General features: G+C 46.6%; 61 protein-coding genes (1 of these 61 running past the window's edge). 48 read left to right on the forward strand and 13 right to left on the reverse strand.

Annotated features, from left to right (window positions below; genetic code table 11):
- The first annotated feature begins 178 nt into the window (after nt 1–178).
- Nucleotides 179–1,213 carry a hypothetical protein gene (locus MKQ68_RS01000; RefSeq protein WP_264281710.1) on the forward strand — a complete coding sequence of 345 codons (1,035 nt, stop codon included), beginning with the start codon at nt 179–181 and terminating at the stop codon, nt 1,211–1,213.
- A 153-nt stretch (nt 1,214–1,366) separates the two neighbouring features.
- On the opposite strand, the gene MKQ68_RS01005 is transcribed toward MKQ68_RS01000, so the two are convergent.
- On the reverse strand, nt 1,367–2,497 hold the full coding sequence (locus MKQ68_RS01005; protein ID WP_264281711.1) for a PQQ-dependent sugar dehydrogenase: 1,131 nt from the start codon (nt 2,495–2,497) through the stop codon (nt 1,367–1,369).
- 289 nt (nt 2,498–2,786) lie between these two features.
- Between MKQ68_RS01005 and MKQ68_RS01010 the strand changes: the two genes are divergently transcribed.
- The 33 genes from MKQ68_RS01010 to carA all read left to right on the forward strand — a co-directional run bounded on the left by MKQ68_RS01010 (nt 2,787) and on the right by carA (nt 23,169).
- Nucleotides 2,787–3,401, forward strand: a complete 615-nt coding sequence (locus MKQ68_RS01010; protein WP_264281712.1) for an outer membrane beta-barrel protein — start codon at nt 2,787–2,789, stop codon at nt 3,399–3,401.
- Between the two features lie 532 nt (nt 3,402–3,933).
- Nucleotides 3,934–4,239, forward strand: coding sequence for a 30S ribosomal protein S10 (rpsJ, locus tag MKQ68_RS01015; protein ID WP_012789286.1), 306 nt, complete (start codon nt 3,934–3,936; stop codon nt 4,237–4,239).
- Nucleotides 4,240–4,401: 162 nt separating this feature from the next.
- Complete coding sequence (gene rplC, locus MKQ68_RS01020; RefSeq protein ID WP_264281713.1) at nt 4,402–5,019, forward strand: 50S ribosomal protein L3; 618 nt, start codon at nt 4,402–4,404, stop codon at nt 5,017–5,019.
- A 1-nt stretch (nt 5,020) separates the two neighbouring features.
- Nucleotides 5,021–5,662 (forward strand): 50S ribosomal protein L4, encoded by a 642-nt coding sequence (gene rplD, locus MKQ68_RS01025; protein ID WP_264281714.1) that lies wholly within the window; start codon nt 5,021–5,023, stop codon nt 5,660–5,662.
- A 63-nt stretch (nt 5,663–5,725) separates the two neighbouring features.
- A complete protein-coding gene (gene rplW / locus MKQ68_RS01030; RefSeq protein ID WP_244837289.1) occupies nt 5,726–6,025 on the forward strand; it encodes a 50S ribosomal protein L23 in 300 nt (99 codons plus the stop codon).
- An 89-nt stretch (nt 6,026–6,114) separates the two neighbouring features.
- Nucleotides 6,115–6,945, forward strand: coding sequence for a 50S ribosomal protein L2 (gene rplB, locus MKQ68_RS01035; protein ID WP_264281715.1), 831 nt, complete (start codon nt 6,115–6,117; stop codon nt 6,943–6,945).
- Nucleotides 6,946–7,023: 78 nt separating this feature from the next.
- Complete coding sequence (rpsS, locus tag MKQ68_RS01040) at nt 7,024–7,290, forward strand: 30S ribosomal protein S19 (protein ID WP_244837288.1); 267 nt, start codon at nt 7,024–7,026, stop codon at nt 7,288–7,290.
- A gap of 122 nt (nt 7,291–7,412) precedes the next feature.
- Nucleotides 7,413–7,757, forward strand: a complete 345-nt coding sequence (rplV, locus tag MKQ68_RS01045) for a 50S ribosomal protein L22 (RefSeq protein WP_264281716.1) — start codon at nt 7,413–7,415, stop codon at nt 7,755–7,757.
- Between the two features lie 52 nt (nt 7,758–7,809).
- Nucleotides 7,810–8,607: a 30S ribosomal protein S3 gene (gene rpsC / locus MKQ68_RS01050; protein WP_264281717.1), complete on the forward strand. Its 798-nt coding sequence runs from the start codon at nt 7,810–7,812 to the stop codon at nt 8,605–8,607.
- An 81-nt stretch (nt 8,608–8,688) separates the two neighbouring features.
- Entirely contained in the window at nt 8,689–9,108 is a 420-nt protein-coding gene (rplP, locus tag MKQ68_RS01055; protein WP_244837286.1) for a 50S ribosomal protein L16, read from the forward strand.
- Nucleotides 9,109–9,158: 50 nt separating this feature from the next.
- The gene (rpmC, locus tag MKQ68_RS01060) at nt 9,159–9,359 is read left to right on the forward strand and encodes a 50S ribosomal protein L29 (protein WP_264281718.1); all 201 of its coding nucleotides are present in this window, start codon (nt 9,159–9,161) and stop codon (nt 9,357–9,359) included.
- Between the two features lie 92 nt (nt 9,360–9,451).
- Entirely contained in the window at nt 9,452–9,709 is a 258-nt protein-coding gene (rpsQ, locus tag MKQ68_RS01065) for a 30S ribosomal protein S17 (RefSeq protein WP_264281719.1), read from the forward strand.
- Between the two features lie 77 nt (nt 9,710–9,786).
- Entirely contained in the window at nt 9,787–10,155 is a 369-nt protein-coding gene (gene rplN, locus MKQ68_RS01070) for a 50S ribosomal protein L14 (protein WP_244837283.1), read from the forward strand.
- Between the two features lie 132 nt (nt 10,156–10,287).
- Entirely contained in the window at nt 10,288–10,626 is a 339-nt protein-coding gene (gene rplX, locus MKQ68_RS01075) for a 50S ribosomal protein L24 (RefSeq protein WP_264281720.1), read from the forward strand.
- Nucleotides 10,626–11,201, forward strand: coding sequence for a 50S ribosomal protein L5 (gene rplE, locus MKQ68_RS01080; RefSeq protein ID WP_264281721.1), 576 nt, complete (start codon nt 10,626–10,628; stop codon nt 11,199–11,201). The genes rplX and rplE overlap by 1 nt, the downstream gene beginning before the upstream one ends.
- A gap of 76 nt (nt 11,202–11,277) precedes the next feature.
- A complete protein-coding gene (rpsN, locus tag MKQ68_RS01085) occupies nt 11,278–11,547 on the forward strand; it encodes a 30S ribosomal protein S14 (protein WP_244837282.1) in 270 nt (89 codons plus the stop codon).
- 99 nt (nt 11,548–11,646) lie between these two features.
- Nucleotides 11,647–12,045: a 30S ribosomal protein S8 gene (gene rpsH / locus MKQ68_RS01090; protein WP_264281722.1), complete on the forward strand. Its 399-nt coding sequence runs from the start codon at nt 11,647–11,649 to the stop codon at nt 12,043–12,045.
- A gap of 114 nt (nt 12,046–12,159) precedes the next feature.
- Nucleotides 12,160–12,714, forward strand: a complete 555-nt coding sequence (rplF, locus tag MKQ68_RS01095; protein ID WP_244837281.1) for a 50S ribosomal protein L6 — start codon at nt 12,160–12,162, stop codon at nt 12,712–12,714.
- 123 nt (nt 12,715–12,837) lie between these two features.
- Complete coding sequence (rplR, locus tag MKQ68_RS01100; protein ID WP_264281723.1) at nt 12,838–13,191, forward strand: 50S ribosomal protein L18; 354 nt, start codon at nt 12,838–12,840, stop codon at nt 13,189–13,191.
- 78 nt (nt 13,192–13,269) lie between these two features.
- Nucleotides 13,270–13,788 carry a 30S ribosomal protein S5 gene (rpsE, locus tag MKQ68_RS01105; protein WP_264281724.1) on the forward strand — a complete coding sequence of 173 codons (519 nt, stop codon included), beginning with the start codon at nt 13,270–13,272 and terminating at the stop codon, nt 13,786–13,788.
- Between the two features lie 78 nt (nt 13,789–13,866).
- Nucleotides 13,867–14,052 (forward strand): 50S ribosomal protein L30, encoded by a 186-nt coding sequence (rpmD, locus tag MKQ68_RS01110; RefSeq protein ID WP_264281725.1) that lies wholly within the window; start codon nt 13,867–13,869, stop codon nt 14,050–14,052.
- Between the two features lie 121 nt (nt 14,053–14,173).
- Nucleotides 14,174–14,620, forward strand: coding sequence for a 50S ribosomal protein L15 (rplO, locus tag MKQ68_RS01115; RefSeq protein WP_244837277.1), 447 nt, complete (start codon nt 14,174–14,176; stop codon nt 14,618–14,620).
- 78 nt (nt 14,621–14,698) lie between these two features.
- Entirely contained in the window at nt 14,699–16,045 is a 1,347-nt protein-coding gene (gene secY, locus MKQ68_RS01120) for a preprotein translocase subunit SecY (protein WP_264281726.1), read from the forward strand.
- Between the two features lie 151 nt (nt 16,046–16,196).
- Nucleotides 16,197–16,994: a type I methionyl aminopeptidase gene (gene map, locus MKQ68_RS01125; RefSeq protein ID WP_264281727.1), complete on the forward strand. Its 798-nt coding sequence runs from the start codon at nt 16,197–16,199 to the stop codon at nt 16,992–16,994.
- Between the two features lie 219 nt (nt 16,995–17,213).
- The gene (infA, locus tag MKQ68_RS01130) at nt 17,214–17,372 is read left to right on the forward strand and encodes a translation initiation factor IF-1 (RefSeq protein WP_432803738.1); all 159 of its coding nucleotides are present in this window, start codon (nt 17,214–17,216) and stop codon (nt 17,370–17,372) included.
- A gap of 102 nt (nt 17,373–17,474) precedes the next feature.
- Nucleotides 17,475–17,591 carry a 50S ribosomal protein L36 gene (gene rpmJ, locus MKQ68_RS01135; protein WP_072360626.1) on the forward strand — a complete coding sequence of 39 codons (117 nt, stop codon included), beginning with the start codon at nt 17,475–17,477 and terminating at the stop codon, nt 17,589–17,591.
- Between the two features lie 64 nt (nt 17,592–17,655).
- Nucleotides 17,656–18,036 carry a 30S ribosomal protein S13 gene (rpsM, locus tag MKQ68_RS01140; protein ID WP_244837274.1) on the forward strand — a complete coding sequence of 127 codons (381 nt, stop codon included), beginning with the start codon at nt 17,656–17,658 and terminating at the stop codon, nt 18,034–18,036.
- Nucleotides 18,037–18,143: 107 nt separating this feature from the next.
- The gene (gene rpsK / locus MKQ68_RS01145) at nt 18,144–18,542 is read left to right on the forward strand and encodes a 30S ribosomal protein S11 (protein WP_244837273.1); all 399 of its coding nucleotides are present in this window, start codon (nt 18,144–18,146) and stop codon (nt 18,540–18,542) included.
- Nucleotides 18,543–18,714: 172 nt separating this feature from the next.
- Nucleotides 18,715–19,320: a 30S ribosomal protein S4 gene (gene rpsD, locus MKQ68_RS01150; RefSeq protein ID WP_264281728.1), complete on the forward strand. Its 606-nt coding sequence runs from the start codon at nt 18,715–18,717 to the stop codon at nt 19,318–19,320.
- 105 nt (nt 19,321–19,425) lie between these two features.
- The gene (locus tag MKQ68_RS01155) at nt 19,426–20,421 is read left to right on the forward strand and encodes a DNA-directed RNA polymerase subunit alpha (protein ID WP_264281729.1); all 996 of its coding nucleotides are present in this window, start codon (nt 19,426–19,428) and stop codon (nt 20,419–20,421) included.
- A gap of 78 nt (nt 20,422–20,499) precedes the next feature.
- Nucleotides 20,500–20,988, forward strand: coding sequence for a 50S ribosomal protein L17 (gene rplQ, locus MKQ68_RS01160; RefSeq protein WP_264281730.1), 489 nt, complete (start codon nt 20,500–20,502; stop codon nt 20,986–20,988).
- A gap of 128 nt (nt 20,989–21,116) precedes the next feature.
- Entirely contained in the window at nt 21,117–21,944 is an 828-nt protein-coding gene (locus tag MKQ68_RS01165) for a zinc ribbon domain-containing protein (protein ID WP_264281731.1), read from the forward strand.
- A gap of 118 nt (nt 21,945–22,062) precedes the next feature.
- Nucleotides 22,063–23,169, forward strand: coding sequence for a glutamine-hydrolyzing carbamoyl-phosphate synthase small subunit (gene carA, locus MKQ68_RS01170; RefSeq protein WP_264281732.1), 1,107 nt, complete (start codon nt 22,063–22,065; stop codon nt 23,167–23,169).
- A 647-nt stretch (nt 23,170–23,816) separates the two neighbouring features.
- On the opposite strand, the gene MKQ68_RS01175 is transcribed toward carA, so the two are convergent.
- Together MKQ68_RS01175 and MKQ68_RS01180 are read right to left on the reverse strand one after the other, a co-directional pair.
- Nucleotides 23,817–25,013 (reverse strand): pyridoxal phosphate-dependent aminotransferase, encoded by a 1,197-nt coding sequence (locus MKQ68_RS01175; protein WP_264281733.1) that lies wholly within the window; start codon nt 25,011–25,013, stop codon nt 23,817–23,819.
- 115 nt (nt 25,014–25,128) lie between these two features.
- On the reverse strand, nt 25,129–25,530 hold the full coding sequence (locus MKQ68_RS01180; protein WP_264281734.1) for a DUF1573 domain-containing protein: 402 nt from the start codon (nt 25,528–25,530) through the stop codon (nt 25,129–25,131).
- Nucleotides 25,531–25,760: 230 nt separating this feature from the next.
- Between MKQ68_RS01180 and MKQ68_RS01185 the strand changes: the two genes are divergently transcribed.
- Complete coding sequence (locus MKQ68_RS01185; protein ID WP_264281735.1) at nt 25,761–28,163, forward strand: alpha-ketoacid dehydrogenase subunit alpha/beta; 2,403 nt, start codon at nt 25,761–25,763, stop codon at nt 28,161–28,163.
- Nucleotides 28,164–28,981: 818 nt separating this feature from the next.
- Entirely contained in the window at nt 28,982–29,935 is a 954-nt protein-coding gene (locus MKQ68_RS01190; protein WP_264281736.1) for a D-2-hydroxyacid dehydrogenase, read from the forward strand.
- 206 nt (nt 29,936–30,141) lie between these two features.
- Here MKQ68_RS01190 and MKQ68_RS01195 read toward each other — a convergent pair whose 3' ends face one another.
- Nucleotides 30,142–30,855, reverse strand: coding sequence for a YebC/PmpR family DNA-binding transcriptional regulator (locus MKQ68_RS01195; protein ID WP_264281737.1), 714 nt, complete (start codon nt 30,853–30,855; stop codon nt 30,142–30,144).
- A gap of 152 nt (nt 30,856–31,007) precedes the next feature.
- On the reverse strand, nt 31,008–32,459 hold the full coding sequence (locus MKQ68_RS01200; RefSeq protein ID WP_264281738.1) for an amino acid permease: 1,452 nt from the start codon (nt 32,457–32,459) through the stop codon (nt 31,008–31,010).
- A gap of 283 nt (nt 32,460–32,742) precedes the next feature.
- On the opposite strand from MKQ68_RS01200, the gene MKQ68_RS01205 reads away from it, so the two are divergent.
- The 3 genes from MKQ68_RS01205 to MKQ68_RS01215 all read left to right on the forward strand — a co-directional run bounded on the left by MKQ68_RS01205 (nt 32,743) and on the right by MKQ68_RS01215 (nt 36,079).
- The gene (locus tag MKQ68_RS01205; protein ID WP_264281739.1) at nt 32,743–33,990 is read left to right on the forward strand and encodes a dicarboxylate/amino acid:cation symporter; all 1,248 of its coding nucleotides are present in this window, start codon (nt 32,743–32,745) and stop codon (nt 33,988–33,990) included.
- 70 nt (nt 33,991–34,060) lie between these two features.
- Nucleotides 34,061–34,768 (forward strand): DedA family protein, encoded by a 708-nt coding sequence (locus tag MKQ68_RS01210; protein WP_264281740.1) that lies wholly within the window; start codon nt 34,061–34,063, stop codon nt 34,766–34,768.
- Nucleotides 34,769–34,792: 24 nt separating this feature from the next.
- Nucleotides 34,793–36,079, forward strand: coding sequence for an MFS transporter (locus MKQ68_RS01215; RefSeq protein ID WP_264281741.1), 1,287 nt, complete (start codon nt 34,793–34,795; stop codon nt 36,077–36,079).
- Nucleotides 36,080–36,279: 200 nt separating this feature from the next.
- Here MKQ68_RS01215 and MKQ68_RS01220 read toward each other — a convergent pair whose 3' ends face one another.
- From MKQ68_RS01220 to MKQ68_RS01235, 4 genes are all read right to left on the reverse strand, one after another.
- Nucleotides 36,280–36,741, reverse strand: a complete 462-nt coding sequence (locus tag MKQ68_RS01220) for a MarR family winged helix-turn-helix transcriptional regulator (RefSeq protein WP_264281742.1) — start codon at nt 36,739–36,741, stop codon at nt 36,280–36,282.
- A gap of 98 nt (nt 36,742–36,839) precedes the next feature.
- Nucleotides 36,840–37,424, reverse strand: coding sequence for a YceI family protein (locus MKQ68_RS01225; protein ID WP_244837259.1), 585 nt, complete (start codon nt 37,422–37,424; stop codon nt 36,840–36,842).
- A 406-nt stretch (nt 37,425–37,830) separates the two neighbouring features.
- Nucleotides 37,831–38,772, reverse strand: a complete 942-nt coding sequence (gene mdh, locus MKQ68_RS01230; RefSeq protein WP_264281743.1) for a malate dehydrogenase — start codon at nt 38,770–38,772, stop codon at nt 37,831–37,833.
- An 81-nt stretch (nt 38,773–38,853) separates the two neighbouring features.
- A complete protein-coding gene (locus MKQ68_RS01235; RefSeq protein ID WP_244837257.1) occupies nt 38,854–39,339 on the reverse strand; it encodes a peroxiredoxin family protein in 486 nt (161 codons plus the stop codon).
- A gap of 282 nt (nt 39,340–39,621) precedes the next feature.
- Here MKQ68_RS01235 and efp point away from each other — a divergent pair, with 282 nt between their 5' ends.
- From efp to MKQ68_RS01255, 4 genes are all read left to right on the forward strand, one after another.
- Nucleotides 39,622–40,185 (forward strand): elongation factor P, encoded by a 564-nt coding sequence (gene efp / locus MKQ68_RS01240; protein WP_264281744.1) that lies wholly within the window; start codon nt 39,622–39,624, stop codon nt 40,183–40,185.
- A 68-nt stretch (nt 40,186–40,253) separates the two neighbouring features.
- A complete protein-coding gene (gene accB, locus MKQ68_RS01245; protein ID WP_264281745.1) occupies nt 40,254–40,730 on the forward strand; it encodes an acetyl-CoA carboxylase biotin carboxyl carrier protein in 477 nt (158 codons plus the stop codon).
- 84 nt (nt 40,731–40,814) lie between these two features.
- Nucleotides 40,815–42,152: an acetyl-CoA carboxylase biotin carboxylase subunit gene (accC, locus tag MKQ68_RS01250; protein WP_264281746.1), complete on the forward strand. Its 1,338-nt coding sequence runs from the start codon at nt 40,815–40,817 to the stop codon at nt 42,150–42,152.
- Between the two features lie 121 nt (nt 42,153–42,273).
- Complete coding sequence (locus MKQ68_RS01255; RefSeq protein WP_244837250.1) at nt 42,274–43,326, forward strand: AI-2E family transporter; 1,053 nt, start codon at nt 42,274–42,276, stop codon at nt 43,324–43,326.
- A 67-nt stretch (nt 43,327–43,393) separates the two neighbouring features.
- Here MKQ68_RS01255 and MKQ68_RS01260 read toward each other — a convergent pair whose 3' ends face one another.
- Complete coding sequence (locus tag MKQ68_RS01260; protein ID WP_244837249.1) at nt 43,394–44,059, reverse strand: DUF4890 domain-containing protein; 666 nt, start codon at nt 44,057–44,059, stop codon at nt 43,394–43,396.
- A 351-nt stretch (nt 44,060–44,410) separates the two neighbouring features.
- On the reverse strand, nt 44,411–46,606 hold the full coding sequence (locus MKQ68_RS01265) for a glutamine synthetase III family protein (RefSeq protein ID WP_264281747.1): 2,196 nt from the start codon (nt 46,604–46,606) through the stop codon (nt 44,411–44,413).
- Nucleotides 46,607–46,943: 337 nt separating this feature from the next.
- Between MKQ68_RS01265 and purL the strand changes: the two genes are divergently transcribed.
- On the forward strand, nt 46,944–49,169 hold the full coding sequence (gene purL, locus MKQ68_RS01270) for a phosphoribosylformylglycinamidine synthase subunit PurL (protein WP_264281748.1): 2,226 nt from the start codon (nt 46,944–46,946) through the stop codon (nt 49,167–49,169).
- 1,466 nt (nt 49,170–50,635) lie between these two features.
- Here the strand turns inward: purL and MKQ68_RS01275 are convergent.
- On the reverse strand, nt 50,636–51,772 hold the full coding sequence (locus tag MKQ68_RS01275) for an aminotransferase class I/II-fold pyridoxal phosphate-dependent enzyme (RefSeq protein WP_264281749.1): 1,137 nt from the start codon (nt 51,770–51,772) through the stop codon (nt 50,636–50,638).
- Between the two features lie 241 nt (nt 51,773–52,013).
- Here MKQ68_RS01275 and pafA point away from each other — a divergent pair, with 241 nt between their 5' ends.
- The 3 genes from pafA (at nt 52,014) to MKQ68_RS01290 (ending at nt 55,278) form a co-directional block, all read left to right on the forward strand.
- A complete protein-coding gene (gene pafA / locus MKQ68_RS01280) occupies nt 52,014–53,666 on the forward strand; it encodes an alkaline phosphatase PafA (RefSeq protein WP_264281750.1) in 1,653 nt (550 codons plus the stop codon).
- Nucleotides 53,667–53,795: 129 nt separating this feature from the next.
- Nucleotides 53,796–54,575: an enoyl-CoA hydratase/isomerase family protein gene (locus MKQ68_RS01285; protein WP_244837243.1), complete on the forward strand. Its 780-nt coding sequence runs from the start codon at nt 53,796–53,798 to the stop codon at nt 54,573–54,575.
- A 46-nt stretch (nt 54,576–54,621) separates the two neighbouring features.
- Nucleotides 54,622–55,278 (forward strand): DUF4412 domain-containing protein, encoded by a 657-nt coding sequence (locus tag MKQ68_RS01290; RefSeq protein WP_264281751.1) that lies wholly within the window; start codon nt 54,622–54,624, stop codon nt 55,276–55,278.
- A 231-nt stretch (nt 55,279–55,509) separates the two neighbouring features.
- Here MKQ68_RS01290 and MKQ68_RS01295 read toward each other — a convergent pair whose 3' ends face one another.
- The gene (locus tag MKQ68_RS01295; RefSeq protein WP_264281752.1) at nt 55,510–55,899 is read right to left on the reverse strand and encodes a hypothetical protein; all 390 of its coding nucleotides are present in this window, start codon (nt 55,897–55,899) and stop codon (nt 55,510–55,512) included.
- A gap of 157 nt (nt 55,900–56,056) precedes the next feature.
- Here MKQ68_RS01295 and MKQ68_RS01300 point away from each other — a divergent pair, with 157 nt between their 5' ends.
- Nucleotides 56,057–56,876, forward strand: the 5' portion of a protein-coding gene (locus MKQ68_RS01300) for a tetratricopeptide repeat protein (RefSeq protein WP_264281753.1). 611 nt of this gene lie beyond the right edge of the window; 820 of the gene's 1,431 nt are visible here — the first part of the coding sequence; it begins with the start codon at nt 56,057–56,059; its stop codon lies beyond the right edge, outside the window.

A 56,876-nucleotide genomic window follows, 5' to 3' on the forward strand; every position in this document is an offset into this window, starting at 1 on the left:
CACCGACGTATACACGAAGAAGGCCGCCGGATGTAATCGGCGGCCTTCTTTATTGATTGGATCTTATCAAGCACAGCGCCTAATATATTTAAATATATCAATATAAAAAGCCTGGCGCCTGAAATTAATTATAATTAATCATTATATATTTGCATGCATAAACCTATTTATCTCTCCTATGAAGAAGTATGCATTACTGTCTATGCTTGCTGTAGCCGGCCTTATGTCCTGCGGTAAAGATGACGCTAAACCAGAAATTGACACAACAAACGGTACTGCATTAGCAGCTGAATCCAAAGTTTACTACAGCACTAAGATCAAAGGCCAGTTACCAGACGGTACCGGCGGTGCGCTTTCATTAAGCGTGGATGAAGAAGACGTAATGGCGATCGACGGTCGTTATGTAATGATCTCACCGGCTCCCGGCGGCGATGTAACGGAAGGTTACTATGTTCAGTTCAAGGGCGACACTTCCGGTTACTACAAAGTTGACTACTCACTGGCCCGCAACGCCCGCCAGGCAGCTGGTCAGGAAAAAGGACACGGTCTGTTCAAAACACAGGATGGCGCTTCCCCCGAAGATTCGCTGATCACTATCAAATTGCCTGATGGCGTTAAAACAGGTAATTTCGTCATCACCATTGCGGCATATAGTGCAGGCGGCGGCGTGAGTAACAGTGTAGATGTTACTGTTAAGCTGGTGCAACCCGCTGGCTTGTCATCCCTCGTGGGCACCTGGAAGTTTACAGGTGAAATGAACCATGACAGTACCTGGGACCGCGACGTATACGCAGCCGATTCTTCTGTTGGCCCGGTTTACTGCCTGCCCAACGGCCCCACCAACTTCTGCCCGAGCGGTAATTGCGAAGTAGCCAGCGCTAAAGAACTGGTGTACCGTTACCAGATGCTGAAAAACGAAGTGGTATTATCTTCAAACGGTAACTTCACCAGTACAGAGGTTACTTCTTATACTTATATCGACTGGGCAGCTTCTGCCTGTGGTAACCTGGTCAGAAAAACTGACGAAAATACCTTTGCGATCAAAGGTGGCTGGTCTTATGACGTAGCAACCAAAACGCTCTACACAGTTATGGACGAAAACGGCGCAGCTGGTACAGAGTACGTGTACTTCGATAAAATGAAGGTGGAGCTTACCGGCAAAACTGCCATTTTCTTCGAAGAAGAATACGCGAGCGAATACACGAAGAAATAAAGAGCGTATAACCACCAAGGTTGTTGATACGAATCCTGTAGGAGGCTGCCAGTAACGAAGGCGGCCTCTTTTTATTTGTTTTGCAAACAGCAATGCCATGAATGAAAAAAGAGGGGTGATGGCCCCTCTTTTCTATATAGATATGAAATCAGACTATTCAGGTTTGCTGATCTCGATCACTTTGTCGTTATTATTGCCAATGCCAGTGCAAATGTAAACACGTCCTGCAGGGGAGATGCACACATCACGCAACCTGCCGAATTTACCACTGAAATATTCTTTGGTAGAAGCAACAGTTAACCCATCCCCACTCAGTTTCAGCTGGTACAGCCGTGAATTTTTAAGACTGGTTACCAGCAACGAATTTTTCCATTGAGGGATGCGATCGTTGTTGTAGTAATCCATGCCGGCTACTGCAAAAGTGCCTGATGTGCCGGAAGACCAGAGCGGAGCTTTTACGTTGTTCGCTGCACAGAAAGTGTTTTCCGAATCGGTATTACATGGCCCCTCTACATTTGGCCAGCCATAGTTTCTTTGTTTCTCGATGATGTTTACTTCATCCTCGATGTTAGCGCCATGTTCTGATGCGTAAAGTTTGCCATTGGCGAGTACCAGACCTTGTGGATTTCTATGCCCATAACTCCACAACGGATTGTTAGCGATGGGATTATCGGCAGGTATGCTGCCATCCAGATTTATTCTCAAAACTTTTCCATTCGGGTTTCCGGTGTTTTGTGCGTTGGCAGGTACAGCCGCGTCTCCTGTCGTAATCCACAGTTTATTATCAGCGATGAGCAACCGCGAACCATTGTGTATGCCCGCTGCGGCTATATTATCAAGCAGTACCAGGGGGGACGACAGGGTGCTGTCTTTATAAGTATAGCGCACCACTTTCTCTGTGTAAGCATTGCCTTTATTGTAGTTGTACACTACATACAAGTAACCGTTAGTTTTAAAGTCAGGATGCAGGGCCATGCCGAGCAGGCCGCCTTCATTGTTTTGTACCGCGTCGGGTACGTTGAGTAAGGGTTTAAGCGTGCCTGTTCTGGGTTCCAGGCGGGAAATGCGGCCCCCTCTTTCAGTAAGCCAGATGTGGTCGTCAGGGCCCCAGAGAATTTCCCAGGGTTGAGATAGGGTGCCAATAACAGTGCGAACACTGTCCGTAGGCCAGGACGGATCTTCGGGGCCTCCATTACCATTGTCATTGTCCTTGCCACAGCCAGACATCAGCAGGCCTGTGGACAAAACGAGTGCACATCCGAAGAAGAAGAGCGTTGTTTTCATAAGAGATCGGTTATGTGTTGAAACGGACAATATTTGTGCCTGTTACATATAGCGGCACAATAGTTGGTTGAACCTTTCTTTGGAAAATGTGTTGTATGTATGTTTAGGATGTTCATTATCAGTAATTTGTTTGGCAAGCAAGATCACTTCGTCCTTATAAATATTCCTATCCCCATACCCCGCTTACCTGATAACAATCTGAATGTCCCCGCGCTCGCAGGAACGCTGAGAAGCCATGTATTTATTAACCGTCAATAAACTTTCGTATTAAAACCAAAACATGATTTTTATGAAAAAACTGCACTTACTGACAGCAGCATTCTTATTTGTAACAACCGTATCTATGGCGCAAACACAAAGGGGTAACGTGATGGTTGGCGCCAACCTGCTGAACGTAACAGGTACGTTCCAGGAAGGGTCCGACCGTTTCCAGCTGGGTATTTCCCCTAAAGCAGGCTGGTTTATCAGGGACGGTCTCGCGATAGGTGCCGATGTACAGTTAGGACTCGATCACCGTAAAGTGGATGAATCCAAAACTACCGCCGTTAACTATGGTATTGGTGCTTTTGGTCGCTACTACATCAATGATAAGAATGTAGAGTTCTCAAAACGCAGCAAATTCTTCCTCGAGGGTAACCTGGGTTTCACGGGCAACAATACAAAAACGAAGGTAGGTGGCGCAGAAACGTCTGTAGAAACCAATGGTTTAGGTATTGGTTTTGGTCCGGGCCTGGCTTACTTCATCACCCCGAACATAGGTTTGGAGGCGCTGGTGAAGTATGACCTCGGCGTTGGTTTCGGTAGCTCTACTACCAGTCACAGAGTAGGTCTGAACCTCGGTTTCCAGATTTACCTGCCTTCTTCTAAAGCAAAAGAGATTTATCGCGAAGAGCGCAATAAATAAGTTGTTAGCTATTACGGAAAGGGCTGGCAATTGCCGGCCCTTTTTTATGTGTGCCAGGGTAGACGATAATAATGATGAACACCTGTAAGTAAAATGAACAGGAATGAACAGCATTTTTACCGGTCTACTGCTAATTTAGCGTTTGCCTGCCGGGACTCGGGATCTGGCGGCTGGGAGATGGTCGGAACAGCCATTTCCTAATAGACAAAAAACGGACAAAATGCCGGGCTGCCTCCATTACTGGGGGCAGTTCTTTTTTGGCGTGAATGCCGGGTTATTGCCTGAAATGGTGGGGATAACGTAAATCGCCGTTTGTGGATAATTTAAAATGGTGGTAAAGCTTGGAATTATCTGTAAATGTGTAAATTAGCAACATAACGGATAGATGAGTTTGTTGACCTTCCGGCAGATAATTCCACATTATTTTGCTGCCGTCCCCAATTTTCCTCCAAAAATATTTGTCCCTGTAAAAAAAAGGGTTACCTTTGCCCTCCCAAATTGTAAGGGGTAAATTAGAAGAAGTTCATTGCATATGTCTCAGAGAATTAGAATCAAGCTGAAGTCCTACGATCATAATTTGGTGGATAAGTCCGCTGAGAAGATCGTTAAAACCGTGCGTAATACGGGTGCCGTGGTAACAGGTCCTATTCCTTTGCCAACAGAAAAGAAAATTTTTACGGTACTGCGTTCTCCGCACGTTAACAAAAAGGCGCGCGAACAGTTCCAGCTTTGCACGCACAAGCGTTTGTTGGACATTTATACTTCCTCTTCCAGGACTGTGGATGCGTTGAGCAAGCTCGACCTTCCTTCTGGTGTAGAAGTAGAGATCAAGGCGTAAGGACATCGGCAGGCGGTCAATATGGGCCGCTTGAGATATTTGTAACGTTATCAAGAGATTAGGTCACGCCTTCTGGGTGGCCACCAATAAAACGAGTATTTAAACCGCTCATCCTGAGGATAGCTTTGACATCCCTCAGGCGCTGGGCATAATATATCATCAATGAAAGGTATTATTGGCAAAAAGATTGGCATGACCAGCATCTTCGAGGCTAATGGCAAGCAGACCGCCTGCACCATTATCGAAGCTGGTCCAAACGTTGTAACACAGGTTAAGTCTGAAGGAACAGACGGTTACAACGCTATCCAGGTAGCATTTGGCGACAAAAAAGAGAAGCACGCTACCAAAGCAGAAACTAATCACTTCGCGAAAGCACAGACCTCCCCTAAACGTTTCGTAAAAGAGTTCCGCAACCCTGACGTACAAAAAGCCCTTGGTGAAACCATCACCTGCGAAATTTTCGCTGAAGGTGAGAAAGTAGATGTTGTAGGTACATCTAAAGGTAAAGGTTTCCAGGGTGTTGTTAAGCGTCACGGCTTTAGCGGTGTTGGTGAAGCTACCCACGGTCAGCACGATCGTAGCAGGGCTCCCGGTTCCGTAGGTGGTTCCTCTTATCCTTCCCGCGTATTTAAAGGCATGCGTATGGCTGGCCAAACTGGTAACGAACGAGTGAAAGTTAAAGGTCTTAAGGTTCTGAAGGTATTCCCTGACAAGAATTATATCCTGGTAAGTGGTTCCGTTCCGGGCCACAATGGTTCAATCGTTTTAATCCAGAAGTAACATGACACTCGATATTTTAAATATAGAAGGAAAGAAAACAGGCCGTTCAGTAGAACTTCCTGAGGAGATTTTCGGTGTAGAGCCTAACAACCACGTTATTTACCTGGCTGTGAAACAGTACCTGGCCGCTCAACGTCAGGGTACACATAAGGTAAAGACCCGTGCTGAAGTTAAGGGTGCTTCCCGCAAACTGCACAAACAAAAAGGTACTGGTGGTTCCCGTAAAGGTAACATCCGTAACCCACTGTATAAAGGTGGTGGTACCATCTTCGGTCCAAAACCACACCGTTACGATATCAAACTGAACAGGAAAGTGAAAGATCTCGCGAAGATCTCTGCACTGTCTGCGAAAGCTAAAGAAAACGGCATCATCGTTCTGGAAGATGTAAATTTCGATGCTCCAAAGACCAAACAGTTTGTAAGCATTCTGAAAAACCTGAGCATTAACGTAGAGGGTAAGAAAACTCTGCTGGTACTGCCTGAGTACAATGACAATGTTTACCTGTCACTGAGGAACCTTCCTTCAGTTGGTGGTACCGTACTGAGCGACATCAATACTTATGACATCGTTAACACCAACTACCTGGTGTTTACCGAGAGCGCTGTAAAGATCTTCACCGAAGAGCCTACAGTAGAAGCATAAGTTAAACCGATAACAATACAATAAACAAGCAGCCGGCGCGCTGGCTGCGAAAAGCGATAAAAGATGAAACCTTCTGATGTTTTAATCAAACCGGTGGTATCTGAAAAGGTAAACAAGGCTACCGATAAATTCAACCGCTACTACTTCATTGTTGACAAAAAAGCCAACAAGCTGGAGATCAAAAAGGCAGTGGAAGAGTTTTACGGTGTAACTGTAGCTGAGGTAAATACCGCAGTAATGCCTGGTAAGAACAAATTCCGTTTTACCAAGGCTGGTTTTATTGCCGGTAAGAAGCCTTCTTACAAAAAAGCAGTAGTAACCCTCGCACAGGGTGAATCCATAGATCTGTATGCTAACATGTAGTGCCCACAACGGTTGAAATAACCGCTAGATGGATGTATATACAAGATCGAATTAAATAAACTGAATTTTAAATTCTTAGATTTTAGAAAATGGCACTGAAAAAGTACAAACCGATTACAGCCGGTACCCGTTGGAAAATTGGCAACGCTTACGCGGAGCTGACTACTGACCAGCCTGAGAAAAGCTTGCTGGAGCCTATCTCTAAAACCGGCGGTAGGAACGCACAAGGCCGTAGGTCTATGCGTTACATCGGTGGTGGACACAAAAAACATTACCGTATCGTTGACTTCAAACGTAACAAGGAAAACATTCCTGCTACTGTTAAGTCTATCGAGTACGATCCAAACCGTAGCGCATTTATCGCACTGTTGAACTATACAGACGGTGAAAAACGTTATATCCTGGCTCCTCAGGGTCTGCAGGTTGGTGCTACTGTTATCAGTGGTGCTGAAGTTGCTCCTGAACTGGGTAACGCTTTGCCGCTGAAAAACATGCCTTTGGGTACTGTGGTTCACAACATCGAACTGCAGCCTGGTAAAGGTGGTGCTATCGCGAGAAGCGCCGGTACTTACGCTCAGCTGTCGAACAAGGAAGAAAAATACGCTGTATTGAAAATGCCTTCCGGTGAGCTGCGTAAAGTATTGAATACTTGTAAAGCTACTGTAGGAACCGTTTCTAACTCAGACCACGCGCTTCAGTCAATCGGTAAAGCAGGTGCTAACCGTTGGAGAGGTATCCGCCCAAGAAACCGCGGTGTTGCGATGAACCCTGTAGATCACCCGATGGGTGGTGGTGAAGGTAAATCAAGCGGTGGCCACCCACGTTCAAGGACCGGCAAATATGCTAAGGGCCTGAAAACAAGGAAGCCACATAAGAGCTCTGATAAACTGATCATCAGCAGGAAAGGTAAAAACAAATAATATTTAAAATCCTGGTCCGGTTCCCGGATGTAACATTTGGGAACCGGTATCTGATAAACGGAATTTAAACATAACAACATGGGTCGTTCCATTAGAAAAGGTCCTTACGTAGACCTGAAATTAGAGAAGAAGGTAGATAAAATGAATGAAGGCACTAAACGTACCGTTATCAAAACGTGGAGCCGCCGTTCTACCATTACTCCTGATTTTGTGGGCCATACTTTCGCAGTACACAACGGTAACAAATTCATCCCTGTGTACGTAACGGAGTTTATGGTAGGTCATAAACTGGGTGAATTTGCGCCTACGCGTAACTTCAAAGGACACGCCAACAAGAAAATGTAATTAGTGTAAGGTTTTAGTTTTTCGGTTTCCGGTAAAGGGTATCACCCTCAGATAGAATGAAACCTGAAATACAGAACCGGAACTGAATTGAAACAATTAACACGAATCCGAAACATATAACAATGGAAGCAGTAGCTAAGCTCAATAATAATCCTACATCTCCCCGCAAAATGCGTTTGCTGGCAGACTTGATCCGCGGACTGGATGTAGAGAAAGCGCTGAACATTTTGAAGTTCCATACCAAGCACCCAAGCGTGCCCCTGGAAAAACTCCTGTTATCTGCAATTGCTAACTGGAAAGTGAAAAACGAAGGTGCAAGAGCAGAAGATGCGAACCTGATCGTAAAAACGATCTTCGTTGATGGCGGCCGCCAGCTGAAAAGAATGCGTCCGGCACCTCAAGGTCGTGGCTACCGTATCCGTAAAAGGAGCAACCACGTAACGATCGTAGTTGACAGCCGCGCATAAGCAGTAAAAGGAAACAAAAAGTATTAAACTCATAGACAAATAAAACCAGAACATGGGTCAGAAAACAAATCCTATTGGTAACAGGTTAGGTATCATCAGAGGATGGGACTCAAATTGGTATGGTAGCAAAAAAGATTTCTCTACCAAACTGATCGAGGATAACAAGATCAGGACATACCTGAATGCCCGTATCAATAAAGGCGGTATTTCACGCGTAGTGATCGAAAGAACACTGGGCAAACTCATCATCACTATCCATACTTCCAAACCTGGTATCATCATAGGTAAAGGCGGTGGCGAAGTAGATCGTATCAAGGAAGAACTGAAAAAGTTGACCGGTAAGGAAGACGTTCAGATCAACATCCTGGAGATCCGTCGCCCCGAGATCGATGCAAACATCGTAGGTGAAACAATTGCAAAACAGATTGAAAGCCGTATCAACTACAAACGCGCTATCAAAATGGCGATTGCAACTGCACTGAGAATGGGCGCTGAAGGTATCAAGGTGAAAGTAGGTGGCCGTCTTGGTGGTGCTGAAATCGCTCGTTCTGAGGAAATGAAGCAAGGACGTGTTCCTTTGCACACTTTCCGTATGGACATCGACTATGCTTCTTTGTTCGCACAAACTGTTTATGGTAAAATCGGTATCAAGGTATGGATCTGTAAAGGTGAAGTACTTGGTAAACGTGATCTGAACCCGAACGCTATCAGCGGTAAAGACGGTGAAGTTCGTGGTGGCGGTGACCGTGGCCCTCGTGGTGGCGGCGACCGTGGTGATCGCGGCGGTGACCGTGGCCCTCGCGGCGGCGGTGATAGAAGAGGTGGTGGCGACCGTGGTCCCCGCAGATAGTCTTCTTCTGATTCGAAGGAAATAAACAGGGCGGTGCAAGCTGCCGATGAATTATAAATAAACTTTTTAATAACATAAACGATGTTACAGCCAAAAAGAACGAAACACAGGAAGATGCACAAAGGCCGCATCAAGGGTAACGCAAAGAGGGGTGCAACCCTTTCCTTTGGTACTTTCGGCCTCAAAGCATTGGAACCTAAGTGGATCACTGACCGCCAGATTGAAGCGGCCAGGGTGGCTCTGACCAGGCATATGAAGCGTGAAGGTAACGTGTGGATCCGTATATTCCCCGACAAACCTATCACTGCTAAACCTTTGGAAGTGAGGATGGGTAAAGGTAAAGGTGCTCCTGATCATTGGGCTGCTGTAGTAAAACCAGGCAGGATCCTGTTCGAAGCAGACGGCGTGCCTTTGCAGGTAGCGAAAGAAGCTATGGAACTGGCCGCACAGAAATTACCGATCGCAGTGAAATTCGTAGTACGCCGCGATTACGTAGCATAAGCCACGGGTAATTATTACTACTGACTAACAAAACAGAAAAAGATAATACAATGGCAAAAGCTAAACTGGATCTGAACGGCCTGAGCGAGCAGGAACTGAAAGAGAAAATCTCTGAAGAAACCCTGCGCCTGAAGAAAGTTTCATTCGGCCACGCAATTACTCCCATCGAAAATCCGATGAGCATCCGCGGCATCAGAAGGGATATTGCACGCATGAAAACTGAACTTCGTAAAAGAGAGCTGGGCTTCTAAATCCAACGGGGACCGGCTCAGTAATGACCGGCCCATACAAATATATTTTTAAAACCTCCCGGAAGGGAGCACGGTGGTAAAATACTTTCAAAATGACCGAAAGAAAATTAAGAAAAACCAGGGTTGGTGTGGTATCCAGCAATAAAGCGGATAAAACGATCTCCGTTGCTGTTGAACGTAAAGTGAAACACCCGATTTATGGTAAGTTCGTTAAGAAAACTACCAAGTTCATGGCACACGACGAAAAGAACGAGTGCAGCATCGGCGATACCGTAAAAATTATGGAAACCCGCCCGCTGAGCAAGAATAAGTGCTGGAGACTGGTAGAGATTATCGCAAAAGTAAAATAATCAAACTAATTGTTTCAAGCTGTGGATGGGCATTACCCGGTACAGCCGCTGATTAAACAACCACAAAAAGTATTACAATGATACAACAAGAATCAAGGCTGAACGTAGCTGATAACTCTGGTGCCAAAGAAGTGCTTTGCATCCGCGTGTTGGGTAACTCCGGCCAGGACTACGCAAAAGTAGGCGATAAGATTGTAGTGACAGTGAAAGACGCTATCCCAGCGGGTGGCGTTAAGAAAGGCACGGTTACCAAAGCAGTTATCGTAAGGACCAAGAACAAATTGCGCCGTAAAGACGGATCTTATATCCGCTTCGACGATAACGCAGTTGTATTACTGAACAACTCCGACGAGCCCCGCGGTACCCGTATTTTCGGTCCGGTTGCCCGTGAGCTCAGGGATAAAGGGTACATGAAGATTATCTCTCTCGCACCCGAAGTACTGTAAGATATTCGTAGCGAAAAGGCTGATTTGGCCTTTTCGCTTTTTATATATATCTTTGCAGCCCGTTTCAAAAACGAGGAAACTTATTAATCAAGCGAAACCAATGTTTCGCTTGGCGTTTTAAATAAACAAATAATGAAAACTAGATTCAAGCCTAAATTCAACATTAAGAAAGGCGACCTGGTAGTTGTAATTGCCGGCGACGACAAGGACAGGACCAAAGCCCGCAAAGTGTTGGAAGTACTTCCCGAAAAGGCACGTGTACTGGTTGAAGGTGTTAACATCAACACCAAACACACCAAGCCAACTGCTCAAAATACCAAAGGTGGTATCGTTAAGCAGGAAGCGCCTATCGCCATCTCTAACGTTATGCTTTGGGATGCCAAAGCCGGCAAGCCTACCAAAGTAACAAGGCAGAGAGAGAACGGTAAATTAGTTCGTATAGCTAAAAAATCAGGGGAGGTAATTAAATAATGGCAAACACTACATACACACCCAGGCTGGCTACCAAATACCGCGAAGAAGTGGTAAGCGCACTGATGAAGAAATTCAACTACAAAACAGTGATGCAGGTGCCCCGCCTTACCAAAATATGCCTGAACCAAGGTATCAATGGTGCGGTTAGCGATAAAAAACTGGTAGATATCGCGGTGGACGAAATGACCCGTATTTCTGGTCAGAAAGCCATCCCTACTATGTCTAAAAAAGACATCTCTAACTTCAAACTGAGGAAACACATGCCGATTGGCGCCCGTGTTACCCTGCGTGGAGTTAACATGTACGAGTTCCTGGACAGGCTGATCGCTGTTTCCCTGCCTCGCGTACGTGACTTTAAAGGTATCAACGATAAGGCATTTGACGGCCGTGGTAACTACACACTGGGTGTTACCGAGCAGATCATCTTCCCTGAGATCGATATCGATAAAGTAACTAAGATCTCCGGTATGGACATCACGTTCGTAACGACTGCCCAAACTAACGAAGAAGCTTACGAGCTGCTGAAGGAAATGGGTATGCCGTTCAAGAACATCAAAAGAGACAATCAATAATATTCAGAAATAACAAGTCCCGGGCTTTTTAAGCCTGGGATTTGGGATTTTAAAACAGGAATATCAACAATTTAATATGGCAAGAGAATCCGTAAAAGCCAGAGAAAGAAAGAGACAAGCACTGGTAGACAAATTTGCTGAAAAACGCGCTGAGCTGAAAGCGGCAGGCGATTATGCAGCACTTGACAAACTGCCAAGGAATGCTTCTCCCGTTCGTCTGCACAACAGGTGCCAGTTAAGCGGTCGTCCCAAAGGTTACATGCGCCAGTTTGGCCTGTGCCGTAACATGTTCCGCGACATGGCCCTTGCAGGTAAAATCCCTGGTGTAAGAAAAGCTAGCTGGTAAGCACAACAAGAAGTCCGGTACCAGATTACCGGCATCAAACTGATTCCTTTCCTTTATCGGTTGGATATCGCATTGTAAATTTTTAACTTTTTCGAAACAATGGTTACTGATCCAATTTCAGACTTTTTAACGCGCATCCGTAACGCGCAGATGGCTAACCACAGGATCGTGGAAATCCCGGCCTCTAAACTGAAAAAACGTATCACTGAAATTCTGTACGACAAAGGCTACATCCTGAAGTACAAATTTGAGGAAGATAACAAACAAGGCCTGATCAAGATCGCCTTGAAATACGATCCGCAAACTAAAGTACCTGCGATCACCGATCTGCAGCGCATCAGCCGTCCAGGCCTGCGTCAGTACTCCAGCCCTGCTGACTTCAAACGCGTGAAAAACGGTTTGGGTATCTCCATCATCTCTACCTCTAAAGGTGTGATGACCGACAAAGAAGCGAAAGCTCAGAATGTTGGTGGCGAAGTAGTTTGCTACGTTTACTAAGACTTTACAGCGGCCTGAGGGCCGCTAAAAGCGTATCTGACAATTAAGCTTTCTATACGGCGCTGAACACGGATCGCTTTGAACTCAACATATAAACTTATAAACTGAAAAGTTATGTCACGTATAGGAAAGAGTCCTATCAAATTAGCAAGCGGCGTTACAGTTGCTGTTTCCCCTGCTAATGAAATCACGGTAAAAGGTCCTAAAGGCGAACTGAAGCAGGTGCTCGACAGGGATATCAAAGTAGAAGTTGCTGACGGTACCGTTACCATCACTCGTCCTACTGACCAGATCCGTCACCGCGCGCTGCACGGTCTTTACCGCGCACTGTTGCAGAACATGGTTACCGGTGTAACTGACGGTTTCAAAAAGCAACTCGAACTCGTGGGTGTAGGTTATAAAGCCGCCAACCAGGGTCAGCTGCTCGACTTGTCGCTCGGTTACTCTCACAATATCATCGTAGAAATTCCTAAAGAACTGAAGGTAGCTACCCTGACTGAAAAAGGTCAGAACCCAAAGATCATGCTGGAAGGTATCGATAAACAATTACTCGGTCAGGTTGCCGCTAAAATCCGCAGCCTCCGCAAACCTGAGCCGTACAAAGGTAAAGGTGTTCGCTACAGCGACGAAGTGGTTCGCAAGAAAGCTGGTAAATCTGCCGGTAAATAATGCGGCTTCTTTCCCGGAATGGGTAAAAAGAGTAATTGCAATATTTTTTAACAGTCCCCCTGCCTCGTTCTTACGGGGCAGGACACTGATCCCGGCAGCATCGGGATCTTAAATAAATAAACAATGAACACTAAAGTAATCAGAAGGCAGAAGATCCGCTACCGTATTCGTAAGAAGGTGAGTGGCACTGCGCAAACACCCAGGTTCTCTGTATTCCGCAGTAATGCAGACATCTACGTGCAGCTGATCGATGATACCAATGGTACCACACTGGCATCAGCTTCTTCCCGTGATAAAGACATCAAGGCACAGAAGGGCACTAAAACTGAGAAATCTAAAATGGTAGGCGCGGCACTGGCTACTAAAGCTGCTGCACTGGGCCTGACCAAAGCGATTTTCGACAGGAGCGGTTACCTCTACCACGGTCGTATTAAGGCGGTTGCCGAAGGTGCCCGCGAAGGAGGAATGCAATTCTAAATCACGCTCGCACCGGTTAACCGTTAGGAAGCCGGGTGTTAAAGCATAATTCTGACAACGTAATTCTTAATAAAACAAATGGCAAAGAATTCATTCAATAAAGTAAAAGCTGGAGAGCTGGAGCTGAAGGAAAAAGTGGTAGCTATCAACAGGGTTACCAAAACTACCAAAGGCGGTCGTACATTCAGCTTTTCTGCCCTGGTGGTTGTAGGTAACGAGAACGGCGTGGTTGGTCACGGCCTGGGTAAAGCCAAAGAAGTACAGGAAGCGATCACTAAAGGTATAGATGATGCTAAGAAGAACCTGATTAAAATACCTGTAATGCACGGTACTATTCCTCACGACCAGTTTGCTAAAGAAGGCGCTGCGAAAGTGTTGATCAAACCTGCTGCTCACGGTACTGGTGTAATCGCCGGTGGTTCTATGCGCGCCGTTCTGGAAAGCGCAGGTATCACTGACGTGTTGGCAAAATCTCTCGGTTCTGCTAACCCTCACAACGTGGTTAAAGCTACCTTCAAAGCGCTTGGCCTGCTCCGCGAGCCTGTTGCTTTCGCTAAAACCAGGAATATATCTTTGAAAAAAGTATTTAACGGATAATCTGGTTCAACAACAAATGTTGCAGGGTGGTGAAAACTGACTGCAGCGATTGTACCGAACTTCAAACTGATTAATAAAATGGCAAAGATCAAGATCACGCAGGTGAAAAGTGGCATCGACCGCCCTGAAAGGCAGAAACTGACTTTGCAGGCATTGGGCATCAGAAAGATGAACCAGTCTGTAGAAGTAGAAGCTACACCTCAGATCCTCGGCATGGTGCGTAAAGTAAACCACCTGGTAAAAGTGGAAGAAGTTAACGGTTAATTTTTAATCGTTTCTATAAACTTATTACCTAACTTTACTATTATTGCATTGCTGCGGCAATACATACTTATTTTAAACAAGCGAGCGGCTGATTTCCGCGTAAGTAAAAAAAATTAAAGACATGAACCTACATACATTAAAACCTGCACAAGGTGCTGTACATAAAGAGAAACGTTTAGGTCGTGGTGAAGCTTCCGGTAAAGGTGGCACCGCTACGAAAGGTAACAAAGGCGCCCAGTCTAACACCGGTTACTCTTCCAAAAGAGGTCACGAAGGTGGTCAGATGCCAATTCAGCGTCGTCTTCCTAAACGCGGCTTTATCAATAACAACCGTATCGAATACAAAGTGTTCAACATCGGTCAGCTTGAGCAGATCATCGAGAAATACGGTCTTCAGGAGTTCTCTCTCGAAACACTGTACATGAACGGTCTGATCAACAAAACCGCCCAGGTGAAAGTGCTTGGTCACGGTGAATTGAAAAGCAAAGTATCTTTGAAAGTGAACGCGATCAGTGAGAAAGCCAAATCGGCAATCGAAGCTGCTGGTGGTTCAGTGGAACTGGTATAAGTTTTTACGATAGAGAAGACGCCTACGGAGTAGTGCGTCTTCTCGTATTTTGCAAGCGCTATTAAACCTTGTCTTCCTGTGAAGAAATTTATCGAAACTATCAAGAATATCTGGAGTATCGAAGACCTACGCAATCGTATTCTCACTACGTTGCTGCTGGTAGCGATCTACCGTCTGGGCTCATACATCTCCCTGCCCGGTATCGATCCTAACCGCCTCATGGCTTCTTTTACCGAAAGTTCCAACAAAGGTGTATTGGGCCTGTTTAATATGTTCGCGGGTGGATCTTTCTCCCGTGCGTCCATATTTGCTCTGGGTATCATGCCTTACATCTCGGCTTCTATCGCTATCCAGCTGTTAACCATCGCTGTGCCGTACTTCCAGAAACTGCAGAAAGAAGGTGAAAGCGGTAGAAAGAAAATCAACCAATACACTCGTTTATTAACTGTCGTTGTTACTGCATTCCAGGCAAGCGCTTACGTAGCTTATCTGAAACAGCAATCAGGTGGCGCTATCATTCCTGAGTATGGTACGTTCCTGTTCTGGCTGTCTACCACGGTTGTACTCACTGCAGGCACATTGTTCGTAATGTGGCTCGGCGAGAAAATCACTGATAAAGGCATTGGTAACGGTACTTCTATCATCATCATGGTGGGTATCCTTGCCCGTCTCCCGCAATCACTCATCGAAGAGTTCGTGACCAGCACGAACGCAGGCGGTGGTGGTTTGCTGAAATTCCTGATCGAGATCGCATTCTTCATCCTGATCACTGTAGGTCTGATCCTGCTCGTTCAGGGTACCAGGAAGATCCCGGTTAACTACGCAAAACGTATCGTTGGTAATAAACAATACGGTGGTGTACGTCAGTTCATCCCGTTGAAAGTAAACGCTGCCGGTGTAATGCCGATCATCTTCGCCCAGGCGATCATGTTCATCCCGGCAACTGTTATCGGTTTCGCTACATCTCCGGAAAGCTCTTCTGGCTTTATCAGGATTTTCAGCGACCATACCAACGCTTACTATAACCTGATTTACTGTGTACTCGTAGTGGTGTTCACTTATTTTTATACTGCCCTCATCTTCAACCCGAAGCAAATGGCAGAAGAAATGAAGCGTAACAATGGTTTCATTCCGGGCGTTAAGCCAGGAGAGGCTACTGCTGACTACATCGGTGCTGTCATGGACCGCATTACTTTACCCGGCGCCTTCTTCCTGGCAGCTGTTGGTATCATGCCAGGTGTAGCTGCTGCACTGAACATTAACTCCGGTTTTGCTACCTTCTTTGGCGGTACTTCACTGCTGATCATGGTAGGTGTAATCCTGGATACCCTGCAACAGATCGAAAGCCAGTTGCTCATGCGCCACTACGATGGCCTGATGAGCTCCGGCCGCATCAAAGGCAGAAGCACTCCCGCGAACGTTTAAGCATTCGTGCTTACCCGCATATTTAGCCACCCGGCACTGGACACTAAGATGGTTTTGTCCTTGCCAGGTGGCTAAAGTTTTTAAATGAGAAAACGCGTTTTAGCCGCTTGTATAGCGGGTTTTAGCCTGGTTTTCCGTAACTTTGCAAGCTATGATTCATTATAAGACCAAAGAAGAGATAGAGCTGATCAGGAAAAGCGCGTTACTTGTGAGCGCAACTTTGGAGGAAGTGGCAAAATCAATTAAACCAGGTATGACTACCCTGGAGGTGGATGCACTGGCAGAACAATTCATCCGCGATAATGGTGCGGTGCCTGCGTTCAAAGACTATAAAGGATTTCCCAATACCTGCTGTATTTCTGTTAATCAGGCAGTAGTGCATGGTATTCCCAATAATCATGTAATCAAGGATGGTGACATCGTTTCTGTGGACGTAGGGGTGTTGAGCAATGGTTATCATGGCGACAGCGCGTATACGTTCGGGATAGGCAACGTTGCGCCTGAAATTCAGCATCTGCTGAAGGCTACGAAGGCGGCCCTCGTAAAAGGCGTGGAAAAGGCCGTTGCGGGCAACCGTATCGGCGACATCTCTTTTGCTATCCAGGAATATATTGAGAAAGAAAAGGGATATGGTATCGTACGTGAGATGGTCGGTCACGGTATAGGCAAACATCTTCATGAGGATCCGCAGGTACCGAATTATGGACGTCGCGGCAGTGGGTCGATGATGAAAGAGGGATTGGTGATTTGCATCGAGCCTATGATTAACCTGGGGACCAGGGACATTGTTTGGCTGGAAGATGGCTGGACTGTGAATACGGCCGACGGCAAACCATCTGTTCACTTTGAACATACGGTGGCGGTAATGAAGGGTAAAGCGGACCTACTTTCTACTTTTGCAGGTATTGAAGCTGCGGAGAAGAATAACGCTGAACTTTGCGCTAACTAAGTAGTACATATTTAAACGGTTGATTTTCAGTAATAATTATTCGAGTAAAAAGCGGGTAGGAGCGGCTATAGATACAATAGCAGCGCGGGAAAGAATTATTTTTCGAAATTTTTCCTTTTCAGAAACTTTTATGGTATCTTTGCATTCCTAAAAATTTTTATGGCTAAACAGGCACTTATTAAACAGGATGGGATTATTTTAGAAGCCTTGTCAAATGCGATGTTCCGGGTAAAACTGGAAAACGGGCACGAGATTCTGGCGACCATCTCTGGGAAAATGAGAATGCACTACATCAGGATTCTGCCAGGCGATAAGGTAGGAGTGGAGATGAGCCCATATGATTTATCGAGAGGAAGGATCATTTTTAGGTACAAGTAGTCAAATAGCGGGGAGTTGGAGCGATTGGCTGTGTCCCAGTAAACTGACGCACGTAGTGCACGAACAACACAACTTTTAATTTTTATCTTATAATTTAAATATATGAAGGTTAGAGCTTCAATCAAGAAAAGAAGTGCGGATTGCAAGATTGTGCGCAGGAAAGGTAAACTGCTTGTGATCAACAAAAAGAATCCTCGCTTTAAACAACGCCAGGGATAATTGGCGTGCGTAGGGGATTTCTCTGCGCGCATTTAACACTGACATTATAAATTAAACAAGTGATATGGCACGTATAGCCGGTATAGATCTTCCTAAAAACAAAAGAGGCGAAATAGGCCTGACCTATATTTTTGGTATTGGTCGTTCTACCGCCCAATATATCCTGAATAAAGCAGAAATTGATCTGAACAAAAAAGTGAAAGATTGGAATGACGACGATCAAGCCGCCATCCGTAACATCATCAACGGTGAGTTGAAGGTGGAAGGTCAGCTGCGTTCGGAAGTTCAGATGAACATCAAACGTCTGCTGGATATAGCTTGCTACCGCGGTCTTCGTCACAGGAAAGGTCTGCCGCTGCGCGGTCAGCGTACTCGTACCAACAGCCGTACACGTAAAGGTAAGCGTAAGACAGTTGCTGGTAAGAAGAAAGCACCTAAGAAATAGTAAATAGGCCCTGTGCTGATGTTCTTTCTTCCGGATCCGGGATGTCAGGCAACTAATGGGTGTTTATCATAACGGATCGGGAACAGTCATATTCGGAAATAATTATTATGGCAAAAGCAAACAATACCAAAGCTGCTGCGAAGAAAAGGGTAGTAAAGGTAGATAACTACGGAGACGTACATATCTCCGCCAGCTTTAACAATATCATTGTTAGCATCACCAATAAATTTGGTCAGGTTATATCCTGGTCTTCTGCTGGTAAAATGGGTTTCAAGGGTTCTAAAAAGAACACTCCGTACGCTGCCCAGCTGGCTGCTAGCGATGCTGCTAAAGTAGCTATCGACGCCGGCCTGAAGAGAGCTGACGTGTTTGTAAAAGGTCCTGGTGCAGGTCGTGAAAGCGCTATCCGTGCTATCGCGAACTCCGGTATCGAAGTAAACATGATCAAAGACGTAACGCCTTTGCCACACAACGGTTGTCGTCCTCCTAAGAAACGTAGGGTATAGTTTCAAACAATTTCCAGGATACAGTTTCTTTCGGTATATTTATCATCTACCGAAGGGATCGCTGAATCCTGGAATTTGCAATTCATATTTACACTTAACAGTGGGTGTGCGATCAGGTTTTAGATTTTTTGAAGAGCGCACATCGTAACTAAAAAATCTAACAAATTAAAACATGGCAAGGTACACAGGACCAAAGACCAAGATTTCAAGAATCTTCGGCGAACCCATTCTCGGTAATGGCAAGTATTTAGGTAAGAACAGCAACCCTCCCGGTCAGCACGGTGCTACCAGGAAGCGTAAACAGCTGGGCGAGTACGCTCTGCAGCTGCGTGAAAAACAGAAGGCAAAGTACACTTATGGTGTATTGGAGCGCCAGTTCCGTAACCTGTTCGAAGAAGCTAACCGTAGAAAAGGCGTTACCGGTGAAGTATTGATCAAACTGCTGGAAGCTCGTTTGGACAACACCGTATTCCGTCTGGGTATCGCTCCTAGCCGTCCGGCTGCCCGTCAGCTGGTGTCTCACAAACACATCACTGTTAACGGTCACGTAATGAACGTTCCTTCTTATCAGCTGAAACCAGGTGATATCATCGGCCTGAAAGATAAGACTGCAGGTAACACTGCGCTGACCAGCGTAATTCGCGGTAAAAACCCGAAATTCTCCTGGTTAGACTGGAACGAGAAAGAAAACAAAGGTACATTCATCGCATACCCTGAAAGGGATAGCGTTCCTGAAAACATCAAGGAACAGCTGATCGTAGAGTTGTACTCTAAATAATAGTACTTTTTTAGTCCATGACGCATGGTCCTTACTAAGGTCTGTGTGTCATGGACATTTCCGATATTATATATCATACATTCAAATCTTAAAACTATCATATCAATGGCAATTTTAAATTTCCAAAAGCCTGACAAGATCGTTTTGCAGAAGTCTACCGACTTCGAAGCTCAATTCGAGTTCCGTCCGTTAGAACCAGGTTATGGCGTGACCATCGGTAACGCACTTCGTCGTGTGTTGCTGTCGTCTCTGGAGGGCTATGCCATTGTGGGTATAAAGATTGAAGGCGCCGATCACGAATTTGCTACCCTGAAAGGGATTACTGAAGACGTGACAGAGATTATCCTGAACCTGAAACAGGTGCGCTTCAAGAAGATCGTTGAGAATGAAGTTAGTAACGAAAAAGTGCAGATCTCTATTAAAGGTAAAACGGAGTTCCGCGCCGATATGATAGAGAAAGCCACTAACTCTTTCCAGATCATGAACCCCGAGCTGCTGATCTGCACACTCGACCCGTCCGCTAAACTGGACATCGAACTGACCATCGGTAAAGGCCGTGGTTATGTGCCCGCAGAGGAAAACAAACCCAAAGATGCCATTTTCGGCTACATCGCAATCGACTCTGTTTTCACGCCGATCAAAAACGTGAAATACAGCATCGAAAACACGCGTGTAGAGCAGAAAACTGACTACGAAAAACTGATCATGGAAGTGGTTACCGATGGTACCATTCACCCGGAAGAGGCAGTTAAACAGGCATCCCGCATCCTGATCCAACACCTGATGATCATCACAGATGAAAACATCAGCTTCGATACTAAAGACACTGAGAAAGAAGATGTAGTGGACGAACAAACACTGCAACTCCGTAAGATCCTGAAAACTCCGCTGGAAGACCTGGACCTGAGCGTACGTGCGTTCAACTGTCTGAAAGCTGCGAAAATTAACTCTCTGAGCGAACTGGTACAGTACGAGCAGGAAGAGCTGATGAAGTTCAGGAACTTCGGTCAGAAATCTCTCAGCGAAATCGAACAAGTGCTGGGCGAAAGAGGTCTTCACTTCGGTATGGACCTTTCCAAACTGAAACTGGACGAAGAGTAGTCGTTAAACTACTTATCTATAATTAAACAAGTACCCTGTAATTCCTGACACGGTACAGGGGAATAAAACAACAATGTCATGCGTCACGGAGTTAAATTAAACAGACTGAGCCGTAAATCGGCCCACCGCAAAAGCCTGATGAGCAATCTGGCTATGGAACTGATCAGCCACAAGCGTATCACTACCACTCTTGCTAAAGCCAAAGCCCTGCGTGTATACGTTGAGCCACTGCTGACAAGAGCGAAGGAAGATAACACGCACAACCGCAGGATCGTATTCAGCTATCTTCAGGATAAAGAATCGATCAAAGAACTGTTCGGTGTTATCAGCGAGAAAATCGCTAACCGTCCTGGTGGTTACACCCGCATCATTAAGCTGGGTAAACGTATGGGCGATGCTGCTGAGGTTGCAATGATCGAGCTGGTGGACTTCAACGAGGTTTACGGTAAAACAGTTGCGAAAGAAGCTGCTCCTGCTAAGAAAACTCGTCGTGCCGGTGGTGCGAAGAAGAAAGCAGAAGGCGAAGCTCCAGCTGCAGAAGCTACAGAAGAAAAAGCAGCTGAATAGTTGTTACTATAATCTTCTTGTTATAAAGGACAAAGCATTACGCTTTGTCCTTTTTTTATATGTGGCAGGGTATTTGTATCTTTGACTTCGTCATCTGTCTATCCTATAAGCGAAAACCGACAACACCTATGCATTATTTAAAATGTGATAATTGCGGTTATCTTAATCCGCTCAAATCCGAATACGCTACTTTCTGCGAACATTGCGGTAAAAAGTTGAAGGATAATTTTGGTACCTGGAAGCTTACGCATCCGCAATCTGATTTCGAAAAATTTAAGCAGGAGGTTGGACTTAGCGGGGATGATGCCGCTATAGGCCAGAAACAATTCCGTCGCAGTAAAACATCACCTAAGGTGAAACGGATCATTGCTATTGCCGTAGCGATTGTCGTTGGGGTTGTGGTTGCGGGATTCGCAGGCCGCCTGGGAGAACGGGTAGCCAAATCCTTTAATGAAGTAAAGGCGCCGGCGGAATGGTTGACTGGGTCGTGGAAAACGTTTACCCCTTTTACAGGAAGTAACTTCACGATCGAAACGCCCGTGAACTTAACTGCCAGGAAATATGACTTACCCCCTGACGTACAGCAGCACATCAAAGATATGCACGCGTACGAAAATGCCGAGAAGGATGGAATGAAGATCGCTGTGAGCAAGGCCATATATAATGATGGGATTACTACGGACCTAAATGGGGCAGCCGACGGTACCATCAATAGCTTACAACAGCAACCAGACGTAAGCCAATTTGATTTCACCCGCCAGGAAATATCGGTTAATGGCACACCTGCTATCTTACAAAAGGGTAGTTACGTTTACAGGAAAAGTACGGCTTTACAATTTATCACCCTGAGCATAGCTAAAGACAACGAGCTTTACCAGGTGATGTCGATCTATGGGGCGGCTGACGATACGGGAAGTACGGTTGCTGGCCGTTTTATCCGGTCTGTAAAGCTTTAATTAACCCTTTTAAAAATTTTTCTCTCAATCGTCTTTCGATTTCGTACCTTTGCGGAGTTTTTTTAACCGGTACTTTCGGACCGGCCGGAAGCACCACAAAAATAAGACAGTAAGAAGAATGCCTCAGTCAAGATCCACCCAGCCTGCCATGCTGATGTTAGAAGATGGCACTGTTTACCATGGTAAAGCTTTTGGAAAGATCGGCACTGCCGCCGGTGAGCTTTGCTTTAACACTGGAATGACGGGTTACCAGGAAGTGTTTACCGATCCTTCCTATAAGGGACAGGTATTGATCATGAACAATTGTTATGTAGGTAACTATGGCACGAAGAAGGAGGATGTAGAGAGCAGTTCTGTGAAGATCAGTGGTCTCATCTGTAAAAATATTTCGTACAACTACTCCCGCAAGCAGGCAGACGAATCTTTGGAGCAGTTCCTGGCTGAAAATAACCTGGTAGCGATCTATGATGTCGATACCCGCGCGCTCGTGTCGCACGTACGCAGCAAAGGTGCAATGAACTGTATCATTTCTTCCGAAATACTTGACGAAGCGAAACTTAAGGCAGAACTGGCTAAAGTTCCATCTATGGAAGGCCAGGCCCTGTGTGCAGAAGTATCCACCGACGAAGCCTATACTGTTGGTGATCCTAATGCAGAAATCCGCATTGCTGTGATGGACAACGGTGTGAAGCGCAACATGCTGAAATGCCTCTCCGATCGCGCTTATTTGAAGGTGTTCCCTACAGATACGCCTTTTGAGGAAACGGAGAAATTCCAGCCGCATGCTTACTTCATTTCTAACGGTCCTGGCGATCCGGCACCATTGACTTATGCAGTAGATAATATCAAAAAGATACTGGAAGCTGAGCGTCCAATGTTCGGCATCTGCCTTGGACACCAATTGCTGGCGCTTGCTAACGGCATCCCGACTTATAAAATGCACCACGGTCACCGTGGACTGAACCATCCGGTTAAAAACCTATTGACCGGCCGTTGCGAAATTACCACCCAAAACCATGGCTTTGCCATTGATGCGGAAGCGGTTAGCAAATCAGAAAATGTAGAGGTTACGCACGTTAACCTGAACGATAACTCTGTAGAAGGTATCAGGATCAAGAACAAGCCTGCGTTCTCTGTGCAGTATCACCCGGAATCAACTCCAGGTCCGCACGACTCAAGGTATTTGTTCGATGACTTCTTTACGATGATTAAAGCGAATATGTAGGAGCGTTGAATCCTTTTAATAAGATACTGTTCGATTAGTATGTAGAAAACCAAAAGGTCCCGAGGAATCGGGACCTTACTATTTTATAAATTCCACGTTATGAAAACTGATGCAAAGGTACACGGTCCTTTGCCAATATCATTTTATGTAATTGTTACTTTGAGCGGTGAGGAGTGGACAAAAAAATACGGCCCCGAGAACGGAGCCGTTTGCCTTTATAAATTCCACGTTATGAAAAACTGATACAAAATATTTTGAAAGTGGTTTGCTAAAACGTTTTAGTTAGCTACACTTTATTGGTCGTTTGTTATACTGCAAATTTCCAACCTTTTTTTGAATTGTCAAAATTATATTAGTTAAATTTTTGCAAAAGCCGAATGAACCGTTAAGAACTAATATCTAAATATTTCTAATTTTTAAATCTTTCTCCCATTTCGTTCGCTTCATGATGTAAACTTACTTATAAAACTGTTCCAAAACAAATTTTAATCGCAAAATATCATGAAAGTGGTATAAAAAGTAAATATTGAATTATTTATAATATAATATTAGTCCTTTTAAAGCGTAATTCCGACACTAAAAATTCAGTCTGCCTAAACAATTATTTAATCTTATTTTAACTTTAGCCTTCGAAATGTTAACGTAGCCTAGTTAATCCGCCCCGGGTAAATCTCCAATGCTTTTTCCAGGCAGGTCATCGCATGCCTTATATCCTCTTTATTCAAAACATAGGCCAATCTTATTTCATTTTTGCCCAAACCTGGAGTGGCATAAAAACCAGTAGCGGGTGAAACCATGACCGTTTGCTGCTCGTAAGAGAAAGACTCCAGTATCCATTGGCAGAACTTATCCGCGTCATCGATCGGCAGTTTAGCCATAGCATAGAATGCACCGCCTGGATTAGGGCAGTAAACACCCGGTATTTTATTCAGCAACGAAACAAGTATGTCGCGACGGCTTTGATATTCAGCTTTAATATCGTCGAAATAATCATCTGGGAGGTCTACGGCAGCTTCGCCGGCGATCTGCGCAAAGCTGGGAGGGCTCAGGCGGGCTTGTGCGAACTTCATTACCGCATCCAGTACCTGCTGGTTTTTTGTTACCAGGGCACCGATTCTGCCACCGCAGGCGCTATAACGCTTAGATATGGTATCCATCAGGATCACGTTATTCTCCATTCCTTCCAGGTTCATAGCAGAGATGTGTTTGCCAGTATAGCAAAACTCACGATATGCTTCGTCAGAGAAAAGGAAAAGATTGTATTTGAGGCACAGCTGCTTCAATACCTCCATTTCCTCGCGGCTATACAGGTAACCGGTTGGATTGTTGGGATTACAGATAAGTATCGCCTTCGTTTTAGGCGTGATTAGCTGTTCGAACTGCTCGATAGGAGGCAGCGCGAAGCCCGTTTCGATGGAAGAAGTGATGGGTTTAACATGTACATTTGCTGCAACAGCGAAACCGTTATAGTTAGCGTAGAAGGGCTCGGGAATAATGACTTCGTCGCCCGGATCGAGGCAGGCCATGAAGCCGAAAAGAATCGCTTCCGATCCGCCGGTGGTTACAATGATCTGATTATGGTTAACCTCCACATCAAATTTCTTGTAGTAACCTGTCAGCTTGCGGCGGTAGCTCTCGTTACCCGCGCTGTGGCTGTATTCCAGGATCTTGAAATCAGAATGACGCACCGCATCCAGCACGGGTTGCGGCGTTTCGATGTCGGGTTGTCCGATGTTCAGGTGGTATACTTTAACTCCTTTTTTCTTGGCTGCTTCGGCAAATGGCACCAGCTTCCGGATTGGGGAGGCGGGCATCTGTTCGCCCCTCTGGCTAATGGTAGGCATGATTTTGTTATACTTTTGAAGTGCAAAGGTAGCGCTTATGTGGCTGCCTTTAAATGGATGACATAAAAAAAGCTGCTCCATCAGGAACAGCTTTTCAAGATCTTATAAATCAGGTTTAGTTTTCTACGATACCTTCAAGGTGCAATTCCTTATCCTGATCCACGCCCTTCAGTTTCACCCAAACGGTCTTTTGTTGTTTACCTACTGCATTAGCGCTGTAATTCGCAGTGATCTTACCTTTTTTACCAGGCAGAATCGGCTCTTTGGTCCAGGTTGGAGTGGTGCAACCACAGCTCGGACGAGCGGCTTCGATAATTACCGGCTCCTTACTAACGTTCACAAATTCAAATTCAGCACTAACAGGCTTATTGAGTTTGGTTTTGCCAAAGTCAACTGTTTCTTTTGTGAATTTGATTTTGGCGTCAACCGGGTTAGCGGGCGCACCAGTCTGAGCCTGAGCCCAAAGCGCTGTTGTTAACAGCATGCTTGCAAATAGGGATAAGATAAATTTTTTCATCTTTTTAAGTGGTTTTAAAAACGATTGGTTAAAAACAAAATCGGTTTCAATTTCTATTTAAACAAATTTACGGCCAAAAACCTTGTGATCCGTCAGAAATTATTAAAATCTTCTTAAAAAAATAAATAATTTGAGTAGAGAAGCGCCACTGCAAAGGAAGGAGCGCGATGCAGCTAAAGCATTAGCGAACAAAGTATTATTCCTTACATTTGTGTTTTAACCGGACAGGCATGATAGAAAACAACGAACTATTAGCTATGAATAAGGAAAGCCAGTTATCATTCGAGCAGTTCCGCAAGGAAATATTAAATGATTACCGGCTCGCCTGCGAAAGCAGGGAAGTAAGCCTTTTGGCGAGGAAGGAAGTGTTGACGGGGAAGGCTAAATTTGGCATCTTTGGCGATGGTAAAGAAATCGCTCAGATTGCCATGGCTAAATATTTCAAGCCTGGCGATTTTCGCTCGGGATATTACCGCGATCAGACGTTTGCGTTTGCGAGTGGGATCGCGAATATGGAACAATTTTTTTCCCAGCTATATGCAGATCCAGATATTGAGAACGATCCGTTTTCTGCAGGCCGGCAAATGAACTCTCATTTTGCCACGCCTAATATCGATGAAGACGGTAACTGGTTGCCACTTACCGCCATGATGAATACTGCAGCAGATATGGCGCCTACTGCGGCGCAGATGCCGCGTGCACTTGGGCTTGCATACGCTTCCAAGCTGTTCAGGGAAGTAGACGAGCTGAAATCGCTTTCGCATTTATCACATAACGGTAACGAGATTTGCTTCGCCACTATTGGCGATGCATCTACCTCGGAGGGCCATTTCTGGGAAACCATTAATGCGGCCGGCGTGTTGCAGGTACCGCTTGCCGTATTTGTCTGGGACGACGGCTATGGCATCTCCGTACCGCGCAAGCACCAAACTACCAAAGGCTCTATTAGTGCAGCGCTGGAAGGTTTCCGGAAGTCGGAGCAATCCAATGGCTGGGATATATATAATGTAAAGGGTTGGGATTATGCCGGGATGTGTGAAGTGTTCGAAGAAGCACTTCGTAAAGTGCGCGAAACGCACGTGCCAGCATTGTTTCATGTAGAAGAGATCACGCAGCCACAGGGGCACTCCACCTCCGGTTCGCATGAAAGATATAAGAGCAAAGAACGTCTGAGCTGGGAAAAGGAGTTTGATTGTAATCTTAAATTCCGCCAGTGGATTATCAGCAACGCATTAGCTGATGATGCAACGTTGCATGAAGTAGAACTTACCGCGAAGTCAGTTGTACTTGAAGCAAAGAAACGTGCCTGGGATAAATACATCACACCAGTTAAACAGCAAGTTGCACAAGCAATTGCCCTGTTAAAAGCAGTTGTTGATGAAGGAAGTGTTGATACTGCATTTGTTGAACGCATCCGTCAGGAGCTGGCGACTAATCGCGAACCACTTCGCAGAGATGTGCTGAAAGCTATGGCCAGCGTGTTAGTACGAAATAAAAAACAGCAATCACCTGCGCTCCAGGACCTGAAAGCATTTTATAATGCCCAGTCGGCAACAGAGCGTGATAATTATAATTCTTACCTCCATGCGACGGGCGCCAACTCTGCGTTGAACGTTCCGGAAGTGCCGGCCTACTACGGTTCTCAGCCAACGGTCCTCAATGGCTACGAAGTGCTTAACAGGTATTTCGATGAACTGTTCAGCAATAATCCGAACGTATTTGCTTTTGGAGAAGACGTTGGAAAAATCGGTGATGTGAACCAGGGCTTTGCGGGCTTGCAACAAAAGCATGGTAAATTACGTATTTCCGATACAGGCATCCGTGAACTGACGATCATGGGCCAGGGAATTGGTATGGCGTTGCGCGGTTTACGTCCGATAGCTGAGATCCAATACCTGGATTACCTGTTGTATGGTTTGCAGCCTTTGAGTGATGATGTTGCCTCGCTGCAATATCGTACTAAGGGCAAACAGTTCTGCCCGATTATCGTACGTACCCGCGGTCACAGGCTTGAAGGTATCTGGCACTCGGGATCGCCGATGGGCATGATCATAAATTCACTACGCGGATTTCATATCTGCGTGCCGCGGAATATGGTACAGGCGGCTGGTATGTACAATACATTGCTGCAGGCACATGAGCCGGCATTGCTGATCGAGTCGCTGAATGGTTATCGCCTGAAAGAAACGATGCCTGAGAATTTAACAGAATTTACCGTCCCATTAGGTGTGGTGGATGTGTTGAAAGAAGGCTCAGATATTACGATTGTGTCTTACGGTTCTACGCTGCGTGTCGTTGAAGAAGCGATGCAGACGCTCGATGAATTGGGCATATCCGTAGAGTTACTGGATATACAAACCTTGCTGCCATTCGACATTCATCAAACTATTCTGAAATCGCTTAAGAAAACGAACAGGATATTATTTGTAGATGAAGATGTACCCGGAGGTGGAACAGCGTTTATGTTCCAGCAGGTGATTGAAGGTCAGGGTGGTTATCGTCACCTGGACGTATCGCCAAGAACTTTATCAGCGCAGCCGCACAGGCCGGCATATGGTTCCGATGGGGATTACTTCTCTAAGCCAAATGTAGAAGATGTAATTGCCGTTGTGGTAGATATGATGGAAGAATAAGCATCAAAAAAGCATAAACAAACTCCCCTGGGTGACCATGTTCGCTCAGGGGAGTTTTCGTTTTATTAACAAGCACGATAAATTCCATACCATTCATAAGATATTGTTTAGTAGACGATTATGGCATTTAGTTATCCTCGTTCATTTACACCCACTCAGTCATTAACTATTCATTACCATACAATACGCCTTCCACAGTTTTGAACGATTGTGCTGCCTCCCGATTTATCTACCTTAGTTCCAGCATACAGCAGTGAATTGTTTGATATTGCTTAGACGGTTTAAATAGGCTGACTAAGGGGCTATCTTTAAAGGTGGCCCCCCTTTTAAACGAAGCACACCATTGGACAGTCATCTTTTCCCAATTGATGCTTGAATGTTGTTCCCTACTATATCCTGACCATATAAATTAACATTCAACCAGTATAAAACCATTGACTATGGACATGAGATGTTTACGATGCGATAATATTGTAACCTCACACAAAAGACTCGCAGAAATTAAGTGTACTAAATGTGGAGGACAGGTTCAGCGCATGCGATTTGTTCGGCTAGTAGAAGGTATTCATCCTTTAGGTAAGGAGCATAACCTTTCGCTGGACGGAAAATATTGTTACGGCACTTATAAATCTGCTTACGGCACTTTTATAATCGATAAGCTAAATAACCGCTTCAAGAAACTAAGTTATTGTTAGTGTTTGTTGGTTAATTAGATTTCATAACATAGGTTAAACGGGCTGTGCTTTCCTGCACGGCCCGTCGTCGTTTGTGGAAGTACAGTAATATTACTAATTTGAACTGCAACAAAGTGATAAGCTATGCAGATCGTTATATTGGATGGAAAAACGCTAAACCCCGGCGACCTGAGCTGGGCACCGCTCGAAGAGTTAGGTGAGGTGAAGGTTTATGAAAGAACAGCTGAACACGAAGTGGCCGGAAGGTGTAAGGACGCTGATATCATATTAACCAACAAAGCCATCGTGAACGAAGCCACGATCAATTCGCTGGACAAGTTGAAATACATTGGCGTCACTGCCACGGGCTTTAACATCGTGGATGTGCAGGCGGCGAAACGACGTAACATCATCGTCACGAATGTACCTGCATACGGAACCGCATCCGTAGCGCAACTCACTTTTTCATTGATATTGGAACATTGCTTTAACGTTGGCAGGCACGCCATCAGCGTTCGGGAAGGAGAGTGGGCGGGCAGCAAGGATTTTAGCTATTGGAAAGCCCCACTTACCGAATTGAGCGGCAAGACTTTGGGCATTATTGGTTTGGGCCAGATTGGACAGGCAGTGGCCCGCCTCGGATTAGCATTTGGTATGCAGGTAATCGCATCTCACAAACATCCCGAAAGGGATAAGATGGTCGGCGTGCGTTTTGTTGACCTGGAAACCTGCTTTAGCGAAGCGGACTTTGTATCGCTACACTGCCCGTTAAATAACGACAACAAAGGTTTCGTGAATAAAGAATTGCTGGCGCGTATGAAGCCATCCGCTTTCCTGGTGAATACCAGCCGCGGGCCATTGATCAATGAAGCAGATCTTGCTGATGCGCTTAATAATAATCAAATCGCCGGTGCCGGCCTGGATGTGTTGGCCCAGGAGCCGCCGGCGGCAGACAATCCGCTGCTAAAAGCGAAAAAATGCATCATTACACCGCATATCGCCTGGGCTACAACCGAGGCGCGTAGAAGGCTGATGAGTGTGGTCATTGATAACGTGAAAGCGTTTGTGGACGGGCGGCCGCAGCATGTTGTTGGCTAATGCAGCGTGTCGGCGTAACATCGCAGGCCCCTTGGAAACTGAAACGCAGTGTTTCCTGAGTAAAAAGTGCAGCGCGCGACTCAGGCAAAGGCGTCGCAAAACAGCGCAGTACGTCCGCCGCCAGATCCAGCGTCGTAAACTACAAACCAACAAAAACAAAAAGGCCGGTCTCAACGACCAGCCTTCATTATTCTAAAAAAATGCGACTACTTCATGTTGTGAAACACCTGCTGCACGTCATCGTCCTGCTCCAGGCGATCAATGAGTTCGAATACTTCCTTCGCCTGCTCTTCGTTCAGCTCCACGGTATTCAGCGGAATACGCTGCAGTTCTGAGGAGATGGGGGTGATGCCTTTTTCTTCCAGGGCTTTCGCCATGTTACCGAACTCGGTAAAGGTGGTGCGCAGGATGATATTTCCATCGCTATCTTCCCCGATTTCTTCCAGACCGAAGTCGATCAGTTCCAGTTCCAGGTCTTCCAGGTTGAGACCTTCGTTTTTAATTTTGAATACGCCCAAACGGTTGAACATAAAAGCTACGGAACCGCTGTTACCGAGGCTGCCGCCGGTTTTATTAAAGTGCATACGCACGTTTGCTACGGTACGGGTCGTGTTATCGGTAGTGGTATCCACCATAATCGCCACGCCATGTGGTGCGTAACCTTCGTAAGCAACTTCTTCGTAGTTCGTTTTGTCTTTACCCTCCACAGCACGCTTGATTGCAGCCTCCACACGGTCCTTCGGCATGTTTACGCCGCGGGCGTTCTGGATGCACCTGCGCAGGGCGGGGTTGTTATCGGGGTCGCCACCGCCTTGTTTAACGGCAATAGCGATATCTTTGCCGATGCGGGTAAATTGTTTTGCCATCCTGTCCCAGCGGGCAAACATGGTGGACTTTCTTACTTCAAATATTCTTCCCATGATAATGATGTATATACTGTTTTCTCGGGACCGTAGCCCTTTGTTACAGGCCGCGGGTGTTTAGCGGTGCAAAAATAAAGTCTTTTAGGCCATATAAAAAGAGAAAAACCGCTTCCCGGTAAGGAAAGCGGTTTTTTAATATCTATGGCTGGTTAAGCCCTGTCATTGATTTTGCTGTTTTTGATACCATAAGTGAAGTAAATCACCAGGCCAAGTGCCAGCCAGGCGGCAAGACGCAGCCAGCTTTCACCAGGGAGGGAGTACATCAGGTAACCACAAACCAGTATGCCCAGGATCGGTACAACCGGTACAAGCGGCGTTTTAAATGCGCGCGGAATGTCGGGCATTGTTCTGCGCATGATCATTACACCCACACACACCAGCACGAACGCGAACAGAGTACCAATGCTCACCATATGTCCGAGCTGGCTTACCGGTACCAGACCTGCGAAGATGCTTACAAATACCATGAAGAACAGGTTAGTTTTCCATGGCGTGCGGAATTTAGGGTGCACCTCGCTGAAGAACTTAGGCAGCAGACCATCGCGGCTCATAGAGTAGAACACACGGCTCTGGCCCATCAACATCACCAGCATTACCGAGGTATAGCCCGCAAGAATCGCGAGGATCAAACCGTTTTGCAGGAAGTCGTAACCAGTTTTGGCAAATGCCGTAGCTACAGGTTTTGCATCGTTCGCAAACAATTTATAATTGAGCAAACCAGTCATTACGTGTGCGAAAAGCACATAAAGTACGGTACAAACTACCAGGGAACCCAAAATACCAATAGGCATACCTTTGGCCGGATTTTTAGCTTCCTGTGCAGCAGTCGATACGGCATCGAAACCGATAAAGGCAAAGAACACCACGGCGGCGCCGGTGGCAATACCGGTCCAGCCGAAGTTTTCGTATTTACCAGTGTTATCAGGAATGTAAGGAGTATAGTTAGCAGGGTCTATGTGGCTCCAGCCTAATGCGATGAAAACCAATACTACTGCAACTTTCAGGATAACGAGTATGTTGTTCAGTGTAGCAGATTCTTTCGTACCGCGGATCAGCAACAGGGAAAGCAGAATAACGATGATCACCGCAGGCAGGTTGAACATACCTCCATTAATTACGGTGCCGTCGCTCAGCTTCAGCGTTTCCCAGGGTGAGCACACCAGGTTTTGCGGAAGATGAATACCAAATTTGTGAAGGAATTCAAGCAGGTAACGAGACCAGCTTACAGCTACGGTAGCCGCACCCAGCGCATATTCCAGCACGAGGTCCCAACCAATGATCCAGGCTACAAATTCGCCCATGGTAGCATAAGAGTAAGTATAAGCACTGCCCGCCACAGGGATCATGGAGGCAAATTCTGCGTAGCAAAGTCCTGCGAAAGCACAACCAACTGCGGCTAATATAAATGAGATAGTTACTGCCGGGCCTGCATTTTCAGCAGCTGCGATACCGGTAAGGGAAAAAAGGCCGGCGCCGATGATAGCACCAATACCCAATGCAACCAGTGCCCCGGAGCCCAGCGTTCTCTTTAGGCCCTTCTCTGACTCTGATGCATCTGCTAATAATAAAGGAAGAGATTTTTTAGCAAAAATCTTGCTCATAAGAATTTTGTTGTGTGGTTGATGTTGATATTAGGTTTATTTTTATCTATCTAGTATTGCCAAATATAGTATCTAAAATCAAAAACGGTGCATTTATTTTACCGACTGTGGCGGGATTGACAGTGCTTCAACATTTACGGCAGGGCCTTATTTTTTTCCGCATTTTGTTTGTAAACCCATTGTCAGCCAATAATTCAGCGGATATTTCATTCATAACCTTATTTTTGGGAAATTTTGCGGTCATCAATATCCGCTAACGATTAGGTAATTAAAGTGTAACTGTATGAAGAAATCGAACCGGCTTACGGTTTTTATTTTTGTGGCGTTGATTATTGGAGTGGTGACGGGCTTGTTGTATTTCCAGATGGTGCCCGACCTGGCTACCAGGGAATCGTTTGCCGATAAAGTTTCTATCATCACTACGATCTTCCTCCGGCTTGTGAAGATGATCATTGCTCCACTTGTGTTCTCTACGCTCGTGGTAGGGGTGGCCAAACTGGGCGATATAAAAGCGGTGGGACGTATCGGTGGCCGCACCATGATATGGTTCATGTCTGCGACATTCGTTTCGCTCTTTTTAGGGATGGTGTTAGTGAACATTCTGCGACCAGGTGAGTCGCTCGACATGGCCTTGCCAGACGTTCATAAGACGCTGGCGCTCGAAAAAGGCAAAATGACTTTCCAGAACTTCCTGATACATGTGTTCCCTGACAGTGCCGTGCAGGCGATGGCGCAGAACGAAATCCTGCAGATCGTCGTGTTCTCGCTCTTCTTCGGTGTGGCTACTGCAGCTATTGGCGAAAAGGGAGAACCAGTTGTGAAACTGATGGATAGCGTGGCACACGTCATGCTTAAGCTGACGGGCTACGTGATGAACTTTGCACCGTTTGCAGTATTTGCAGCAGTGGCCGGCGTTACCGCTAAACTGGGCGCCGATGTACTTTGGACCTACCTGAAGTTTATTGGTCAATTTTATCTTGGCCTGGCTATTTTGTGGCTGGTGCTTTGTTCCGCAGGTTACCTGGTTATCGGCAAACGTGTAATTGATCTGATTAAAAGCCTTGGACGTCCGATTTCAATGGCGTTTGGCACGGCCAGCAGTGAGGCGGCCTATCCCCGCACGATGGAGCAGCTAGAAAAGTTCGGATGTGATAACAGGATCGTTAGTTTCGTATTGCCGCTCGGCTATTCGTTTAACCTCGACGGTTCCATGATGTACATGACTTTCGCGAGCCTTTTCATTGCGCAGGCATACGGCATTCACCTGGATTTTGGTCAGCAGATGTCTATGCTGCTCGTACTCATGGTCACCAGCAAAGGCGTAGCAGGCGTCCCCAGGGCTTCCCTGGTCGTTATCGCCGGTACACTCTCTATGTTCAATATCCCCGAGGCCGGTTTATTCCTGCTGCTCGGCATAGACCACTTCCTGGACATGGGGCGTTCGGCCACTAACGTGATCGGTAACGCCATGGCCACCACGGTCGTTTCCAAATGGGAGGGAAAACTGGCGCAACCTTTACCTGAAAAATAACGGGCGTTTAACATTTAAAAGCTTATTTTTCGACATCAAAAAATAAAATACGCGGGAATAACCGATTAGCATGGATCAGATTATTGAATTTCTTAAGCACATTATTAGCCCCGAATGGATTATCGATAATGGGGGATTGTATTTCCTGCTAGCCATTGTGTTTGCAGAAACGGGACTTTTTGTGGGTTTTTTCCTGCCTGGCGACTCATTGCTTTTTGTAGCCGGTATTTATGGAGACAGACTTTGCCAAAGCTTTTATGATATTCCCTTTTTCGTGTTGATGACGATGATCGCCATTACCGGTGTAATCGGTAACATGGTTGGTTTCTGGTTCGGACAAAAGTCAGGTCCGTTACTGTTCAAACGTAAAGACACATTCCTGTTCAAGAAAAAACATTTATACCAGGCACAGGACTTTTACAACAAACATGGTGGCGGAGCCGTATTCCTGGCCCGTTTCCTCCCTGTAGTAAGAACTTTTGCCCCTATCATTGCTGGTGTTGTGGGAATGGAACGTAAGAAATTTATGTTCTATAACGTGATCGGATCTTTCTCATGGGTATTCTCTATGATGCTTGCAGGGCACTACCTGGATAAGGTTTGGCCTAACCTGAAAGACCACCTGGAGCTGATTATTATAATTATCATCGTGGTAACCACTGCGCCGGTAGTTATTAAGCTGGCGTTCGGCAAGCCAAAGGCGAAAGAGCAGAAGCATCCGGAAGACCACTTCGTTGGTCCGGATGGCGACACGCCGCCTTCCGAGCCCGGCCTCTAAGAGGAAATTTTTTAGCATCCACATATGAAAACTGATACAAAACCTTTCGTGACTCCGGCTGGTACGAAGCAACCAGCCGTATCCCTATTCAATGCGGCCGTAATTGTGGCCTCCCTGGGTTATTTCGTTGATATCTACGACCTCCTGTTGTTTGGTATTATTCGTATTAAAAGTCTGGCCTCCCTGGGCCTTTCGCCCGAACAGATCGAAAGCGTCGGTCTGCAATTGATCAACGTCCAGATGCTCGGCCTCCTCGTTGGCGGTATTATCTGGGGCGTACTGGGCGACAAAAAAGGCCGCCTGTCCGTACTGTTCGGCTCCATCCTCCTGTATTCCGTTGCCAACATCGCGAATGGCCTGATCGGCGGCGAAAACGCGATCTTCTGGTACATGGTATGGCGTTTCATCGCAGGTTTAGGCCTCGCCGGTGAACTGGGCGCCGGCATCACGCTGGTGTCCGAAATTCTGCCTAAAGAGAAAAGAGGCCTGGGCACCATGATCGTCGCCAGCGTAGGCATCTCCGGTGCAGTAGTCGCCTACTTCGTGTCAAACGCCCTGGGCGATAACTGGCGTGTTTGTTACTTCATCGGCGGCGGACTGGGACTGGCTTTGCTGGTACTACGTGTAAGCGTGGTGGAATCCGGCATGTTCAAGAACGTGCAACAGCAGGAAGGCATTAGCCGCGGCAACTATTTCAAATTCTTCACAAGCAGGGAAAGACTGCTCCGTTACCTGAAATGTATCCTTATCGGCTTGCCGACCTGGTACGTGGTAGGTATCCTCGTATCGTTCTCTGATCGTTTTGCCGAAAAGATGGGCGTGCAGGGAACGATCGATCCGGGTAAAGCCATCATGATCTGTTATGCCTGTCTCACGCTGGGTGATCTGGCCAGCGGTTATTTCAGCCAGGTGTTAAAGAGCCGGAAAAAAGTGCTCTACATCTTCTATACACTCACTCTTATCAGCGTACTGTTATATTTCCGTGCTAATGGTGTGAGCGATACAATGTTCTACAGCATTATTGGGTTGATGGGCTTCAGCGTTGGGTTCTGGGCCATATTTGTAACCGTATCAGCCGAACAGTTTGGCACGAACCTGCGTGCGACTGCGGCGACTACGGTGCCTAACTTCGCCCGTGGTATGCTGAACCTGATCTCGATACTGTTCGTGATGTTGCAAAAAACGGTGTTCGGATTATCGTACCTGCAGAGCGGTCTTATCACAGGTCTTATCTGCATCGCTATCGCTTTCATCGCCGCTTTCTGGATCGAGGAAACGTTTGGCAAAGACCTGAACTACGTAGAGCAATAAAATTATTACATAACAAGATGGATGGCCGGGATAGATCCTGGCCATTCGTTTTTAAGCGCAACCTTCTTTCGATCGCTTGCGTAAGGACGAACCTATCAGCAAAACCGAACGAGCGGGAGATCGGCCCGCCGTAACGCGCATCAAAATGTGAGGCTGTCAATGGTCGTAAAGAGTCAATCCATACCGACGGTCGCACACAGCTAGTATGCGTTCAAAACCTTATCCAGTAATTTATTCAATTGCACCACTTCTTTATCGTTGAGGGAAGATTTAAGGCAGTCATCCAGTTTTTCGATTTCTCCATCGATGGTTTTCAGTAGTTGCAGGCCTTTAGCGGTGATCTTTACATCTACGGCGCGGCGATCTACCTCACAACTTTTACGTTCTACCAGGTCAGATTTACGGAGTCGTTCAACGAGGCGTGATACATCGCTCATTTTATCGAGCATTCTTTCCTTCAGGGTGTTGATGTTGGCTGCTCTGGGGTGTTGACCGCGCAGTATACGGAGAATGTTGTATTGCTGCATCGTGATATCATACTGCTTAAAAAATTGCTGGTGTTTGCTCACGATCCAGTTGCCGACGAAAATGAGCCCTACCAGGCCCCGATGATGTTCGCTAGTGAAATTTTTGGTAGCAATGAGCTTTTCAATATTAGACATACTTAGCAAAAATAATATGGCGCAATTTAAATTATACGAGGTCTGAACGCGTGCTTTTCAACACGTTTGCAGGTTTTTTCCAGGTATGACAGCGAAGATTATGGCTGCCGGATAAATTCAAGGTTGAGCGTAACGTTTACCATTTTGTCGACTACCATCCCGCCTGTTTCCGTCTTTTTATCCCATTTGAGGTTGTAGTCAAACCTGTTGATGTAAGTATTTGCCTTAAAGCCCGCGTGCGTTCTTCCTTTGCTGTCGGTCGTTTGCCCGCCCAATGTTACGTTGAAATTGGTCTTCTTTGTAATTCCCCTGATCGTCAGGTCGCCCTCAAGTAAATACCTGTTTTCATCCTGCCGGGTAAACTTAGTGCTCTTGAAAGTCATCTTCGGATACTCCTCCGCATTAAAAAAGTCGGCCGATCTCAGGTGTTTGTCCCGGTTATCATCATCTGTGTCGATGCTGAGTACATCTACGTTAAAGTTGATAACGGCATCGGTAAAATCTGGTTTGGCACTTTTGAAAGTACCATCATAACTGGAAAATTTTCCTTCTACTTCCGAAATCAGCATGTGCGTAACGCCGAATTTTACGGAAGAATGCACCCTGTCCAGTTTCCAGGTGGCTGGCTGACCGGCAACAGTTAACCGGCAGCATACGAGCAACAGCAATAGTATTTGTTTCATAACAAATGCTTTGTGGTGTCCGGCCTTCGAAGCATTGGAACGAAACGTAGGAAAATTGACCGCTGCATGCAGATCAAACGTTCATCCCCAAACGCTTAAGTAAAGTTAGGGCATTTCTATAAATTAAATGGCGTACCGCATAAAGATGTTCTTACAACGCGGTTACCATTGGTAGAAATGACAAAGGCAGCCTTGTGAGCTGCCTTTATCGCCTAACCTTAAACCTATATTGCGCCTTTTTTACGCCAAACCTAATTCCCTTTACGGGGGGATTGTTTCGATACTCTAATTTACGAAAGTATTAGATGTGCGTTGCAACATGCAATCCTAATGTTCTGTTAAAGTGGGAGTTAGGAAAAGAAAAGGGGGCATAACGCCCCCTTTCCCACTATCTGTTTGTATCAGTTTATGCGTTCACTACTGCCATTTTATCCAGCACTTCCATCACCTCTTTCACATGTTGTGCGGAAGTTTTCAGGAGCGCCTGTTCATCAGCGTTCAATTGCAGTTCGATGATCTTTTCAATACCTTTTTTACCAAGTACCACCGGCACGCCGAGGTAAATGTCTTTCAGGCCGTATTCACCTGTAAGCCAGGCGCAGCAAGGGAAGATGCGTTTTTCGTCCTTCACGATCGCTTCCACCATTTGTGCTGCCGCTGCACCGGGGGCATACCAGGCGGATGTGCCCAGGAGGTTCACGATTTCGCCGCCGCCCACTTTAGTGCGTTGAATGATGGCGTCCAGTTTATCCTGCGCCACCAGTTCTGTTACCGGGATGCCGGAAACGGTGGTGTAACGGGGGAGGGGCACCATCGTATCGCCATGGCCACCCATCAGGATCGCCTGAATGTCTTTGGGAGAACACCCGATCTCGTCGGCCAGGAACGCACGGTAGCGCGCTGTGTCCAGGATGCCCGCCATACCAAACACTTTGTTGCTGTCCTTCTTGGCGGTCAGGTACGAGCAATAGGTCATCACGTCCAGTGGGTTAGAAACGACAATGATAATGGCGTCGGGAGAGTGTTTGATAATGTTTTCCGTAACGGATTTAACAATGTTGGCATTCGTGGAGATCAGGTCGTCGCGGCTCATGCCCGGTTTGCGGGGCAGGCCGGAGGTAATTACCACTACCTGGCTGTTGGCTGTTTTGGCATAATCATTCGTGACGCCGGTCACCCTGGTGCTGTAGTAGTCTATCGGAGCTTGCTGCCAGGTGTCCAGTGCCTTTCCTTCCGCTGTACCTTCCTTAATATCCAGCAACACGACTTCCTGTAAAAAATCTCTGTGGGCGAGTACATTGGCACAGGTGGCGCCTACATTTCCTGCTCCTACAACTGTTACTTTCATCTTACGTACAAAGTTTAAAAGTGAGGGAATAATTCAATCAAATGTAACGATTAATAGCCTCAAACAGACCAGCAGCAGCGGTTAAAGCAGGTCAGACGCCTTTACGTCGCCTTCGAAATGCTTGTTGATCAGGTTCCCTTTTTTGCCATAAAAATATACGCCGGGGAACTGCTGCAGTCCGTAAAAGTTCATGATCTGCCGCGTAGGCTCACTGGCCATGGTAATGCCAGGGTAGTTCGCGATCTTATACTGTTTATAGTACTCCACCATCCGCTCGCGGCCGAAAGGAGTGATCATCAGGATTTGCTTATCCTTAAACTTGCTGATGTTCTTCAGCACATCCTGGGTAAGGTGTTTACAGTGGTCGCAGTCCACGCTGAAAATGAGCACTATTTTCTCTTTGTTTTTGCCCAGCTCGTTGGCTGTAGCCATTTTGCCATCGGGCAACGTGAGCTTAAAGGGCGGCGGTGTTGGATATTGTTGATAAGGGTATTTTTCTGCAGGGGCCTGGGCCATTGCCAGGGCGGGAATCACACAGCATAATAAAAGGAAACTCAAAAATCTCATAATAACAATCCGGTTTAGTCGGTCCTACAATAACTTATTGCAATATACGGTATCGCTGGTGAACGGCCGCCGACAGGTTAAATTAGCACAGATTTACCAGGTGTGGCCGGTTTATGTGTATCAACCGTATCTTTGCGGTAGTGAACAGGGGCTTTCGGGCCGTTTTAAGCTCAAAATCTGGTGATTTCGTGCTAATTCTGGCAAATTTGTTTGTTCATATTCAGAAATTTTTACTTTTGCAATCCTAATATAACTTTTTAACTTTAAATCAGTATCCGTTTTATGGCTACCACCGCAGATATCAGAACAGGATTAATCATCAAACTGGATAACAGTTTGTATTCTGTTGTAGAGTTTGGTCAGAACAAAACCGCCCGCGCTGCTGCCAAAGTATGGGCAAAATTAAAGGGCGTCGACAATAGCCGTACTATTGAGCATACCTGGAACTCGGGCGATAACATCTTCCCCGTGCGCGTAGAAAAGAAACCTTTCCAATTCCTTTATAAGGACGACTCCGGATACAACTTCATGGACAATGAAACTTTCGAGCAGATCGCTTTGCCCGAAAATATGATCGATGCTCCCCAGTTCCTGAAAGACGGACAGGAAGTATCTATCTCCATCAACACCGAAACAGAACAACATATGTCTGTTGAACTGCCGGACAAAATTGTAATGCTGGTTACTTATTCTGAACCAGGCATGAAAGGCGATACCGCCACCCGTACGCTGAAACCCGCTACCGTTGAAACTGGCGCTACCGTTATGGTGCCCCTGTTCGTGGAAGAAGGCGAGTTGATCCGCGTGAACGCCAAAACCGGTGAATATATCGAGAGAGTGAAGTAAGCTACCATATCAAGTATTCATTTTTCCAACTAGAACTATCTCATTACTAAAAACCAAAAACTGCCTACATGGATTTTAAACAGATTCAGGAGCTGATCAAGATGGTAAACAAATCCAACATCAGTGAACTGAGCATCGAGCAGGACAAGTTTAAGATTACGATAAAACAAAAAGAAGAAGGACAAATAGTAGCGGTTCCGGCGCCTGTACAGTATGCGCAACCTATCGCACAAGTTGCGGCTACTGCTCCGGCAGCCCAGGCGGCACCTGCAGCGGGTACTGCTCCGGCAGCAGCGGCAAAAGATAACCTGATCACTATCAAATCGCCCATGATCGGTACTTTCTACCGCAGTGCGGGTCCTGATAAACCACCGTTCGTAAACGTAGGCGACGATGTAAGCGCTGGCAAAGTGGTTTGCATCATCGAGGCCATGAAATTGTTCAATGAAATTGAAAGTGAAGTAAGTGGTAAAATCGTTAAAATACTGGTGGACGACGCTTCCCCGGTAGAATACGATCAGCCGCTGTTCCTGGTAGAACCATAAAATTTCGGATAAAGTTGGAAGGTTGTAAGGTTTGGCCCTTACAACCTTCCAACTTTTAGCTTTTTTAACCTATTACGAAAAACAATGTTTAAAAAGATACTGATCGCTAACCGTGGCGAAATTGCCCTGCGCATTATCCGCACCTGTAAAGAAATGGGCATCAGAACGGTAGCTGTTTATTCCACTGCTGATAAAGACAGCCTGCACGTGAAGTTCGCGGACGAGGCGGTGTGCATCGGCAAACCACAAAGCAGCGACTCTTACCTCAACATCCCTCACCTGATGGCCGCAGCGGAAATTACCAATGCAGACGCTATCCATCCGGGTTACGGCTTCCTGGCAGAAAACGCCAAGTTTGCTGAAATCTGTGGTGAACACGGCATAAAGTTCATAGGACCCACACCGGACATGATCCGCAAAATGGGCGATAAAATGACGGCTAAAGAAACCATGATTGCAGCCGGTGTTCCGGTTATTCCCGGTTCCGAAGGCCTGCTTGAAAGTGTGGAAGAAGCGAAGAAAGTAGCGCAGGCGATGGGTTATCCCGTTATCATCAAAGCTACTGCCGGTGGCGGTGGTAAAGGCATGCGTGTTGTTTGGCAGGAAGAAGAACTGGAAAACAACTACAATATGGCCAAGAACGAAGCCCGCGCCTCGTTCAACAATGATGGCATCTACATGGAGAAATTCGTGGAAGAGCCCCGTCACATCGAGATCCAGGTAGCTGGCGACCAATACGGCAAAGTATGTCATCTCTCCGAGCGCGACTGCTCCATCCAACGCCGCCACCAGAAACTGGTAGAAGAATCTCCTTCTCCTTTCATGACGCCCGAACTGCGTGAGAAAATGGGTGATGCTGCTATCAAAGCTGCTTCCGCCATCAATTACGAAAGCGTGGGTACCATCGAGTTCCTGGTAGATAAGCATCGCAACTTCTACTTCATGGAAATGAATACCCGTATCCAGGTAGAACATGGTGTTACGGAAGAAGTAATCAACTTCGACCTGATCAAAGAACAAATTAAGATCGCAGCAGGCATCCCTATTTCCGGAAAGAACTATACGCCACAGATGCACGCCATCGAGTGCCGTATCAACGCAGAAGATCCGTACAACGACTTCCGCCCCTCCCCAGGTAAAATCTCCGTACTGCATACGCCAGGCGGACATGGCGTGCGTGTAGATTCACACATCTACGCCGGGTACGTGATCCCTCCTTACTACGATTCTATGGTCGCTAAGATCATCACTATTGCGCAAACCCGCGAAGAGGCCATCAATTCAATGGAAAGAGCGCTTAGCGAGTTCGTGATCGAAGGTGTGAAAACAACCATCCCGTTCCATCAGCAACTGATGCGCAACGAAGACTTCCGTAAAGGCAACTTTACGACCAAGTTTACAGAAGGTTTTAAACTGGTGTAAGCCGGTAGACAATACTACAATGAAAGGGGAGGACGTACAGTTCTCCCCTTTTTTGTTATCAAAACATCATCATGGCAAAGGTTTTGTTACTACAGGCGGCAATTCCGCTTATATTTAACATATGAAACCCGCCGTACGCAAACCGCCCTTTTACACGAAACTCAGTCTCGTGTTGCTTAGCCTTGTGCTGATCGTCCTTATCCTGCAGGTCACCAAAGAAGTGCTGGCCCCTGTTGCCTTTGCCTTTTTGTTCTCGCTATTACTTCTGCCGCTCGCGCAGCTGATGGAGCGCATCAAGTTTTCCCGATCTGTGGCGGCACTCATTGCGGTATTCTTTTTTATACTGGCTATGGGTGGTATCCTCTACTTCGTATCCATGCAAATGGCTGGCTTTTTAGCAGATATTCCCTTGCTGGAACAGCGGCTGATGGCCGAAGCGGACGTGCTTACCAGCTGGATCGATCAACGCTTCAACATCAGTTCCGAAAGCCAGATGGGGTACCTGAACGACCTGGCAGACCGCAGCATTGCCGGTGGTGCACAAATGGTGATCAACACCTTTTCGTCCGTATCGGCCACGGTGCTGTTCATCGTATTTATCCCGATTTATACGTTCTTCATGTTATACTACCGCCGCCTGCTGGTGGCCTTCCTGATAAAACTTTTCCGCCGCGAGCACGTGACCGAAGTATATGGCGCTATTGAAGATACGCGGCGTATCATCAAAAGTTATGTAGTGGGATTGTTCATCGAAATGGTGGTGGTTGCCGTACTCAATTGCAGCGTACTGGCCCTGATCGGCGTAAAGTATGCCATGCTGCTCGGTACTATTGGCGCGCTGTTGAATGTGATTCCCTATATCGGTTTTATCGTAACAGTGATCTTCACCCTGGTAGTAACGTTCACGACGAATACGGCCATGGTAGCGGTTTGGGCGGCCTTGTCATTGTTTATTATTCACCTGCTGGACAGTAATATATTGCTTCCGCGCATCGTGGGTTCCAAAGTAAAGATCAATGCGCTGGTAACAATCCTGGGCGTGTTTATCGGCAATATGGTGTGGGGCGTAAGCGGTATGTTTATTTCTATTCCCGCGCTGGCATTGTTAAAGATCATTTTTGACAGGATGCCGACTATGCGGGCATGGGCCATTTTACTGGGCACGGAGGAATAAAAAAGACGGCTTACGCGAAGTAAGCCGTCGTTGAGCTAAAACACTTTTATCTATCAAAAACGGTCAGTTAATTATTTGTAGAAGCTTCTTCCGGCTGAGCGGGAGCGCCTTTCGGATGATGCTTTTTATGTAATTTCTCATACTGTTCTGCGCTTAACGTTGCTTTCACTTTACCATCACGTTCTTTACGCAGTTCTTTAAACTTAGTTTTACGGTCGGTATCGGAAAGGTCTTTGTTGTTACGCACTGCCAGGGCCTTTTCGCGGAACTCACCATGAATACTTTTCAGCTGTTTGCTCTGTTCTTCGTTCAATCCCAGTTCCTGCTTCATTTTTTCAGGATGTTTGCCTTTAGCTGTTTTGTGGTCACGTTTACCCTTAAAGCCATCCATTTTAGTTTTCGTAGCCGCACGGTTGCTTTCCCACTTGCTGTACTGATCGGCGCTCAGCACAGATTTATATTTTTCACTGCGCACCTTACTGATCTCGGCCAGCTTCGTACGTTTTTCATCTTTCGTCAGTTTATCATCTTTCTGAACAGCCTTTGCGCTGGTCATAAAATCCTTATTAATGTCCTGCACTTTCGCCGTTTGCTGCTCGCTCAGCTGCAGATCTTGCTGCATGCTATGTCCGCGATGATGTTTCATTGGCTTTTTGCCCGTGCGGGAGCTGTCCTGTGCGAAAGCCGTGGTGCCTGCGGCAACTATGAGTAAGGTGATCAGTATCTTCTTCATTTTTTATCGTTTTGTAGTAGTAAGACGCACCCTGAAACCGGAAGTTTAATCCGTTAACATAGTTTAACATTTTAGTGCTTCGTCCTGAGTACCAATATCCCCCGAGGATCTTCCGACCATCCTTGCTGTCTGTTGCTGTCAACTTGGTACCACACTGGTGATACCGGGTGTTGGCAGCAAGGATCAGGAAGGATGCCGGAATGGCCCATGAGAGAACCGGGTGATGCAGTGAGTGACACAACGGCGGCTGGGGGAGGTGGTTAAGCTGGTGCAATAACCAGAAATGTGGGAAAAAAAGAACCCCCGGTGAAAACCGGGGGCCATCATACACCAAAACAATCTTACGGTTTTTTATCGCAAGAAAAGCAGCTCTCTGTATTTGGGCAGTGCCCAGATCTTGTCATCTACCAGGAATTCGAGTTTGTCTGCGTGGTAGCGGATCGTATCAAAGTATGCTTCTTTGATTTTCTCACAGTAATCGATCGCTTTCTCACGGCTATCGGACAATTTGTTCGCAACTTTGCGAGCCTCGATCATCGCCTGCACGTTTTCGCTGATGACGTTGATATGTTCAGAAATTTTTTCGGCAATTTGTTTCTGTGCTTTGTAAGCGCTTTCAGGGAAGCCGGCAGTCTTCATACCATTGATGTTAGACAGCAGGGTGTTCAGGTAAGAAATAGCGCAAGGCAGAATAGTGTTGGTTGCCAGATCACCGATTACACGGGCTTCGATCTGTACTTTTTTCACGTAGTCTTCCAGCAGGATTTCGTAACGTGCGTGCAGTTCTTTCTCGTTGTAAACGCCTGTTTCGATGAACAGTTTAGTGTTCTTTTCGGTAACGTAAGCATCCAGTGCGCGAGGCGTGGTTTTTACGTTAGGCAAACCTCTTTTTTCAGCTTCAGCAGCCCACTCGTCGCTGTAACCGTCGCCTTCGAAGAGGATCTTCTCAGAATCAACGATGTATTTGCGGAGGGTTTGCATGATAGCGATTTCTTTCTTCTCGCCTTTTTCGATCAGACCGTCAACTTCAGTTTTGAAGTTAGCGAGTGTTTTCGCCATGATGGTGTTCATCACGGTCATAGCAGAAGCACAGTTAGCAGAAGAACCTACCGCGCGGAACTCGAACTTGTTACCAGTGAAGGCGAACGGAGAAGTACGGTTACGGTCGGTATTGTCCAGCAACAGTTCCGGAATATGACGGTGCAGGTCCAGTTTCAGGATCGCTTCGTCTTGTTCGTCGAATTTGTTGTTTACACGGGTTTTAACGGCTTCCAGTACTTCAGCGAGGTATTTACCTACGAATACGGAGATGATTGCAGGAGGCGCTTCGTTTGCACCAAGACGGAAGTCGTTGCTTGGAGACGCGATAGCAGCGCGCATCAGGTCGTTATAGTCGTGTACGGCTTTGATCGTGTTCACAAAGAAAGTGAGGAACATCAGGTTGGTCTTAGGCGTTTTGCCAGGAGCCAGCAGGTTCACACCAGTATCTGTAGCAAGGCTCCAGTTGTTGTGTTTACCTGAACCGTTGATGCCTGCGAATGGTTTTTCGTGCAGCAATACGCGCAGTTTGTGGCGTTTGCCCACTTTAGCCATTACGTCCATCAGCAGGGAGTTGTGGTCAACTGCGATGTTTACTTCTTCGAAGATAGGCGCACACTCGAACTGAGCAGGAGCCACCTCATTGTGACGGGTCCTCAAAGGAATACCCAGTTTGTAAGACTCTTCTTCGAAATCGCGCATGAAAGCGTAAGCACGCTCAGGAATGGCACCGAAGTAGTGGTCTTCCAACTGCTGGCCTTTCGCAGGAGCGTGGCCAACTACGGTACGACCGCACATTACCAGGTCAGGACGGGCGTTAGCCAGACCTTCGTCTACCAGGAAGTACTCTTGCTCCCAACCGAGAGTAGCAGTTACTTTGGAAACGTTTTTATCGAAATAGTTACAAACGTCTACTGCAGATTTATCCAATGCAGCCAGTGCTTTCAGCAGGGGCGCTTTGTAATCCAGTGATTCGCCTGTATAAGCTACGAAGATGGTAGGGATGCAAAGGGTTTTACCAGCACCTTGCTCGATGATGAAAGCAGGAGAGGATGGGTCCCAGGCAGTGTAGCCACGAGCTTCGAAAGTAGCACGGATGCCACCGTTCGGGAAGCTGGAAGCATCAGGCTCCTGTTGAACCAGTGCATCGCCGTCAAAAGTTTCGATGGAAGTACCATCGCTTTTCAGGGTAAAGAAGGAGTCATGTTTTTCAGCTGTGGTGCCGGTCAGGGGTTGGAACCAGTGTGTATAGTGGGTTACACCTTTTTTCATAGCCCAGGATTTCATACCTGATGAAATCTGTTCCGCCATCTTGCGCTCGATCTTAGTGCCAGCTTTAATGGAGTTCATCAGGCTTTTGTAAGCCTCATCGCTCAGGTGCTCGCGCATTGTTCTGCCCGAAAACACATTACTACCGAAAACATCTGTGATCTTACCGTTGAGTTCTGGTTTGATTTTTACATCCACGCCGGTTAAGCCTTCCAGCGCAGTAAAACGTAAAGATTGCATGCTGTGAATAATTTTCTACAAAAAAACACTTCTTATCCTGAAAATGCAAGAATTAAACTTTTTTTAACCGAAATATTGCATTTCGATGGTAAAACCCTGCCTTTTTTGAAATTTGGCCAAAAAAGCGAGGAGTGTGTTCCTCAAAACTGATATATTAAAAATATCATAATCCGTATATGGAACATTTGATTTTCAACGCTTTCTGAAAGTGTTGAAAATCGGGCGGTATCGGCAGATCTGGCATAGCAAAATGTGGTGTCGCCGTAAATCGTTTGTTTCTTGTCTATTGATATAAAAGCATGTAGATTTGCATCTTCTTTTAAAATCGTATACATACATGCAAACCACTACCGTAGAAACGGCTGAACAGCTGGGACTTACCGCAGATGAATTTGAGAGAATAAAATCCGTTTTAGGCCGTACGCCCAATTTCACAGAACTGAGCATGTACTCTGTAATGTGGAGTGAACACTGTAGCTACAAAAACTCGATTGTCTGGTTAAAAACGCTGCCTCGCGAAGGTAGCCGCCTGCTGGTGAAAGCCGGTGAGGAAAACGCAGGCCTGGTAGATATTGGCGATGGTTATGCCGTTGTATTTAAGATCGAATCACATAATCACCCCTCCGCTATTGAGCCCTTCCAGGGCGCAGCTACCGGCGTAGGTGGTATTCACCGCGATATTTTCACCATGGGCGCACGCCCCATCGCAACGCTGAACTCTCTGCGTTTTGGTAACATAAAAGATAAGAAAACCCAGCACCTCGTTAAAGGTGTGGTAGACGGCATCAGCCATTACGGTAACTGCTTCGGTGTGCCGACTGTAGGGGGAGAAGTTTACTTCGAAGACTGTTACAGCACTAATCCACTGGTAAACGCGATGAGCGTAGGTATCGTAAAAGTGGGTCAAACTGTTTCCGCTACTTCTTACGGTGAAGGTAACCCCGTGTTTATCGTGGGTTCCGCTACCGGTAAAGATGGTATCGGCGGTGCGTCTTTCGCTTCTGCCGACATTACAGAAGAAAGCGCGCAGGACCTGCCGGCCGTACAGGTAGGCGATCCGTTCCAGGAAAAGAAACTGCTGGAAGCTTGTCTCGAAATCATTCCTACCGGCGCATTGATCGGTATGCAGGATATGGGCGCTGCCGGTATCACCTGCTCCACCGCAGAAATGAGCGCTAAAGGCGAACATGGTATGATTATCCACCTGGATAAAGTGCCTACCCGCCAGGAAAATATGAAAGGCTGGGAAATGCTGCTGAGCGAAAGCCAGGAGCGTATGCTGATCGTATTGAAGAAAGGCCGCGAAGAAGAAGTGCTGCGCATCTTCGACAAGTGGGACCTGCACTGCGTACAGATCGGTGAAGTAACGAAAGAGCCAAGACTGAAGTTCTATATGAATGGCGAACTGGAAGCTGATGTACCTGCTGAAAGTATGGTGCTCGGCGGCGGTGCGCCTCAGTACCACAGGGCTTACGTGGAGCCTCAGTACTTCGAAAAAATCAAAGCGTTCGATATCCAGAATATCGAGGACGTACAGGATGCGAAAGCAACTGCCGAAAGGATCATACAGCTGCCAAACATCGCATCTAAACGTTGGGTATATACGCAGTACGACAGCATGGTGGGTACTGCTAATGCTTCTACGAACGCGCCAAGCGATGCTGCTATCAGCGTGATCAAAGGCACTAGGAAGGCGCTGGCGATGACGACCGACTGTAACAGCCGCTACGTATTTGCAGATCCGCAGAAAGGCGGTCAGATCGCGGTGGCAGAAGCTGCCCGTAACATTGTATGTTCCGGTGGCGAACCTGTAGCGATCACCAACTGTCTTAACTTCGGCAACCCTTACGATCCGGAAGTATATTTCCAGTTCGTACACGCGCTGAAAGGCATGGGTGAGGCCTGCCGTAAGTTCGATACCCCGGTTACCGGCGGTAACGTAAGCTTCTACAACCAGTCGCCTGACGGCCCTGTATATCCAACGCCAACCATTGGTATGGTGGGTGTGCTGGACTTCAACGACCGCATGACGCTCGACTTCAAAAACGACGGCGACCTTATTTACCTGGTTGGCCGTTCTTACAACGATATTAACAGCTCCGAATACCTGCATAAAATAAAAGGTGTAGAGTTCAGTCCTGCACCGCACTTCCACCTTGAGGAAGAGCACCAGCTGCAGCAGGCGATCGCGAAACTGGTCAAAGGCAACCTGATTCAGTCTGCCCACGACGTGAGCGAAGGCGGCCTGTTCACCACATTGCTCGAAAGTGCTATGCACCGCGGTTTCGGTTTCGAACTGAAAACGAATGAGCATTTCCGCAAAGACGCATACTTGTTCGGCGAATCTCAAAGCCGCGTGGTAGTAACCGTTAACCCGGCCGACCGCGAGAAATTTGAGGCGCTGCTGCATGGACTGGTAGACGCATCTGAGCATAGCGTACGCTACGAGAAGATCGGTGCCGTAAAAGGCAGCAACGTGGTGGTAAACGGCGAAAGCTGGGGTACTACCGAAGACTGGAAGAAGAAATACGACACTGCGATCGAACAACACCTCGAGCACTAGTCTGTTCATCCGATATTGAGCAAAGGGGCCGGTCTTACCGGCCCTTTTGTTGTTTTAGGCCGCCATCATTCAGCGCAACGCAGATTAGCCGTAATTAAGCCTGCTCCTCCTCCGACATAGAAGAAATGCCGCCTTTTTTAATTGATGCCCGTTTCCCTTGGCCTGCTATTGATCGCCGTAATTAAGCCTGCTCTTCCTCCGACATAGAAGAAATGCCGCCTTTTTTAATTGATGGCCGTTTCCCTTGGCCTGCTATTTATCTTCGTAATTGAGCCTGCTGTTTAACCGCAATAGAGGAAATGTGGCCTTTGTTAATTGATGCCCGTTTCCCTTGGCCTGCTATTGATCGTCGTAATTGAGCCTGCTGTTTAACCGCAATAGAGCAAATGTGGCCTTTGTTAATTGATGCCCGTCCGCATGACCGGCTATTGATCGTTGTATTCAAGGCTGCCCCTCATTTGATAAGAGAAATGCCGCCTTCGCCAATTGATCCCCGTTTCACTTAAATATTATCATCTTTTTCGCATTACCCATAACATCCATTTGTACCCCCTTTGAACCATTTGTGTTATACATTCCTTAACATTTGACACTGCTTTTTACCCGCATCAGCTCCCTTAAAACGTCTTTTTTTGTTAATCGCAACTAACATTTAGCATGGCGCATGTGCATAACGCCGAAGAAACCGCTAAAAATGACGTAAACTCTTGTGTAGATGGGGTTTACAGGGGTTATGCACAGTGTGTTAATAACGTGTTTTGTTCAAAAAATAGGTGGAAAACACAGGCGTTTTTAGTCATTTTCGAATCAAACATACCTTATTGTGTAAGACGTTAAGAATCGCTTAACAACTTATTAACAAAATACCACGTTAGTGTTATTGATATAAGGGGGAAGTGATCTATTTTTGAATAGAGCGAGAGAGACAAGTGCAGATCGAAGATGTAGGGATTCGGAGGGTTGAAATTTCCAATCAGAAATACATAGAAGATATTTATACATTATTAATGGGGTACTAGTATCCCGGCTTTCTATGAAGACCTATATTATTAAGTTATTATAAGAGTTTACCATGTCCTAATGAACGACGTTTCGACCATGTCCTAATATGAAAGATGTTTACCATGTCCTACTGAAAAGTAACGAGTACCAATCCTAATGAGAAACTAGTATTACACCTAGTGAAAGAACGATTTGTTTGCCAGGGCTGAATTTATTCAGCCCTTTTTTTATGCGTTAAACCGAAGGCGTGGGATACAATGTTCCGCTTCACGGATCTTAAATGAGCCGTTAAGGGCGAGCGCTCGTTGCCTCACCAGCATTCGGTCGTCACGGGGCTTTGTATCGATCATATCGGCGCTTAGTCAGCCGCCAAATGCTTCGTTGCCAGGGGCAACACGCTTCATCATTCGCAATAAAAAAGGGAAAGCTTTCGCTTCCCCTTCTCTATATCTGTAAAATATGACTTACACCATTGGAATTTCGGCCACCTGGTAAGCTTTAGCGTCTAGTTTCTTCTTGGTTTCGCTGAAAGCATTCAGGGTTTCTTCAATATCCTGGTCGGTATGGGTAGCCGTCGGAATAATGCGGTAGATGATCTGTCCTTTCGGGATTACCGGGTAAACCACGATAGAACAGAAGATGTTGTAGTTCTCACGCAGGTCCAGGCACATAGCAGTAGCCTCAGGAATATCACCTTTCAGGTAAATCGGTGTAACCGGGGAGTCGGTGTGACCGATGTCAAAACCTCTGTCGCGCAGACCCTGCTGGATCTTGCCAACGTTTTCCCACAGTTTCGCTTTCAGTTCCGGACGGTTGCGCAGCATTTCCAGGCGTTTAAGGTTGCCCAGTACCAGCGGCATCGGCAGTGATTTAGCGAAGATCTGCGAACGCATGTTGTAGCGCAGGTAGTTAATAATGCCTTTGTCGCCGCTGATGAAGGCGCCGATAGAAGCCATAGATTTAGCGAAAGTAGAGAAATACAGGTCGATCTCGTCCTGCACGCCCTGCGCTTCGCCGGTACCTGCACCGGTTTCACCCATAGTACCGAAGCCGTGTGCATCGTCTACCAGCAGGCGGAATTCGTAGTCTTTTTTCAATGCAACGATCTCTTTCAGTTTACCCTGGTCGCCGCCCATGCCGAATACGCCTTCGGTAATAACGAGGATGCCACCATTGTTACCATTCTCTTTAATACGCTCTGTAGCACGTTTCAGCTGTTTTTCGCAATCAGCTACGTCGTTGTGTTTGTACACATAACGGTGACCGGGGTGTAAACGCAGGCCATCGATGATACAAGCGTGGCTTTCTGCATCATAAACAATAATATCGTGACGGCCGCAAAGTGAGTCGATAGCGCTCATAATGCCCTGGTAACCAAAGTTCACCAATACCGTATCTTCTTTCTTTTCGAACTCGGAAAGTTCTCTTTCCAGCTGCTCGTGGTAGTTAGAGTTACCACTCATCATGCGGGCGCCCATTGGGTAACCCATACCAAACTCCTGCGCCGCCTTAGCGTCTACTTCACGTATTTCAGGATGGTTGGCCAGGCCAAGGTAGTTGTTCAGGCTCCATACTATTTTCTCCTTCCCCCGGAATTTCATACGATTCCCGATTTCGCCCTCCAGCTTGGGAAATGCGAAGTATCCATGTGCTCTGTCCGAGTGTTGGCCGATAGGACCGAGATTTCTAGTGAGTTTCTCGAATATATCCATGATGTTAAATAATTTTTAATTGAATATGATCAACTAGATACAAAGGTATTAAAATATTGTTTTTTGTAAACTTAGGTTACTTTTGTTTGATAAACCTTTTTTAAAAAAGCAGTCATTTTTATCGGTAATCATGAGATCAAACATTTTATGGGCTGCCGCACTGCTGTTACTCAGCAGTAATAGCCAGGCCCAGAAAGCCACGTCACCTGTCGCGAACACTTACGCGAGTTCCAAAAGCCCGAAATCTGTAGCAAGACCTAAACTCGTTGTCGGAATGGTGGTAGACCAAATGCGTTGGGACTACCTTTATCGCTTCTACGACCGTTACTCTAACGACGGATTTAAAAGATTATTGAGAGAAGGATTTACCTGTGAAAACACTTTGATCCCTTATACGCCTACCATTACCGCCTGTGGCCACACTTGTGCCTATACCGGCTCGGTGCCCGCCATTCACGGGATTATCGGCAATGGCTGGTACGATCGTAAGCTGGATCGCGAAATGTATTGCGCAGAGGATACGACTGTAACTACAGTGGGCAGCTCCTCCAAAGCAGGCCGGATGAGCCCGAACAATATGCTGGTAACTACTGTGGCAGATGAGCTGCGAATGGCGACCAACTATAAAAGCCGCACTGTAGGCATCGCTATTAAAGACCGTGGCGCTATCCTGCCTGCCGGTCACACCGCGAACGCGGCCTACTGGTACGATGGCAGCGCCGGAAAGTTCATTACCAGCTCTTACTATATGACGGCTTTGCCTGATTGGGTAAATCAGTTCAACAATAAAAAATTACCTGAGCAATACACCGCCCAGCCCTGGAATACACTGTACCCGATTGCCACTTACACCCTTAGCACGGCGGACGAAAAGCCGTACGAAGGTAAGTTTAAGGGAGCTACCAGCACGTCTTTCCCACATAAAGTAGACGGACCTGGCCAGCTGGCGAGCCTGCCGTTCGGCAACACCTACACGCTCGATTTCGCGAAAGCAGCCCTGGATGCAGATAAACTGGGTAACGGCGAAGCGACTGACTTCCTCGCGGTAAGCCTTTCTTCTACCGATTACGTGGGGCACCAGTTTGGTCCTAATTCCATCGAAGCAGAAGATACGTACCTGCGTTTGGACAAAGACCTGGCTGACTTCTTCAACTATCTCGATAAAAAAGTTGGTAAAGGTCAGTGGTTGTACTTCATCACTGCCGACCACGGCGTGGCGCACGTACCGGGTTACAGCACCGAGAATAAAATGCATGGCGGCCTGGTGAGCACCGGCAACGCAATCAAAAATCTGAACGCAGGTGTTAAAAAGGAATTTGGTATCGATAAGGCGATATTGGATGCAGATAACTATGAAGTCTATTTGAACTACGCCGCTATTCCCAAAGCAAAAATGAGCGAAGTAAAGGCCTATATCATCGACGAGTTGCTGAAGATTCCCGGTGTACAGGAAGCATTCGACCTGAAAAGCATTGGCGCCGGCAGCCTGCCCGAACCTATCAAACAAATGGTGACCAACGGTTACAACGCTAAACGCAGTGGCGATGTGATGTTCACTCTCGAGCCAGGCTGGATCGCGGGCGGTAATACCGGTACCACGCACGGCGTTTGGAACCCATATGATGCACACATTCCTTTAGTATGGTTAGGATGGGGCATCAAGCCAGGTAAAACCAACCGTACTACCGCTATGACCGACATTGCGCCTACCATTGCGGCGATGTTGCGCATCCAGATGCCGAGCGGCAACGTTGGGCATGTTATTGAAGAAATCACAAAGTAGATTAACAGCACAATATGCGGAACTCCGTGGTGGCGCCAGCTTCCACGGAGTTTTTGTTTGAGGTACAACCACTTATCCATAGGGTATTTGTTATAAGGAGATTTCCCTTATTTTTGGTTAAAACAACCCATGTCCTATTCGTTCATTACTTACGAGGTGGCAGATCATATAGCCACGATCACGCTTAACCGACCTGAAAAGCGCAATGCACTTAACGGGGAAGTGGTAAAGGAACTGATAGGTGCATTTACAGCAGCCGGCGACGACCGGCAAGTGAAAGTGATCATACTCGCGGGTAACGGAGATGCATTCTGTGCGGGGGCCGACCTGGAGTACTTGCAGCAATTGCAGCGAAATACGTTTGAAGAGAACCTGGCCGATTCGCGGCAGCTGATGGCTTTAATGCAGCAGATTTACCATCATAGCAAGCCGGTTATTGCGAGGATAGAAGGGCATGCCATTGCAGGCGGCTGTGGACTTGCAACTGTTTGCGACCTGAGTTACGCGGTGCCCGCGGCGAAATTTGGTTATACAGAAGTTAAAATTGGGTTTGTTCCTGCACTTGTATCTGTTTTTCTCGTTAGAAAGATAGGAGAGGGCAGAGCGCGCGAATTACTGTTAACCGGTAAACTGATCGGCGCTGCCGATGCGGTGCAAATGGGGCTGATCAACGGTGTAGTTGCACCTGGTGAAATACACGACCTGGTAAAACGACTGGCCAGTGATCTTTGTACAGGGGCTTCGGCTAACTCGCTGACGTTAACCAAACAGTTGGTGGCAAACGCGCTCGATATGTCCATGCAACAGGCATTGGACGAAGCAGCAAAACAAAACGCACTTACAAGGGAACATCCCGATTGCCGGGAAGGCATCAGGGCCTTCCTGCATAAAGAAAAGCCGGTCTGGTAGCCCGGCGTCTATTTTTCCTATACATCCCTATGAAACTGTTATTACCATGAAGAAACATGTACTACAACTGTTAATGGCGCTCCTGCTAGGTATGCCGTCTATGTTGCTTGCGCAGCGTTCTTTTTCAGACGCGCGCATTAACTATAAGATAGACTTGCCACCCGAGCAACTGCAAATGGACGCTATGCTTGCCAACAGCACGCTTACGCAATACATCCGTGGCGATGCCAGCCGCATTGATATGAACCTGGTGATCGTAAACTACACTTACCTGATCAACAGTAAGCTGAAAACGGTAACTACCCTGCTGGACCGCCATGGCGATAAATACATCATCAGGGGAGATAAAGGATCTTACGAAAAGGAAACCCGTAATTACGAATTGATCAAGTTCACCGATCAGAAAGAAACGAAAGAGATATTGGGGTATAAATGCAAGCGCTCTATTGGCAAAATGCCTGATGGCACCAGCTTCGAAGTATTTTACGCGCCCGACCTGGTACCGGAAAACCGCCTGTACAACCGGCGTTTCATGAATTTGCCAGGCATCCCGCTCGAATTTGATATCATCACCGGCCCTTCTTCCAAAATGAAAGTGACCGCCACGAAGGTGGACCTGAGTCCCGTGCCTGCATCTACGTTCGACGTACCTCGCGGGTATAAGGAGATTAGTCCGGAGGAATTGAGCAAGATGCGTGAGTAGTTAAGTTGAAAGCCGCATCACAAACCCGCGTGAACAGCCGTACGAAATAACGAATCTCCGTAAGATAGCAAGTCGCGTGAATAGTCAGACCTGGCTATACGCAATGATGAAGCAACGGACCTCGTAAAATAGCAAGCCGGGGTAAACCCACCTGCGAGCCTCTATAAGAAACAAAAAACGCTGCCGGAATCGGCAGCGTTTGTCTTTGTAAAATATTATTTTCTAACACTATTATCCTCTGCGTAATGGCAGGTTGATCTGCAGCTGGTGGTATTTGTTACCGGCCTGCTGTGGCACCTGGAAAGAATAAGGTACTACATAAGTAACATTACCCTTTTTATAAGTCATAATCGATTTCACGTTAACGGTGTTATTATCGATCAGTTTAAATTCTGAATTAAGGATGCCGCTGTATTTAAAACCGGCATCGAGGCTGAGGCCTTTTTTCGGCATGGCTGATAAGTTAAGTTTCACCTCGGTTTTCTTGGTAGTCTTAGTCTTATCATCCTCCGAAATCAAGCCGGCATCATTGGCCGAGACCTTCAGCGCACCTAAAATCAGGAGCGTTGAAAGCACACAAGACAATGTGAACGTTTGCGTTATGTATAGTATCCTTTTCATTGCAACACTTATTGCACCACAAATATACGAAATTTTATATCTCGTAACATATTCTTAACGGAAATTCACAAAATCTCTTAAAAAAATGTTAAAAAGTTTCTCTGCCGTAGGTTTCCGGATTTTGGCGGCAGGTCGAAAATCCCCTATATTTACGTTAATGAATCACGATTTCCCATCATTTAACGAGTTTAACGAGGATTTTGAAGACTTGAGGGACCTGCTTCAGCAGTATGAAAATCTGGTGGCGGGCCGGGCTCACTCTTTTCTGGATGAGGATTCTTTTGAGCAGATCATCGATTATTACGATGAGCATGACGAGTTGATCAACGCCATCCATGCGGCCGAACTGGCCATCGAGCAGTTTCCTTATTCTTCCACTCTGCTCCTGAAAAAATCCGGACTTTTAATAGAAACCAAGAAATATAAAGAGGCGTTGTCGCTGTTAGACAAGGCAGAATTGCTGGATAGCAACGATATTAACCTCTATATCCTAAAGACAGACGTGTTCCTGGCTATGAACCAGCACGAAAAGGCCGCTGCCGTACTCGAAGAGCAGATCGACCATTTCGATGGGGAAGACCGCACCGAACTGCTGCTGGAGCTGGCCGACGTATACGACGACTGGGAGGAGTTTGAAAAGGTATTTGATTGCCTCAAGATTTTACTTGAGCACGATCCTAACAACGAAGAGGCGCTGCATAAGATCTGTTTCTGGACGGAGTTTACCGGCCGTAATGAAGAAAGCATCCGCCTGCACACCAATATTATTAACGAGCACCCGTATAACCAGCTGGCCTGGTTTAACCTCGGTACCGCTTTCCAGGGCTTAAAGCTTTACGAGAAGGCTATCGACGCTTATCAGTATGCGGTGGCAATCGATGAAAAGTTCGATTACGCCTATCGCAACATGGGCGATGCTTTCATTCGCCTGCGTAAGTACAACGAAGCCATCGACGTGCTCTCCAAACACCTGGAGA

Origin of the sequence: Chitinophaga horti, assembly GCF_022867795.2 — a bacterium.
Lineage (GTDB): Bacteria > Bacteroidota > Bacteroidia > Chitinophagales > Chitinophagaceae > Chitinophaga > Chitinophaga horti.

Bases quoted from the DNA above. Each gene is read 5' to 3' on its own strand.
- MKQ68_RS01180 (WP_264281734.1), bottom strand. From the start codon at position 25,530: ATGAAAAAATTTATCTTATCCCTATTTGCAAGCATGCTGTTAACAACA.
- MKQ68_RS01285 (WP_244837243.1), top strand. From the start codon at position 53,796: ATGTCCTATTCGTTCATTACTTACGAGGTGGCAGATCATATAGCCACG.
- MKQ68_RS01210 (WP_264281740.1), top strand. From the start codon at position 34,061: ATGGATCAGATTATTGAATTTCTTAAGCACATTATTAGCCCCGAATGG.
- purL (WP_264281748.1), top strand. From the start codon at position 46,944: ATGCAAACCACTACCGTAGAAACGGCTGAACAGCTGGGACTTACCGCA.
- MKQ68_RS01260 (WP_244837249.1), bottom strand. From the start codon at position 44,059: ATGAAGAAGATACTGATCACCTTACTCATAGTTGCCGCAGGCACCACG.
- map (WP_264281727.1), top strand. From the start codon at position 16,197: ATGATTCATTATAAGACCAAAGAAGAGATAGAGCTGATCAGGAAAAGC.
- rpmD (WP_264281725.1), top strand. From the start codon at position 13,867: ATGGCAAAGATCAAGATCACGCAGGTGAAAAGTGGCATCGACCGCCCT.
- MKQ68_RS01190 (WP_264281736.1), top strand. From the start codon at position 28,982: ATGCAGATCGTTATATTGGATGGAAAAACGCTAAACCCCGGCGACCTG.
- MKQ68_RS01000 (WP_264281710.1), top strand. From the start codon at position 179: ATGAAGAAGTATGCATTACTGTCTATGCTTGCTGTAGCCGGCCTTATG.
- rplO (WP_244837277.1), top strand. From the start codon at position 14,174: ATGAACCTACATACATTAAAACCTGCACAAGGTGCTGTACATAAAGAG.
- MKQ68_RS01185 (WP_264281735.1), top strand. From the start codon at position 25,761: ATGATAGAAAACAACGAACTATTAGCTATGAATAAGGAAAGCCAGTTA.
- MKQ68_RS01155 (WP_264281729.1), top strand. From the start codon at position 19,426: ATGGCAATTTTAAATTTCCAAAAGCCTGACAAGATCGTTTTGCAGAAG.
- MKQ68_RS01195 (WP_264281737.1), bottom strand. From the start codon at position 30,855: ATGGGAAGAATATTTGAAGTAAGAAAGTCCACCATGTTTGCCCGCTGG.
- accB (WP_264281745.1), top strand. From the start codon at position 40,254: ATGGATTTTAAACAGATTCAGGAGCTGATCAAGATGGTAAACAAATCC.
- rplD (WP_264281714.1), top strand. From the start codon at position 5,021: ATGACACTCGATATTTTAAATATAGAAGGAAAGAAAACAGGCCGTTCA.
- efp (WP_264281744.1), top strand. From the start codon at position 39,622: ATGGCTACCACCGCAGATATCAGAACAGGATTAATCATCAAACTGGAT.
- rpsK (WP_244837273.1), top strand. From the start codon at position 18,144: ATGGCAAAAGCAAACAATACCAAAGCTGCTGCGAAGAAAAGGGTAGTA.
- rplW (WP_244837289.1), top strand. From the start codon at position 5,726: ATGAAACCTTCTGATGTTTTAATCAAACCGGTGGTATCTGAAAAGGTA.
- MKQ68_RS01275 (WP_264281749.1), bottom strand. From the start codon at position 51,772: ATGAAATTCCGGGGGAAGGAGAAAATAGTATGGAGCCTGAACAACTAC.
- rplC (WP_264281713.1), top strand. From the start codon at position 4,402: ATGAAAGGTATTATTGGCAAAAAGATTGGCATGACCAGCATCTTCGAG.
- MKQ68_RS01255 (WP_244837250.1), top strand. From the start codon at position 42,274: ATGAAACCCGCCGTACGCAAACCGCCCTTTTACACGAAACTCAGTCTC.
- MKQ68_RS01175 (WP_264281733.1), bottom strand. From the start codon at position 25,013: ATGCCTACCATTAGCCAGAGGGGCGAACAGATGCCCGCCTCCCCAATC.
- MKQ68_RS01215 (WP_264281741.1), top strand. From the start codon at position 34,793: ATGAAAACTGATACAAAACCTTTCGTGACTCCGGCTGGTACGAAGCAA.
- rpsC (WP_264281717.1), top strand. From the start codon at position 7,810: ATGGGTCAGAAAACAAATCCTATTGGTAACAGGTTAGGTATCATCAGA.
- rplV (WP_264281716.1), top strand. From the start codon at position 7,413: ATGGAAGCAGTAGCTAAGCTCAATAATAATCCTACATCTCCCCGCAAA.
- MKQ68_RS01235 (WP_244837257.1), bottom strand. From the start codon at position 39,339: ATGAGATTTTTGAGTTTCCTTTTATTATGCTGTGTGATTCCCGCCCTG.
- rpsE (WP_264281724.1), top strand. From the start codon at position 13,270: ATGGCAAAGAATTCATTCAATAAAGTAAAAGCTGGAGAGCTGGAGCTG.
- rplN (WP_244837283.1), top strand. From the start codon at position 9,787: ATGATACAACAAGAATCAAGGCTGAACGTAGCTGATAACTCTGGTGCC.
- MKQ68_RS01010 (WP_264281712.1), top strand. From the start codon at position 2,787: ATGAAAAAACTGCACTTACTGACAGCAGCATTCTTATTTGTAACAACC.
- rplX (WP_264281720.1), top strand. From the start codon at position 10,288: ATGAAAACTAGATTCAAGCCTAAATTCAACATTAAGAAAGGCGACCTG.
- MKQ68_RS01265 (WP_264281747.1), bottom strand. From the start codon at position 46,606: ATGCAATCTTTACGTTTTACTGCGCTGGAAGGCTTAACCGGCGTGGAT.
- rplQ (WP_264281730.1), top strand. From the start codon at position 20,500: ATGCGTCACGGAGTTAAATTAAACAGACTGAGCCGTAAATCGGCCCAC.
- rpsQ (WP_264281719.1), top strand. From the start codon at position 9,452: ATGACCGAAAGAAAATTAAGAAAAACCAGGGTTGGTGTGGTATCCAGC.
- rplR (WP_264281723.1), top strand. From the start codon at position 12,838: ATGAACACTAAAGTAATCAGAAGGCAGAAGATCCGCTACCGTATTCGT.
- pafA (WP_264281750.1), top strand. From the start codon at position 52,014: ATGAGATCAAACATTTTATGGGCTGCCGCACTGCTGTTACTCAGCAGT.
- rpsN (WP_244837282.1), top strand. From the start codon at position 11,278: ATGGCAAGAGAATCCGTAAAAGCCAGAGAAAGAAAGAGACAAGCACTG.
- mdh (WP_264281743.1), bottom strand. From the start codon at position 38,772: ATGAAAGTAACAGTTGTAGGAGCAGGAAATGTAGGCGCCACCTGTGCC.
- accC (WP_264281746.1), top strand. From the start codon at position 40,815: ATGTTTAAAAAGATACTGATCGCTAACCGTGGCGAAATTGCCCTGCGC.
- MKQ68_RS01295 (WP_264281752.1), bottom strand. From the start codon at position 55,899: ATGAAAAGGATACTATACATAACGCAAACGTTCACATTGTCTTGTGTG.
- MKQ68_RS01220 (WP_264281742.1), bottom strand. From the start codon at position 36,741: ATGTCTAATATTGAAAAGCTCATTGCTACCAAAAATTTCACTAGCGAA.
- MKQ68_RS01225 (WP_244837259.1), bottom strand. From the start codon at position 37,424: ATGAAACAAATACTATTGCTGTTGCTCGTATGCTGCCGGTTAACTGTT.
- MKQ68_RS01200 (WP_264281738.1), bottom strand. From the start codon at position 32,459: ATGAGCAAGATTTTTGCTAAAAAATCTCTTCCTTTATTATTAGCAGAT.
- rpmJ (WP_072360626.1), top strand. From the start codon at position 17,475: ATGAAGGTTAGAGCTTCAATCAAGAAAAGAAGTGCGGATTGCAAGATT.
- rpmC (WP_264281718.1), top strand. From the start codon at position 9,159: ATGGCAAAAGCTAAACTGGATCTGAACGGCCTGAGCGAGCAGGAACTG.
- rplE (WP_264281721.1), top strand. From the start codon at position 10,626: ATGGCAAACACTACATACACACCCAGGCTGGCTACCAAATACCGCGAA.
- MKQ68_RS01165 (WP_264281731.1), top strand. From the start codon at position 21,117: ATGCATTATTTAAAATGTGATAATTGCGGTTATCTTAATCCGCTCAAA.
- rpsH (WP_264281722.1), top strand. From the start codon at position 11,647: ATGGTTACTGATCCAATTTCAGACTTTTTAACGCGCATCCGTAACGCG.
- rplP (WP_244837286.1), top strand. From the start codon at position 8,689: ATGTTACAGCCAAAAAGAACGAAACACAGGAAGATGCACAAAGGCCGC.
- MKQ68_RS01005 (WP_264281711.1), bottom strand. From the start codon at position 2,497: ATGAAAACAACGCTCTTCTTCTTCGGATGTGCACTCGTTTTGTCCACA.
- rplF (WP_244837281.1), top strand. From the start codon at position 12,160: ATGTCACGTATAGGAAAGAGTCCTATCAAATTAGCAAGCGGCGTTACA.
- rpsD (WP_264281728.1), top strand. From the start codon at position 18,715: ATGGCAAGGTACACAGGACCAAAGACCAAGATTTCAAGAATCTTCGGC.
- infA (WP_432803738.1), top strand. From the start codon at position 17,214: ATGTTCCGGGTAAAACTGGAAAACGGGCACGAGATTCTGGCGACCATC.
- carA (WP_264281732.1), top strand. From the start codon at position 22,063: ATGCCTCAGTCAAGATCCACCCAGCCTGCCATGCTGATGTTAGAAGAT.
- rpsJ (WP_012789286.1), top strand. From the start codon at position 3,934: ATGTCTCAGAGAATTAGAATCAAGCTGAAGTCCTACGATCATAATTTG.
- rpsM (WP_244837274.1), top strand. From the start codon at position 17,656: ATGGCACGTATAGCCGGTATAGATCTTCCTAAAAACAAAAGAGGCGAA.
- rpsS (WP_244837288.1), top strand. From the start codon at position 7,024: ATGGGTCGTTCCATTAGAAAAGGTCCTTACGTAGACCTGAAATTAGAG.
- rplB (WP_264281715.1), top strand. From the start codon at position 6,115: ATGGCACTGAAAAAGTACAAACCGATTACAGCCGGTACCCGTTGGAAA.
- MKQ68_RS01290 (WP_264281751.1), top strand. From the start codon at position 54,622: ATGAAGAAACATGTACTACAACTGTTAATGGCGCTCCTGCTAGGTATG.
- MKQ68_RS01205 (WP_264281739.1), top strand. From the start codon at position 32,743: ATGAAGAAATCGAACCGGCTTACGGTTTTTATTTTTGTGGCGTTGATT.